54 protein-coding genes, 1 tRNA gene and 1 riboswitch (2 of these 56 only partly in view) are annotated in these 56,368 nt (G+C 59.7%); of the genes, 24 read left to right on the forward strand and 31 right to left on the reverse strand.

Going from position 1 to position 56,368, the window contains the following annotated elements; all coding sequences use genetic code 11:
- From ACR0KW_RS02780 to ACR0KW_RS02805, 6 genes are all read right to left on the reverse strand, one after another.
- A protein-coding gene (locus ACR0KW_RS02780; RefSeq protein WP_480803631.1) for a hypothetical protein crosses the window boundary here: on the reverse strand, positions 1–187 show its 5' end (the start). 797 nt of this gene lie to the left of the window's left edge; the window shows 187 of its 984 coding nt (coding positions 1–187); its start codon is at positions 185–187; the stop codon falls past the left edge of the window.
- A 31-nt stretch (positions 188–218) separates the two neighbouring features.
- A complete protein-coding gene (locus tag ACR0KW_RS02785; RefSeq protein ID WP_480803632.1) occupies positions 219–1,217 on the reverse strand; it encodes a glycosyltransferase family 2 protein in 999 nt (332 codons plus the stop codon).
- Between the two features lie 134 nt (positions 1,218–1,351).
- Positions 1,352–3,343, reverse strand: a complete 1,992-nt coding sequence (locus ACR0KW_RS02790) for a tetratricopeptide repeat protein (protein WP_480803633.1) — start codon at positions 3,341–3,343, stop codon at positions 1,352–1,354.
- Positions 3,343–4,278: a hypothetical protein gene (locus ACR0KW_RS02795; protein WP_480803634.1), complete on the reverse strand. Its 936-nt coding sequence runs from the start codon at positions 4,276–4,278 to the stop codon at positions 3,343–3,345. The genes ACR0KW_RS02790 and ACR0KW_RS02795 overlap by 1 nt, the downstream gene beginning before the upstream one ends.
- Positions 4,279–4,283: 5 nt before the next feature.
- Complete coding sequence (locus ACR0KW_RS02800) at positions 4,284–5,267, reverse strand: glycosyltransferase family 2 protein (RefSeq protein ID WP_480803635.1); 984 nt, start codon at positions 5,265–5,267, stop codon at positions 4,284–4,286.
- A gap of 147 nt (positions 5,268–5,414) precedes the next feature.
- Positions 5,415–5,501 (reverse strand) — tRNA-Leu (locus ACR0KW_RS02805).
- 143 nt (positions 5,502–5,644) lie between these two features.
- Here ACR0KW_RS02805 and ACR0KW_RS02810 point away from each other — a divergent pair.
- Together ACR0KW_RS02810 and lipB are read left to right on the forward strand one after the other, a co-directional pair.
- Positions 5,645–6,304 carry a DsbA family oxidoreductase gene (locus ACR0KW_RS02810; protein WP_480803636.1) on the forward strand — a complete coding sequence of 220 codons (660 nt, stop codon included), beginning with the start codon at positions 5,645–5,647 and terminating at the stop codon, positions 6,302–6,304.
- A 39-nt stretch (positions 6,305–6,343) separates the two neighbouring features.
- Positions 6,344–7,000, forward strand: coding sequence for a lipoyl(octanoyl) transferase LipB (gene lipB / locus ACR0KW_RS02815; protein ID WP_480803637.1), 657 nt, complete (start codon positions 6,344–6,346; stop codon positions 6,998–7,000).
- Positions 7,001–7,288: 288 nt separating this feature from the next.
- Here the strand turns inward: lipB and ACR0KW_RS02820 are convergent, their stop codons facing one another.
- A complete protein-coding gene (locus ACR0KW_RS02820) occupies positions 7,289–8,221 on the reverse strand; it encodes a cation diffusion facilitator family transporter (RefSeq protein ID WP_480803638.1) in 933 nt (310 codons plus the stop codon).
- Between the two features lie 81 nt (positions 8,222–8,302).
- Between ACR0KW_RS02820 and ACR0KW_RS02825 the strand changes: the two genes are divergently transcribed.
- Positions 8,303–8,728, forward strand: a complete 426-nt coding sequence (locus ACR0KW_RS02825) for a MerR family transcriptional regulator (protein WP_480803639.1) — start codon at positions 8,303–8,305, stop codon at positions 8,726–8,728.
- Here the strand turns inward: ACR0KW_RS02825 and ACR0KW_RS02830 are convergent, their stop codons facing one another.
- Entirely contained in the window at positions 8,729–9,148 is a 420-nt protein-coding gene (locus tag ACR0KW_RS02830; protein WP_480803640.1) for an HIT family protein, read from the reverse strand. It lies immediately after the preceding gene.
- Positions 9,149–9,452: 304 nt separating this feature from the next.
- On the opposite strand from ACR0KW_RS02830, the gene ctaD reads away from it, so the two are divergent.
- The 3 genes from ctaD to ACR0KW_RS02845 all read left to right on the forward strand — a co-directional run bounded on the left by ctaD (position 9,453) and on the right by ACR0KW_RS02845 (position 12,389).
- Entirely contained in the window at positions 9,453–11,111 is a 1,659-nt protein-coding gene (gene ctaD / locus ACR0KW_RS02835) for a cytochrome c oxidase subunit I (protein WP_480803641.1), read from the forward strand.
- A gap of 142 nt (positions 11,112–11,253) precedes the next feature.
- Positions 11,254–11,853, forward strand: a complete 600-nt coding sequence (locus tag ACR0KW_RS02840) for a 2-hydroxychromene-2-carboxylate isomerase (protein WP_170397844.1) — start codon at positions 11,254–11,256, stop codon at positions 11,851–11,853.
- 44 nt (positions 11,854–11,897) lie between these two features.
- Positions 11,898–12,389 carry a DUF2244 domain-containing protein gene (locus ACR0KW_RS02845; protein WP_480803642.1) on the forward strand — a complete coding sequence of 164 codons (492 nt, stop codon included), beginning with the start codon at positions 11,898–11,900 and terminating at the stop codon, positions 12,387–12,389.
- A 25-nt stretch (positions 12,390–12,414) separates the two neighbouring features.
- On the opposite strand, the gene ACR0KW_RS02850 is transcribed toward ACR0KW_RS02845, so the two are convergent.
- Positions 12,415–12,900, reverse strand: a complete 486-nt coding sequence (locus ACR0KW_RS02850) for a GatB/YqeY domain-containing protein (RefSeq protein ID WP_480803643.1) — start codon at positions 12,898–12,900, stop codon at positions 12,415–12,417.
- 183 nt (positions 12,901–13,083) lie between these two features.
- Between ACR0KW_RS02850 and carA the strand changes: the two genes are divergently transcribed.
- Together carA and ACR0KW_RS02860 are read left to right on the forward strand one after the other, a co-directional pair.
- Positions 13,084–14,250 (forward strand): glutamine-hydrolyzing carbamoyl-phosphate synthase small subunit, encoded by a 1,167-nt coding sequence (carA, locus tag ACR0KW_RS02855; protein WP_480803644.1) that lies wholly within the window; start codon positions 13,084–13,086, stop codon positions 14,248–14,250.
- Positions 14,251–14,334: 84 nt separating this feature from the next.
- Positions 14,335–16,209, forward strand: a complete 1,875-nt coding sequence (locus ACR0KW_RS02860) for a glycosyltransferase (protein ID WP_480803645.1) — start codon at positions 14,335–14,337, stop codon at positions 16,207–16,209.
- Between the two features lie 3 nt (positions 16,210–16,212).
- Here the strand turns inward: ACR0KW_RS02860 and ACR0KW_RS02865 are convergent, their stop codons facing one another.
- Complete coding sequence (locus tag ACR0KW_RS02865) at positions 16,213–16,860, reverse strand: GntR family transcriptional regulator (protein ID WP_480803646.1); 648 nt, start codon at positions 16,858–16,860, stop codon at positions 16,213–16,215.
- A 100-nt stretch (positions 16,861–16,960) separates the two neighbouring features.
- On the opposite strand from ACR0KW_RS02865, the gene ACR0KW_RS02870 reads away from it, so the two are divergent.
- The 3 genes from ACR0KW_RS02870 (at position 16,961) to ACR0KW_RS02880 (ending at position 19,216) form a co-directional block, all read left to right on the forward strand.
- The gene (locus ACR0KW_RS02870) at positions 16,961–17,605 is read left to right on the forward strand and encodes a pyrimidine 5'-nucleotidase (RefSeq protein WP_170397827.1); all 645 of its coding nucleotides are present in this window, start codon (positions 16,961–16,963) and stop codon (positions 17,603–17,605) included.
- An 88-nt stretch (positions 17,606–17,693) separates the two neighbouring features.
- On the forward strand, positions 17,694–17,942 hold the full coding sequence (locus ACR0KW_RS02875; protein ID WP_480803647.1) for a hypothetical protein: 249 nt from the start codon (positions 17,694–17,696) through the stop codon (positions 17,940–17,942).
- Between the two features lie 77 nt (positions 17,943–18,019).
- Complete coding sequence (locus ACR0KW_RS02880) at positions 18,020–19,216, forward strand: UbiH/UbiF family hydroxylase (protein ID WP_480803648.1); 1,197 nt, start codon at positions 18,020–18,022, stop codon at positions 19,214–19,216.
- A gap of 23 nt (positions 19,217–19,239) precedes the next feature.
- Here ACR0KW_RS02880 and ACR0KW_RS02885 read toward each other — a convergent pair whose 3' ends face one another.
- Entirely contained in the window at positions 19,240–20,367 is a 1,128-nt protein-coding gene (locus ACR0KW_RS02885) for an aminotransferase class V-fold PLP-dependent enzyme (protein WP_480803649.1), read from the reverse strand.
- A 233-nt stretch (positions 20,368–20,600) separates the two neighbouring features.
- Between ACR0KW_RS02885 and ACR0KW_RS02890 the strand changes: the two genes are divergently transcribed.
- Complete coding sequence (locus ACR0KW_RS02890) at positions 20,601–21,302, forward strand: GntR family transcriptional regulator (protein ID WP_480803650.1); 702 nt, start codon at positions 20,601–20,603, stop codon at positions 21,300–21,302.
- A gap of 6 nt (positions 21,303–21,308) precedes the next feature.
- Here the strand turns inward: ACR0KW_RS02890 and ACR0KW_RS02895 are convergent, their stop codons facing one another.
- Together ACR0KW_RS02895 and ACR0KW_RS02900 are read right to left on the reverse strand one after the other, a co-directional pair.
- Positions 21,309–21,767: an Lrp/AsnC family transcriptional regulator gene (locus tag ACR0KW_RS02895; protein ID WP_480589626.1), complete on the reverse strand. Its 459-nt coding sequence runs from the start codon at positions 21,765–21,767 to the stop codon at positions 21,309–21,311.
- The gene (locus ACR0KW_RS02900) at positions 21,764–22,219 is read right to left on the reverse strand and encodes an Lrp/AsnC family transcriptional regulator (protein ID WP_480803651.1); all 456 of its coding nucleotides are present in this window, start codon (positions 22,217–22,219) and stop codon (positions 21,764–21,766) included. Before ACR0KW_RS02900 ends, ACR0KW_RS02895 begins: the two co-directional genes overlap by 4 nt.
- Before the next feature lie 131 nt (positions 22,220–22,350).
- Between ACR0KW_RS02900 and ilvC the strand changes: the two genes are divergently transcribed.
- Entirely contained in the window at positions 22,351–23,373 is a 1,023-nt protein-coding gene (gene ilvC, locus ACR0KW_RS02905) for a ketol-acid reductoisomerase (RefSeq protein WP_170324547.1), read from the forward strand.
- A 79-nt stretch (positions 23,374–23,452) separates the two neighbouring features.
- Positions 23,453–24,355: a DMT family transporter gene (locus tag ACR0KW_RS02910; RefSeq protein ID WP_480803652.1), complete on the forward strand. Its 903-nt coding sequence runs from the start codon at positions 23,453–23,455 to the stop codon at positions 24,353–24,355.
- On the opposite strand, the gene glmM is transcribed toward ACR0KW_RS02910, so the two are convergent.
- From glmM to ACR0KW_RS02950, 8 genes are all read right to left on the reverse strand, one after another.
- Complete coding sequence (gene glmM, locus ACR0KW_RS02915) at positions 24,352–25,695, reverse strand: phosphoglucosamine mutase (RefSeq protein ID WP_480803653.1); 1,344 nt, start codon at positions 25,693–25,695, stop codon at positions 24,352–24,354. The two genes, ACR0KW_RS02910 and glmM, sit on opposite strands and share 4 nt — an antisense overlap.
- A gap of 34 nt (positions 25,696–25,729) precedes the next feature.
- Positions 25,730–26,728 (reverse strand): dihydropteroate synthase, encoded by a 999-nt coding sequence (folP, locus tag ACR0KW_RS02920; protein WP_480803654.1) that lies wholly within the window; start codon positions 26,726–26,728, stop codon positions 25,730–25,732.
- On the reverse strand, positions 26,725–27,645 hold the full coding sequence (locus ACR0KW_RS02925) for a dihydroneopterin aldolase (RefSeq protein ID WP_480803655.1): 921 nt from the start codon (positions 27,643–27,645) through the stop codon (positions 26,725–26,727). The genes folP and ACR0KW_RS02925 overlap by 4 nt, the downstream gene beginning before the upstream one ends.
- A gap of 269 nt (positions 27,646–27,914) precedes the next feature.
- Positions 27,915–28,556, reverse strand: coding sequence for a cell wall hydrolase (locus ACR0KW_RS02930; RefSeq protein ID WP_480803656.1), 642 nt, complete (start codon positions 28,554–28,556; stop codon positions 27,915–27,917).
- A gap of 186 nt (positions 28,557–28,742) precedes the next feature.
- Entirely contained in the window at positions 28,743–31,283 is a 2,541-nt protein-coding gene (locus ACR0KW_RS02935; RefSeq protein WP_480803657.1) for a putative PEP-binding protein, read from the reverse strand.
- 64 nt (positions 31,284–31,347) lie between these two features.
- A complete protein-coding gene (gene glyS / locus ACR0KW_RS02940) occupies positions 31,348–33,567 on the reverse strand; it encodes a glycine--tRNA ligase subunit beta (RefSeq protein WP_480803658.1) in 2,220 nt (739 codons plus the stop codon).
- A gap of 9 nt (positions 33,568–33,576) precedes the next feature.
- A complete protein-coding gene (gene gltS / locus ACR0KW_RS02945) occupies positions 33,577–34,791 on the reverse strand; it encodes a sodium/glutamate symporter (protein ID WP_480803659.1) in 1,215 nt (404 codons plus the stop codon).
- 7 nt (positions 34,792–34,798) lie between these two features.
- Positions 34,799–35,320: a DUF6446 family protein gene (locus ACR0KW_RS02950; protein ID WP_480803660.1), complete on the reverse strand. Its 522-nt coding sequence runs from the start codon at positions 35,318–35,320 to the stop codon at positions 34,799–34,801.
- Positions 35,321–35,411: 91 nt separating this feature from the next.
- On the opposite strand from ACR0KW_RS02950, the gene ACR0KW_RS02955 reads away from it, so the two are divergent.
- Complete coding sequence (locus ACR0KW_RS02955; RefSeq protein ID WP_480803661.1) at positions 35,412–36,044, forward strand: MarC family protein; 633 nt, start codon at positions 35,412–35,414, stop codon at positions 36,042–36,044.
- An 8-nt stretch (positions 36,045–36,052) separates the two neighbouring features.
- On the opposite strand, the gene ACR0KW_RS02960 is transcribed toward ACR0KW_RS02955, so the two are convergent.
- Positions 36,053–36,982 (reverse strand): glycine--tRNA ligase subunit alpha, encoded by a 930-nt coding sequence (locus ACR0KW_RS02960; RefSeq protein WP_480803662.1) that lies wholly within the window; start codon positions 36,980–36,982, stop codon positions 36,053–36,055.
- 206 nt (positions 36,983–37,188) lie between these two features.
- Here ACR0KW_RS02960 and ACR0KW_RS02965 point away from each other — a divergent pair, with 206 nt between their 5' ends.
- On the forward strand, positions 37,189–38,934 hold the full coding sequence (locus tag ACR0KW_RS02965; RefSeq protein WP_480803663.1) for a serine protease: 1,746 nt from the start codon (positions 37,189–37,191) through the stop codon (positions 38,932–38,934).
- Positions 38,935–38,984: 50 nt separating this feature from the next.
- On the opposite strand, the gene ACR0KW_RS02970 is transcribed toward ACR0KW_RS02965, so the two are convergent.
- The 5 genes from ACR0KW_RS02970 to metZ all read right to left on the reverse strand — a co-directional run bounded on the left by ACR0KW_RS02970 (position 38,985) and on the right by metZ (position 45,664).
- Positions 38,985–40,559 carry a thiamine pyrophosphate-binding protein gene (locus ACR0KW_RS02970; protein ID WP_480803664.1) on the reverse strand — a complete coding sequence of 525 codons (1,575 nt, stop codon included), beginning with the start codon at positions 40,557–40,559 and terminating at the stop codon, positions 38,985–38,987.
- The gene (locus tag ACR0KW_RS02975) at positions 40,559–42,007 is read right to left on the reverse strand and encodes a TrkH family potassium uptake protein (protein ID WP_480803665.1); all 1,449 of its coding nucleotides are present in this window, start codon (positions 42,005–42,007) and stop codon (positions 40,559–40,561) included. The genes ACR0KW_RS02970 and ACR0KW_RS02975 overlap by 1 nt, the downstream gene beginning before the upstream one ends.
- A 50-nt stretch (positions 42,008–42,057) precedes the next feature.
- Entirely contained in the window at positions 42,058–42,924 is an 867-nt protein-coding gene (locus ACR0KW_RS02980; protein WP_480803666.1) for a hypothetical protein, read from the reverse strand.
- Between the two features lie 275 nt (positions 42,925–43,199).
- Positions 43,200–44,303, reverse strand: a complete 1,104-nt coding sequence (gene folE2 / locus ACR0KW_RS02985; RefSeq protein ID WP_480803667.1) for a GTP cyclohydrolase FolE2 — start codon at positions 44,301–44,303, stop codon at positions 43,200–43,202.
- Between the two features lie 170 nt (positions 44,304–44,473).
- The gene (gene metZ, locus ACR0KW_RS02990; protein ID WP_480803668.1) at positions 44,474–45,664 is read right to left on the reverse strand and encodes an O-succinylhomoserine sulfhydrylase; all 1,191 of its coding nucleotides are present in this window, start codon (positions 45,662–45,664) and stop codon (positions 44,474–44,476) included.
- A 65-nt stretch (positions 45,665–45,729) separates the two neighbouring features.
- Positions 45,730–45,807, reverse strand: a riboswitch (SAM riboswitch).
- Positions 45,808–45,939: 132 nt separating this feature from the next.
- Here metZ and ACR0KW_RS02995 point away from each other — a divergent pair.
- Entirely contained in the window at positions 45,940–46,875 is a 936-nt protein-coding gene (locus ACR0KW_RS02995) for an alpha/beta hydrolase (RefSeq protein WP_480803669.1), read from the forward strand.
- Between the two features lie 23 nt (positions 46,876–46,898).
- The gene (locus ACR0KW_RS03000) at positions 46,899–47,588 is read left to right on the forward strand and encodes a glutathione S-transferase N-terminal domain-containing protein (protein WP_480803670.1); all 690 of its coding nucleotides are present in this window, start codon (positions 46,899–46,901) and stop codon (positions 47,586–47,588) included.
- Between the two features lie 39 nt (positions 47,589–47,627).
- Here the strand turns inward: ACR0KW_RS03000 and ACR0KW_RS03005 are convergent, their stop codons facing one another.
- Together ACR0KW_RS03005 and ACR0KW_RS03010 are read right to left on the reverse strand one after the other, a co-directional pair.
- On the reverse strand, positions 47,628–48,611 hold the full coding sequence (locus tag ACR0KW_RS03005) for a hypothetical protein (RefSeq protein WP_480803671.1): 984 nt from the start codon (positions 48,609–48,611) through the stop codon (positions 47,628–47,630).
- Positions 48,612–48,679: 68 nt separating this feature from the next.
- On the reverse strand, positions 48,680–49,054 hold the full coding sequence (locus ACR0KW_RS03010; protein ID WP_480803672.1) for an OB-fold nucleic acid binding domain-containing protein: 375 nt from the start codon (positions 49,052–49,054) through the stop codon (positions 48,680–48,682).
- A 127-nt stretch (positions 49,055–49,181) separates the two neighbouring features.
- On the opposite strand from ACR0KW_RS03010, the gene ACR0KW_RS03015 reads away from it, so the two are divergent.
- Together ACR0KW_RS03015 and ACR0KW_RS03020 are read left to right on the forward strand one after the other, a co-directional pair.
- Entirely contained in the window at positions 49,182–49,505 is a 324-nt protein-coding gene (locus tag ACR0KW_RS03015) for a 2Fe-2S iron-sulfur cluster-binding protein (protein ID WP_170324526.1), read from the forward strand.
- On the forward strand, positions 49,505–50,251 hold the full coding sequence (locus tag ACR0KW_RS03020) for an FG-GAP repeat domain-containing protein (protein WP_480803673.1): 747 nt from the start codon (positions 49,505–49,507) through the stop codon (positions 50,249–50,251). The genes ACR0KW_RS03015 and ACR0KW_RS03020 overlap by 1 nt, the downstream gene beginning before the upstream one ends.
- Positions 50,252–50,343: 92 nt before the next feature.
- Here the strand turns inward: ACR0KW_RS03020 and purD are convergent, their stop codons facing one another.
- Positions 50,344–51,606: a phosphoribosylamine--glycine ligase gene (purD, locus tag ACR0KW_RS03025; RefSeq protein ID WP_480803674.1), complete on the reverse strand. Its 1,263-nt coding sequence runs from the start codon at positions 51,604–51,606 to the stop codon at positions 50,344–50,346.
- Between the two features lie 75 nt (positions 51,607–51,681).
- On the opposite strand from purD, the gene xseA reads away from it, so the two are divergent.
- Positions 51,682–53,175 (forward strand): exodeoxyribonuclease VII large subunit, encoded by a 1,494-nt coding sequence (xseA, locus tag ACR0KW_RS03030; RefSeq protein WP_480803675.1) that lies wholly within the window; start codon positions 51,682–51,684, stop codon positions 53,173–53,175.
- Positions 53,176–53,182: 7 nt separating this feature from the next.
- On the opposite strand, the gene ACR0KW_RS03035 is transcribed toward xseA, so the two are convergent.
- On the reverse strand, positions 53,183–53,578 hold the full coding sequence (locus ACR0KW_RS03035) for a hypothetical protein (protein ID WP_480803676.1): 396 nt from the start codon (positions 53,576–53,578) through the stop codon (positions 53,183–53,185).
- A 128-nt stretch (positions 53,579–53,706) separates the two neighbouring features.
- Between ACR0KW_RS03035 and ACR0KW_RS03040 the strand changes: the two genes are divergently transcribed.
- From ACR0KW_RS03040 to ACR0KW_RS03050, 3 genes are all read left to right on the forward strand, one after another.
- Positions 53,707–54,345 (forward strand): lysoplasmalogenase, encoded by a 639-nt coding sequence (locus tag ACR0KW_RS03040; RefSeq protein WP_480803677.1) that lies wholly within the window; start codon positions 53,707–53,709, stop codon positions 54,343–54,345.
- Positions 54,346–54,403: 58 nt separating this feature from the next.
- Complete coding sequence (ftsY, locus tag ACR0KW_RS03045) at positions 54,404–55,567, forward strand: signal recognition particle-docking protein FtsY (protein ID WP_480803678.1); 1,164 nt, start codon at positions 54,404–54,406, stop codon at positions 55,565–55,567.
- Positions 55,568–55,657: 90 nt separating this feature from the next.
- On the forward strand, positions 55,658–56,368 hold the 5' portion of the coding sequence (locus tag ACR0KW_RS03050; RefSeq protein WP_480803679.1) for an EamA family transporter. 192 nt of this gene lie beyond the right edge of the window; only the first 711 of its 903 coding nucleotides appear in the window; its start codon is at positions 55,658–55,660; its stop codon lies beyond the right edge, outside the window.

Consider the following 56,368-nt stretch of genomic DNA (forward strand, 5'->3'; position numbering starts at 1 on the left):
TGGTCTGGTTCATATGAAAGGCGATAATATTGTGGCTGATCGCTAGACGGCCCTGACCTTCATTCCGCCGCCGACCGGTTTCCATATAATGCAGCCCGACATCGGCAAGCTGCGTCTTGTTTTGCTGCACATATCCCTGAAGCGCAGTCGTGCCAGTCTTGGGCATACCCAAATGCAGCCAAAGCATCAGATGCCTCCTGTTTCAGATGTGATCCCGCTCATTCGCTATGACTGGCCACAAAATCTGCCGTCATCCGCTGCATCAGGTCTTGCATCTCGGGTTGCTCGCGCAGCTGCGCAATCTTCTGTCTGTGCAGGTCACAGGACATGTGGTGCAATCGGGCCGTCTCGGAATCCGAGAGCAGTTCGTAATACTGCTCGCGCTTGCGATCGAGGATGGCATCGATCGAGCCATCTTCCTCGGCGTTGTGGTTCATCATGTTCCAATAGTCCATGCCAAGGCTTTCGCCCAAATGGTGGGCTCGACCACGCATTTTCTTGATCAAATAGCTTTCGCAGGATTTCAAGGCGTAGTGATTGATCTGTACCAGATCATACCCGACAGAATCTCGAGCCGATCGCCAACTGCCGGTAAAGTATCGCTCTGGCATGAGTTGCCCCGAACCGTTGTACCAATGGCACTCTTCCATTGTCTCGACGGTCGGGCGTTTCGGCCTGTGAACGCCCAACGTGCCCCAAAGCTCGCGCTGGAACATCGTCTTGAATCCCCAGGCCTGCGGGGGGCGGAAAATCCTGAGCGGCGCCGCCTTGCGGAATTGGTCTGACAAAAATCTGTCTTCATACCTGAGGACACCGGCGTTCCCGAACAATCGCCACGTCATCGAGATCGTTTTCGCGTCCGGCACAGCGTCGGTCAGCGCCCGAAGTGTGTTGTCACCGGTCTTGACGTTGATGTGTTCGTCAGCGTCGATCACAAGAACCCAATCCTGAGGCCGCGCGATCTCCATCTTCAGAAATTTCTTATACGCACGTTTCTGAGGGCTAGTCTGGCGGCGCGAATTGTTGTCGACATGGGTCAGGATGCCCCGGTCATGCAAACGTTGCAGCAACGCGTCGGTCCCATCGGAACAATCATTGGTCATCACTACAATCTGATCGACCCCGATTGCAAGATTGTGGGCCACCCACTCCAGCACAAAGGGACCCTCGTTCTTCATCGGGGTCACACTGATATAACGGGGGGCCTGCTCAGACACTTTATAACCTCATGCGTCGCCGCTTTTTTACCTACGTCCGAAACTCTGCGGCTTTGCTCGGACCATACACTAGAACTACTGACCTCTGCACCCAAGGGCAATCCACCGCCGCATTTCGAACAACCGCGCCCTATTCATTGTGTACGTGCCAATTGGTTTGCGAAACGCTTATAGGGCGGGAACAGCTCATGCGCCTTTTGCAGGTAAAGCCTTGCCTTTCCCTTGTTTCCTCGCCGCAGGTGAATTTGCCCGGCCATACCTTGAATGGATGCAGTTGCATCGTCGACATCAGCTGCCTGCAGGAGTTGATTTTCACCCTGCTCAGACGAACCCGTTCTTTCCAAAAAGCGTCCCATTGCGAAAATCAAGAAGGCATTATCCGGATCGCACGCTAAAGCTTCTGCCATAGTCAGACGCGCACGTTGGAAATCGCCTTCCAATTCGTAGAGTTCGGAAAGCCTCTTATAGTACAAAGGGTTATCTGGGTTTCGTGAAACAACCCCTCGCGTGATGTCTATGGCCTCGGATCGTGACAACTGGCCCATATGTGATTGTAAAGCCGCCTCAAAGCTACTTCTACGGGGGTCATCAACTGGTACATCCGTTGCTCTCTCCATACTTTCAGCAAGGAGTTCCAGACGGGCAGGATTGCTGAACAATCTCCTTGCTTTTTGGTCCAGCGCCAAATCAGACCAGTCAAAGAGCACAAAATCAAAGTTGCACGGCAGCCTTATCAGTGCCTTCCGTTGAGCCAGATGAGCGTTGAAGTTGAACCATGGTCGCCTAATTGATTTTTGTAGGGACCAATCTGTGGGCGGAAGCACGCGCAAGGCCAATTGATCCCTGTAAAATGCACGCGAACCAAGAACGATGACGTCTGGCCTTAGAGGTTTCGCCCAAAACGCCTGGCTAAATGCCCGAGCTGCGCGCCACCTTTTCTTCAACCGCCCTAAAACCGCGCACTGCAATGCGCAAAGGACCGCGTAATCTTCCGGCCAAAGGTTGTCGTTTTTCAGGGCTTCTTCCGACATCGACAGTGCTTCATGCCATCGACCGAGATAGAAAAGATTCAGGGCCTGGAGCAATGGCATAAAGGCGTTGTCAGCTCCGGCTTTCATTAGGGGCTCAGCAAGGTCCAGAGCCTCCTGCGAGCGATCTTTTGAACCAAACTGGAACATGTGGAACAAGGATTTGGCGTAGATATGAGACGCCTCTGAAACATTTAAGAACCCACCGCTTCCCTGTTTCAGCCTCTGGACAACACGCTCATTTGCGTTTTGGAACTCTTCATCACTCAATACATCGCGAAACACTTTTCGCTGCTGTCCGGATATCCGGGCAGCAGCCATCGAAAAGGCTGAGATTACAGGCGCAATCACCTGATCGGCCCGCGACATCGTATACAGTTCAAGAAAGTCGCGCTGCGCCCGCGTCATATCGGATACATCCGCGATGTCCGTCATCCGCAACAGTTCGGGGTGGCGTCTTTGGAACCGGGTGATCAGCTCGGGCTGATCTGAAAACATGATGGCCGTTTGCCCGGCGGTTTTCTCCAGATGTGCCTCGTACAGCTCTTCCGGTTCGATCTTGGCTGGCCAGGTTGTGTGCTTCCAGGGCAACCCGTTCAGAATGTCGCCGCGCCGGATGTGATAGGCCGAAACCCCCTGCCCCGACAGCTTTTCATCCGCGCGAGCCATGATGGCGCGGATTTCGTCCGTGAAACCGATTTGATGGATGAAGTCCCGGTATCGCGGGCGGATCGCCTCGATATCCTCCCAGGGGAAAGCCAGCACCTCGAACCCCTCCTCAACCAGAACCGAGCGACCCGCGTTAAGATGCGCAATCAGCCGATCCGGAGACTTGTCGTTCTGAAATGCCCAGATTGGCAGGGCCTTTTTGGCAAGCTGGTCGAATTGCTTTCCACTGAGAAAGCGCGCGTCTATCCAATCCTGCGCGAACAGTTCCTGCGGCTGGTCCAGCTCGGGCGCGTCCGATCCCTGCGGAAACCAGTTCACTTTGTACGAAGTGCCAAAATCCTCGGCCAGACGGATACAGGTCAGCATCATCAAAAGGCGCGCGCCCATGCGGTCCTTGCGCTGTCCGATGAACACCCCTTTTGCTGGCATTATTCAGCGCTCTCGGCCAATGCAGCGCGACGCAGCGCCCGGAACCTTTGGCGGGCCTGCCGGACCAGTTGCGGGTGACGCTCCCCGGCCTGCGCCTCAATGGCGCGCATGACCATCGGCAGACGGCGGCGCGCGCGCATCATCAGGTAAAACTCGTCCGGTGTCAGAGACCCGTTCATCGCCTTCAGCATAACCGGCTTGAGAATTTCCAGCTTGCGCAGCATCGGCGCGGCGAAGTGGTTCGAAAACCACGTCTTGAGCAATACGACGTTTTCACCCTGCAACCGCGTGACCTGCTGCCTGTCGAGGTCGAAAAACGGATCATAGAACACATACGCCTTGCCCGCCGTCTTCACTGTCTGCGCCGCGTCCCCCAAAGGCAGGTCCCAGTCCTGAACCTGACCAAAGCGATACCGGGTCTCCCACGGCACCAGACGTTCATCCAACGTGGTCTGCGGGTTGAACGCAATCACTTGGGCACCGGGGACCAGCCCGGAAAAGGTCAACGCCCCGAACCCGCCCATCGAGGCACCGGCAAAGACGACGCGATCGAATTGGTCGAAAAACCCCTCGGCCGCGCGGTTCTGGAAATACGAGATGATCTCGGGGTCGCGATACCACGCCTTGGTGCGGGCAAAGACGCCCATGTGGGACCAGCCCTCATCCCGGAAGAACTTCCACCCCCAGGGTTCGCGCGCAAAGGACAGATCGTTGGCGTTGGCGATATTGTCGAAACTGACAACCAGATGCGACGCGGAGCGCTGATGAAACAGCACCGAATGGCGTTCCAGCTTTTGCAGAAACCCGGCCCCGTCGCCCCCCGGATACAGTTCAACAAACCACGGCGGCGCAGGATCGGTCAGAATACGCTCGTACCCCGTCTTGCGATCAGGGTGCTCGGGTTTCAACTGCTCTTTCGAAAGGTCGTTTGCCATGATCCTCAGATGAGATTGTCCGTCAGCCACATCCGGAAATCCACCCAGTCCGGACGCATTTTGATCTCGGCGATCTTTGCGCGGTGCCAGTCGCAGGCCCGGGCGTGCAAATCCCCCAGTAGCGGGTCTGCCTTCAACTCCGCCAGCAGCGGTGCCGCACGCCGCGCGATGGGCTGAATGGATGGGTCGGTCTGCTTGTTGGCGTTCATGTCCTGCCAGTAGGACTGCCCCTGATCCACTTTGATATGGTTGGTCCGCCCCCGGTCACGCTTGATCAGAAACCCATCCAGCGACCGGACCGAATAGTGGTGCAGACGCCCAAGCGAGTGGTCAAAACCCGGCCAGGCCCGCCACCCCACCTTATCAGCCGGGTGCAGATTGCCCCCGGCATCAGACCAGGCAACCTCAGCCTCTTTACCCTCTTCCACACCCTTCGGACGATGTGGCCCAAACCGGGTGAACTTGCCGTTGTTTCGAAACAGGGTCTTCAGACCGTAGGCGCGCCCCGAGTGATAGGGAAACTCCTGATCCCCCATCGCGAAGGCTTCGGTTACGGGACGGTCTTCAAAGCTGATGTTTCCGGAGCTTCCAAACAGTTTCCACGCGAATGAGATCGCATCCACCGGCTGACCTGCGCGGCTTTCGACCTCGGTGATCAATGCGTCAAAGCCGTTGTTGCCATGGCGGATATTCCAGAACTCGTCGACATCCAGACACAACAGCCAGTCGGCTTCCTTGACCTTGGGCTGACGCCGCGCTCGCCGCAACATCTGATGCTGCGGATTGCCACCCTCTTTCACCTCATTCGAGACATGGGTAGCCAGCCCCAGTTCCTGCAATCGACGGGCGATGTCGTCGGTGCCATCTTCGCAATCGTTGGTGAAAATCACAAAGTGGTCGACGCCCAGCGTTTTGTGAAACGCGACCCATTCCAGCATGTAGGGGCCCTCGTTCTTCATCGTGGAGAATACGGTTATGGCCTGCGACATCAAAACTTCCCGACTTTTATTGACGTTCGTCATACACAACCCCGAGGGCGTGGGCGAGACAGGAAATCACGACAAAGATAATCCACGGCAAACTGGTGCAACTCTACCCGCCCCGAACGGGCCAATCGCCAGATTGTCTGATGAGAATGGTGCGGTCGAGAAGACTCGAACTTCCACGGGAGTTACCCCACAGCGACCTCAACGCTGCGCGTCTACCAATTCCGCCACGACCGCACTGCCAATGACTTGGTAGAGGGGCGTATAGACGCTGATGATCGGGATGTGAAGAGGCAAAAAACACGCCGGTTTGAATTCCCTTTCTGTACCCATATCTATAGCTGCACAGTATCCCCCATCACCCAGTCAGGAGCCTGGACATGACTTCGACCGATCCCCGCCCCGTCGTTCGGATCGACATTGTTTCTGACGTCGTCTGCCCCTGGTGCATTGTCGGGTTTCGGCAGCTTGATCTGGCCCTTCAGCAGGAAAACGTGCTGGCGCGCCTCAGGTGGCATCCGTTTGAACTGAACCCCAACATGGCGCCCGAAGGTCAGAACCTGCGCGAGCATATCATGGAGAAATATGGAACAACCGCCAAACAGAGCCAGCAGGCCCGGGATCGGCTGACGCAGTTGGGCGCGGAACTGGGGTTTGCGTTCAACTTCGACGATGGCAGCAGAATGGTGAACACCTTTGCGGCGCATCAATTGCTGGACTGGGCGGAATCTCAGGGCCGACAGCATCCGCTGAAGCTGGCGCTGTTCCAAGCGTATTTCACCGACCAAAAAGACGTCTCGCAAACTGATGTCCTGCTTGATGCGGTTACTGCGGCCGGGTTGGACGCCGGCACCGCGCGATCCGCGCTCGAATCCGGCACGCATGTCGCCGCTGTTCGCGAAAAGCAGGAGTTCTGGACTAGCCGGGGTATCTCGGGCGTTCCGTCGATGGTGTTCGGCGGAAAATACCTGTTGACCGGGGCGCAGGGTACCGACACCTATGCTCAGGTTCTGCAACGCTGCCTGACCGAGGCAGCCTGACCCCTTTCGCTTACCGCATCCGCGCGATAAGGAACCGTCATGGAATGGAAGATCACAGACGGGCTGACCGATTACAACGAGGCTGTCGCCTTTATGGAGGCGCGGGTGGCCGCGATTGCGGCCGGAGAGGCAGAAGAATGCGTCTGGCTGCTGGAACATCCGCCGCTTTACACGGCAGGCACCTCGGCCCGGATCGAAGACCTGACCGACCCTGACCGGTTTCCGGTTTATGAAGCCAAACGCGGCGGGGAATACACCTATCACGGCCCTGGTCAACGCGTGGCCTATGTCATGCTGGACCTGAACAAACGCGGCAAGGACGTGCGGGGCTTTGTCAAAAAGCTGGAAAACTGGGTAATCGCCGCGCTGGCGGAATTCAACGTGCAGGGTGAAATCCGCGACGGGCGCGTCGGCGTCTGGGTGCGCCGGGACGACAAGCCCCTGACCGCGACCGGCCAGCCCGCCGAAGACAAGATTGCCGCCATCGGGCTGCGCCTGCGCAAATGGGTCAGCTTTCACGGTATCTCGATCAATGTCGAACCAGATCTCGAGCATTTCTCGGGCATCGTCCCTTGCGGCATTACCGAGCATGGGGTCACCTCGCTGGTCGATCTGGGCTTGCCCGTGACGATGGCCGATGTCGACGTCGCCCTGCAAAAAACCTTCTCGGATTGTTTCCAGCCGGTCCAAGCCTGACCCGATAACGAATCGCTGCCAACCAAAATGGGGGTTAACAATCTCCTGCCGCTGGGGCTTTTGTTTCCGAACCTGAACGCAATCCACCAATTTGCCCAAAAGTTTTGGATTTTATCGGGGGAATGCTCACTCCGAAGAATACAAATCGCGCATTAAGGAGTACTATAGGCTTACCGTTCTAGAGTGAGTGGTGTGTTAAACCGGTTACCCCGGAAAACCCGGGTGTTCGGAAAAGTGTTTGGTTACGAGTCTGCCGTTCCGACCCCAAATCGGAACGGCAATTCCTTTTCAGGCCTGATGCAAACTGTGATGCCCAAATCGGGGCGGTGCCGTGCAGGCCTGATCGGTCCGTTCCAGCTCCAAAGTCACATGGCCAATCCCGAACCCGGATTTCAGCGTTTCCTTCACAGCCAACCTTATGGAATCTGCATCCGACCAGTGCAGGGCAGCGATCTCGAGATGCGCGGTCAAGGCAGGCTCACGCTCCTGCATGCTCCACAGATGGATGTGGTGAACACCGGCAACGCCCTCTGTCGCCTCGATGGCGGCGGCAACATCTTCGGGGATCAGATCGGATGGCGCACCCAGCATCAGAACCCGGATGGTTTCTCCGATCTCGGATTTGACGTGCCACAGGATGTAGACCGCAATCAGGATCGTGACCGCCGGGTCGACCCAGGTCCAGTCGAACAGGATCACAGCGGCGCCCGCAATGATGACAGCAACCGAACCCAACGCGTCGGCCACGTTGTGAATGAAGGCTGCGCGAATGTTCATGCTGTCCTTCGCCATCGTGTATGTCAGCGCGGCGGTTATCAGGTCGACAATCAAAGCAAGGGCCGCGATCCAGACCACCATCCATCCATTCACGGGCTCGGGCTGGAAAAACCGCATGATGCCTTCGTACATCAGATAAACCGACAGGACGATCAGGGTCGTATAGTTGATCAGCGCCGCAACCACTTCGGCGCGCCCATATCCAAAGCTCATGCGTGGATCGGCGGGGCGGCGAGCGATTTTGCGGGCAAAGAATGCGATGATCAGGGCGATCGCGTCCGAGAAATTGTGCAGCGCATCCGCGATCAGCGCCAGAGACCCCGAGAGTATTCCGCCAATGACCTGCGCAAGGGTCAACAGCATGTTGACTGCTATAGCGCCGGCAACGCGCTTGTCGCCTGTCGTGGGGTCAATGTGAGTGTGCCCGTGGTGATCGTGTGGCATCTTACCGGTGTTCCTTGTTTCGGTTGCCCATCCCATGTAATTCCTCTAGCCACTAGAGGTTCAAGGGGCTAAATAGGAAAAATGTACTCGATCGGAGAGCTGTCCCGCCGCACGGGTGTCAAGGTGCCGACAATTCGGTTCTATGAGGACAAGGGCCTGCTGCCCAAGCCGCATCGAACGGCCGGAAACCAACGTCGGTATGACGACGCCGCACTGAACCGCCTAAGGTTCATTCGCCACGGACGCGATCTCGGCCTTCCCCTGACCGACGTCGAAGCACTGCTGTCTTTGGAAGGGGCACGCGGGCCGGATCTGGACCGGGTGCACGAGATTGCCGAACGGCAACTGATTGACCTGCGGGCCCGGATCACGCAACTGCGAAGACTCGAGGCTGAACTGTCCCGCATTGCGGCTGCTTGCGATGGTGGGCACGACCATGTTTGCGCCGTGCTCCACGCGTTTGGCGACCACAGCGCATGTCTCGGGCCGCATGATGGCAAAGACTGATCAGGCCAGCGCCGCTTTGATCTTTTCCGCGTGCTGCGCGATCAGATCGAAGTCCCCCATCTGACCCGGGGCGCGCAGCGACACACCTTCGAAGCGCGGCAGGACATGGAAATGCAGGTGGAAAACCTCCTGCCCGCCTGCGGCCTCGTTGAATTGCTGGACGGTGACACCGTCAGCGTCAAAGGCCTTGACTACGGCTTTGGCCAGTTTCTGCGTGGTCGACATCACGACGGCCAGTTGTTCGGACGATGCGTCCAGCAGGTTTCGGCAGGGCGTTTTGGGGATCACCAGCAGATGCCCATCAGATCGCGGCATGATATCCATGAAGGCCAGCGTATCGTCATCCTCGTACACGCGGGTCGAGGGGATTTCTCCGCGAAGGATCTTGGCGAAGATGTTGTCGGGGTCGTAAGCGGCCATATCTAGTCTCCGATTTCGGGTATTGGGCGTAGTTCTGCGGCCCACACCCCCAAGCGTCAAGGCGGAACTCTGCCATGCTTCGCGAATGGGAGTTTGCGGCCCCTTGAAATACCAGAACCAATCGCCAGATATGCCCTGTTCATGGCCAAGATTTCGCGGGTTTTCCTCCGACCCGCGACAATTAATCTTGATCCAGATCAAACTCGGCCATTGAAGGCGCCTCTTTCGCATTCTAAAACCAGCAATAATACCGCGCGCCGGAGAGGTCCGGCAGCGCGGTCAGTTGCAACAGGAGGCACCTATAATGGCAGACGCAGCCATTCATGGTCACGGCCATGAAGACGAGCGCAGCTTTTTCCAGCGCTGGTTCATGTCGACCAACCACAAGGACATCGGGATTCTCTACCTGGTCGTGTCGGCACTGGCCGGTCTGATCTCGGTTTTGATGACCGTCTACATGCGGCTCGAGCTGATGCACCCCGGTGTTCAGTACATGTGCCTGGAAGGCTTCATGGCCGACCCTTGTACCCCCAACGGACATCTGTGGAACGTGATGATCACCTATCACGGTGTTCTGATGATGTTCTTCGTCGTCATCCCTGCCCTGTTCGGCGGATTTGGCAACTATTTCATGCCGTTGCAGATCGGTGCGCCGGATATGGCGTTCCCGCGGATGAACAACCTGTCCTTCTGGCTGTACGTCGCCGGCACCTCTCTGGGTGTGGCCTCGCTGCTGGCGCCGGGCGGCAATGACCAGGCCGGTTCGGGCGTGGGCTGGGTTCTGTACCCGCCGCTATCCACGACCGAGGGCGGCATGTCCATGGACCTTGCGATCTTTGCCGTACACGTATCGGGCGCCTCCTCGATCCTCGGCGCGATCAACATGATCACTACCTTCCTGAACATGCGGGCACCCGGCATGACCCTGTTCAAGGTGCCGCTGTTCAGCTGGTCGATCTTCGTCACGTCGTGGTTGATTCTGCTGTCGCTGCCGGTTCTGGCGGGCGCGATCACCATGCTTCTGATGGACCGCAATTTTGGCTTCACCTTCTTTGATCCGGCTGGCGGCGGTGACCCGGTCTTGTATCAGCACATCCTGTGGTTCTTTGGCCACCCGGAAGTGTACATCGTGATCCTGCCCGGCTTTGGCATCATCAGCCACGTGATCGCCACCTTCGCACGCAAGCCGATCTTCGGTTACCTGCCGATGGTTTGGGCAATCATCGCGATTGGTGTTCTGGGCTTCGTCGTGTGGGCACACCATATGTACACCGTCGGCATGTCCCTGCGTCAGCAAGCCTACTTCATGCTGGCCACGATGGTTATTGCGGTTCCGACGGGTGTTAAGGTCTTCTCGTGGATTGCGACCATGTGGGGTGGCTCCATCGAGTTCAAGACGCCGATGCTGTTCGCCTTCGGCTTCCTGTTCCTGTTCACCGTTGGTGGTGTGACCGGTGTGGTCCTTTCGCAGGCCGGTATCGACCGCGCCTATCACGACACCTACTACGTGGTTGCACACTTCCACTACGTGATGTCGCTGGGTGCCGTTTTTGCCATCTTCGCGGGTGTGTATTTCTACTTCTCGAAGATGACGGGTCGTCAATATTCCGAGTTCTGGGGCAAGGTTCACTTCTGGCTGTTCTTCATCGGCGCCAACCTGACCTTCTTCCCGCAGCACTTCCTGGGCCGTCAGGGCATGCCGCGTCGCTACATCGATTACCCCGAGGCATTTGCCCAGTGGAACTTTGTATCGTCGATCGGTGCATTCATTTCATTCGCCTCATTCCTGCTGTTCTTCGGCATCGTGATCTACGCCCTGCTGCGCGGCGCGAAAGAGACCCGTCCGAACCCGTGGAACGAATACGCGGATACGCTGGAATGGACCCTGCCCTCACCGCCGCCCGAGCACACGTTTGAGCAGCTGCCGAAGCAGGAAGACTGGGACAAAGGCCACGCGCACTGATCCGGTCCAAACCCAAAGAAAACCCCGCCAATTCGGCGGGGTTTTTTCGTTACTGCTTAAATATGCTGCCAAAAAGTCGCCAGAACCGCCAAAATCGGCTATCCTGTCGTTGTTTAGACATCCGGCAACCCGGGGGTATCACATGCCCGACATCGATTTTTGGTATTCCATCGGCAGTACATACAGTTTCCTGACCGTCATGCGTCTGGACGATTGGTGCGCGGAACATGGTGCCTCGGTGAGGTGGCGACCGTTCAACGTACGCACTGTGATGTCTGATCAGAACAACATCCCGTTTGCAGGCAAGCCGGTGAAATCCGCGTATATGTGGCGCGATATCGAGCGCCGTGCCGCCAAGTACCACATCCACGCCCGATTGCCCGCGCCCTACCCGATCTCGGACCTTCCGCTGGCCAATCAGGTCGCTTTGCTGGGGATGGGCGACGGCTGGGGCAAGAACTTCACGCAGGTGCTGTACCGCATCTGGTTCGAGGAAAACAACGAAGCTGGCAGCGAGTCCGCCATCACAGAAGCACTGCACAGGTGCCAGCAGGACCCGCGTCTGGTGCTGGCCCGCGCCCGCAGCCCCGACACCGTCGCAGCACTCGAGGCCGAAACGGATCAAGCCACTAAACTCGGGGTTTTCGGCGCCCCCAGCCTCGTCGTCCGCGGCGAGGTCTTTTGGGGAGATGACCGGCTGGACGACGCGCTGTCATGGGCGCGTGTCGGCCATGTGACCTGATCATTTCCCTTCGATACGCACCCAAGTTGCACTAACTCTCAGCCATGCCCTATCGATGGAAACGAACTTCGGAAACCGAACAGGAACTGCGCCTTTGGCCGCATAACTCGTTGCCACGACGCGGGGCGATGATCGTGATCTTGTCGGTATTTCTGTTTGGACTAATTCCGCTGCTGGCAGTTCTGGGATCGGTCATCCTGTGGGGGTTGTTGCCCTTCCTGCTGCTGACAGTTCTGGGCCTGTGGTTGGCGATCCAGAGCAACTATCGCGCCCGCAGCGTGTTCGAGATTCTGACTCTGACCGGCACAAAGGCGCATCTGGTCCACCACGATCCGCGAAAAGGCCAGCAAGAGTGGACCTGCAACCGTTATTGGGCCCGGCCTGAGATGCACAAATATGGCGGGCCGGTTCCAAACTACGTCACGCTGACCGGCGACGGGCGCGAAGTGGAAATCGGAGCATTCCTGTCCGAGGACGAGCGTATCGCTCTATACGACGACCTGACGCAAAAACTGCGCGAACCGGTCGCGCAGTAACAGCAGTCTCAGAATTTGAATGGTGTCAGCAGCCGCCGTTCGATGCGGCGCACAGGTGGTCTTTGACCATCGGGCCAACCTTGCCGAAATCCATCTGGCCGGTATAGCGGGTCTTGAGCTCGCCCATCACCTTGCCCATGTCGCGGATCGAACCCGCTCCGGTCGCGGTGATCGCTGTCTGGATGGCTTTGGACACCTCGTCATCATCCAGCTGCTTGGGCAGGAATTCCTCGATAACCTCGACTTCGCGCAGTTCGCGTTCGGCCAGATCCAGCCGTCCACCCTCTTCATAAGCGCGGGCGCTTTCCTTGCGCTGCTTGGTCATTTTTCCAAGGATTTCAAGAACCTCGGCATCACCGCAACCTTTGGCCTCTTCGTTGTCAGAGGCCCGCGAAGCGATGTCGCGGTCTTTGATTGCAGCGTTGATCAGCCGCAGCGTCGACAGACGCTCGGCATTCTTGTCTTTCATTGCTTGCTTCAGGGCTGAGTTCACCCGTGATCGCATATCCATATGATCTGTCCATCCCCATGGAAAAGGAACCCCGACCATATCGAAACAAAAAGCGCGACACAACCGGAAGTGAATATTGCTAACTTATTGATTTTACACAATAGCGCAAAATTTGAACAGACTTGACCCAGCGCCACAACCCCCTTAGTTATGCGCCGATTTACCCAGCAGGAGAGTCGCCCGATGGCCCAGAACGCCCCGTCCAAGCCCACCGCATGTCTGGCATTGGCCGACGGTACACTGTTCTACGGGATGGGCTTCGGCGCCACCGGTCAGACCGTGGCCGAGCTGTGCTTTAACACCGCAATGACCGGCTATCAGGAGATCATGACCGATCCTTCCTATGCCGGGCAGATCGTGACCTTCACCTTCCCCCATATCGGCAATGTCGGCGTGAACCCCGAAGATGACGAGACCGGTGATCCGGTTGCCGCTGGTATGGTCGTCAAATGGGACCCGACCGAGCCGTCGAACTGGCGTGCAGCTGAAGAGCTGAAGTCATGGCTGACTCGTCGTGGGCGCATCGCTATCGGCGATATCGACACTCGCCGCCTGACCCGCGCCATTCGTCAGCAAGGCGCGCCGCATGTGGCACTGGCCCATGATCCCGAAGGCAACTTCGACATTGAGGCTCTGGTCGCTGCCGCGCGGGGCTTTGCCGGACTGGAAGGCATGGATCTGGCCAAAGAGGTCACCTGCGCCCAAAGCTATCGCTGGGATGAGATGCGTTGGGCCTGGCCCGACGGCTATACCCGTCAAGAAGCCCCGGCCCACAAGGTTGTCGCTGTGGATTTCGGTGCCAAGCGCAATATCCTGCGCTGCCTCGCCTCGGCTGGTTGCGATGTAACCGTTCTGCCGGCCACCGCGACCGCAGCGGAAGTGCTGGCGCACAACCCTGATGGCGTATTCCTGTCCAATGGCCCCGGTGATCCGGCAGCCACTGGTGAATACGCCGTGCCGATGATTCAAGAGGTGCTGGACACCACCGATCTGCCCGTCTTTGGCATCTGCCTCGGTCACCAGATGCTGGCGCTGGCTTTGGGTGGCCAGACCGTCAAGATGAACCACGGCCACCACGGTGCGAACCACCCGGTCAAGGACATCGAGACCGGCAAGGTCGAGATCACCTCGATGAACCACGGCTTTGCAGTGGACGCGCAGTCCTTGCCCGAGGGCGTGGTGGAAACTCATCGCTCTCTGTTTGACGGGTCGAACTGCGGCATCCGCATGACCGATCGTCCGGTCTATTCGGTGCAGTACCACCCCGAAGCCTCTCCCGGCCCGCAGGATAGTTTCTACCTGTTCGAACGCTTTGCCGACGCAATGGCAAACAAGAAAGCCACGGCATAAGCAGCGATTAGATCAGAGTTAACCCGCTGTTAACCCTAATTGAGCAACCCTGACGCCTGCTAACCGCGTCAGGGTTGTTTCTTTATGGTCGAACTGAACCTGCAGCATTTCGCGCACGCCGCGCCGATACCTGCGCAGGATCGCAAGCCTTTGGGGGCTTGCCTTGTCGACCGTGGACTGATCACAAAGGCGCAGTTGGACGAAGCGCTGTTCCTGCAATCCTGGCAACAAGCGCCGCTGGGTGAAATTCTGGTGGCCGAGGGCTGGGTCAGCCGTCAGGACGTGCTGGACGCCCTGTCCGAGCAAACCGGCCTGCAGATCGCTGATCTGGACAGCGCGCGCCCAATTGCCGACCTGTGCCGGATCAAGCCCGTTGACTTCTGGCTGGCTCACAACGTTGTCCCCTGGCGTCGCATGGGGCCCATTCTGTTGATCGCCACGGCGCGGCCCGATTTGTTTCCGGATGTCAGCCGCGATCTGGAGGATGCCGGATACACGGTTCTTCCTGTACTGGCCCCTACGGATCAAATCGACGGCGCAATCGCGCGCGTGTTCTCTATCCCCCTTGCCGAGGCGGCCGAGGCCCGTGTGGACCTTGACCAGAGCTGCAGATCCTGGACCCCGCAATCCCGTGTCGGACCGGCAGCCATGCTCGCGGGCCTTGTGGCGCTGTTTGCAGTCTTTCCTCTGGCCGGATTTTCCGTTCTGGTGGCGGCCGCCGTTTTCAGCCTGATCCTGTTTCTCGCCCTACGTGTGGCTGGCCTGTTGAGTTTCATCTGGCATCATTGGACCCGCCCCTCCAAAGCAACGGACCCCAGCCCGCCGCCGGCTTTGCCCTGCGTTTCCATCATGGTGCCGCTATACAAGGAGAGGGAAATTGCAGACGCCCTGATCCGTCGATTACAGCGGCTGACCTATCCCAAGGCTCTGCTGGATATCATACTGGTACTGGAAGAAACCGACGAGGTGACGCGATCCACACTGGCGCGGGTCAATCTGCCCAGCTGGATCAAAACCATCGAGGTGCCCGCCCTGAACGGCCTGACCACTAAACCCCGCGCGATGAACTATGCGCTGGATTTCTGCCGGGGCGATATTCTGGGCGTCTGGGACGCCGAAGATGCACCGCAGCCGGACCAGATCGAGCGTGTCGTTCGGCACTTCGCGCAGGCCGATGAGGACGTCGTCTGCCTTCAGGGCGTTCTGGACTATTACAACCCGCGCACCAACTGGCGGTCCCGCTGCTTTACCATCGAATACAACAGCTGGTTCCGGGTAATCCTACAGGGCATCGCGCGGCTTGGGCTTGTAGTTCCGCTGGGTGGGACCACCTTCTTTTTCCACCGCGACAAACTGTTGGAACTGGGCGGCTGGGATGCCCATAACGTCACCGAAGATGCCGATTTGGGGGTACGGCTCAGCCGGGCAGGCTATCGGACGGAAATGGTTGATACCGCCACATTCGAAGAGGCGAACTTCCGCGCCTGGCCCTGGGTGCGACAGCGTTCTCGCTGGCTCAAGGGGTTCATGGTCACCTACCTTGTTCAAATGCGCTCGCCCCAGCGTTTGCTGAAAGATCTCGGCCCCTGGCGTTTTTTTGGCGTGCAGGCATTCTTTCTTGGAACCATCGGACAATTCCTGCTGGCTCCGGTACTGTGGCTGTTCTGGCTGACCACCTTTGGGCTGCCCAGCCCGCTTGACCCGATCCTTTCCAATGCTGGGTTGATCACATTGATCGGCCTCTTCCTGTTTGCAGAGGCCGTCAATACTCTGGTCGGCATAGTAGCAGTTTCTGCGCGCGAACGGCGTTTTCTGCTCCCTTGGGTTCCGACAATGCCACTGTATTTTCCGTTGGGCGTACTGGCTGCGTACAAGGCCCTGTGGGAGCTGCTGCTTGACCCGTTCTTCTGGGACAAAACGCAACACGGTCAGGCCAGTGAAGAAGGCCTGCCGCACTGACCGTCAGCTCTCGCGCCGGATGGCATCCTGTTTCAGACGAGTCATGAAAGCGACCGAAATGTGATCCTTGAGAGCACGTCCTGCCGCCTCTTCGTCGCGGGCTGCGATCGCCTCGACAATTCCCTTGTGTTCGCTTTGCGCGATCTCACCCCGGCCCTGCGCCGCCAGGGACGTCGTGGCCATCAGAGCCATGGTGCGATGCACAAGGTCCAGTTGTTGCACCAGATAGCGGTTATGCGAGGCCAGATGAATCTGTTCATGAAACCGCCGGTTCGCCCGTGATAAGGCCGCCGGATCATCGACCAGCGCGTCATCAGCAGCGACCATTTCCTGCAATACCTTGATCTCTTCTTCGGTGGCGTGCTTGGCGGCCAGCTTCGCGGCCAGCCCCTCCAGTTCGCGCCGAACCATATACAGCTCAGCCATCTGGTTGTGATCCAGCGAGGCGACAATCAACGACCGACCGTCGCGTTCCAGCAGGGACTGTGTCTCGAGCCGCTGCAACGCCTCACGGATCGGCGTGCGTGACACCCCGAACCGCTCGGCCAGCTCGCTTTCGACCAGTCGGTCGCCGGGCTTATAAACGCCGACGTCAATCGCTTCGAGAATTAGGCTGTAGGCGTCTGTGTTGGACTGTTTGGATGGGGGCATTGGGTGGTTTGTCTCCTCGTTCGAACATGTCTATCCGTCACTTGCCCCCCGGATCAAGAGTAGCATTGAAAACCGATGCCACGCGTCCTAAACCAAACCCATGGTCAAACCTGCCTTTTCTCACGTCACCCAATGGGTGTTCGACCTCGACAACACGCTCTATCCGCCACATATGCGCCTGTTCGATCAGATCGAGGTGCTGATGACGGATTACGTGGTGCAAGCCATCGGCGTGGACCGCGCCGAGGCGGACCGGCTGCGCTCACACTATTGGCGGCAGTACGGCACCACGCTGGCCGGGTTGATGGCCGAGCATGATCTGGATCCGGACCCCTATCTGCATGCGGTTCATCAAGTGGACATGAGCCATATGGACCCAGACGCGGAACTGGCCGATCACATCCGGTCCCTACCCGGGCGTCGCATTGTCTACACAAACGGCAGTGCCCCCTATGCCGAGCGAGTTCTGGATGCGCGCGGCCTTGGCGGTCTGTTCGATGCGATCTATGGGGTCGAGCACGCGGGTTATAAGCCTAAGCCCGAAAAAGCCGCGTTTGAAGCGATCTTTGCCCAGGATGGAATCGACACGGCCAAGGCCGCGATGTTCGAGGATGATCCGCGCAATCTGGCCGCTCCTCACGCGATGGGAATGCGCACGGTTCACGTCGCACCCGAGCCGCACGAGGCCGACCATATCCACCATCACACCGACGATCTGACCGCGTTTCTGGCCCGTCTGCGATAGGCTGTCGCCCTGCGACGATCTGTACATTTTGCAGGTGCAGCATCCGCCCCTATATGCGCCTTAGCGACGAACAGAACTGGAGATTCCCATGAGCGCGATCGAGATGCCTCGGCGCCTGCCCATTTGGCAGCGCCTGTTGTTTGCAGTCCCCGTTTTTGGCTGGCTGGCAAAAGATGCCGCCAATGGTGGGGCCGAAGACTGGTACTACATGGCTGCCGCGATCGTCAGCATGTGGGGATGCTCGGCCCTGCTGTTTGGCCTGCCGGGGCTTTATATCCCGGCCGTCATGTTAGTGCCGGTGATGTTCCTTATCCTAATCCTGATCTCACGCGGCTGACACACGGGACAGGATGTCACTTGGCACCCACCTTGGAACCGAACTAGTTTCTGCCCAAGACTTCGGAGAGCAAGGCCATGAAAGACAGCTGTGACATCCTGATTTCCGGCGGAGGAATCGCCGGACTGACCGCTGCGGCGGCTTTTGGAACTGCCGGGTTCGACGTCGTCTGCGTCGACCCCACCCCGCCCATCACCGAGCGTGACGTGGATGGGTCCGACCTGCGGACCACGGCGTTTCTGCAACCGGCGCATGGGCTTTTGGAACAATGCGGGCTGTGGCAGCGGCTGGATGAACACGCCGCCCCCCTGCAGACCATGCGAATTGTCGACGCGGGCGGAGACGTCCCCGAACCCCGCGTAGTGCGGGATTTCAACGCCGCCGATATCTCAGACCAACCCTTTGGTTGGAACCTGCCAAACTGGCTTTTGCGGCGCGAGATGGTGACCCGTCTGGCCGAACTTGCCAATGTCGATTTCCGCCCTGGAACCGGCACCGTCAGCCTGTTCACCCGAACTGCTGAGGCCCGTGTCGGCCTGAGCGACGGCAGCCGCATTCGCTGCAAACTGGTGGTCGCTGCGGATGGACGGAATTCCCCGATGCGCGAGGCCGTGGGGATCAACGTGCACACCACGCGGTATGGCCAGAAGGCGCTGGCCTTTGCCGTGACCCATCCGATTCCGCATGACAACGTCTCGACCGAGATTCACCGCTCGGGCGGACCGTTCACTCTGGTCCCCCTGCCCGATTGGCAGGGTCAGCCCTCTTCCGCGATTGTCTGGATGGAACGGGGCCCTCGTGCGGTCGAGTTGCTGAACACTGAGCCCGAGGCGTTCGAGGCACTGATGACTGAGCGTTCCTGTGGGCTGTTCGGGCCGCTGAAACTGGCGTCGCGCCGGACTATCTGGCCGATCATCAGTCAATCAGCAGAACGGCTATCGGGTGAACGCATCGCCCTGATGGCTGAGGCCGCCCACGTGGTGCCCCCTATCGGCGCCCAAGGATTGAATATGTCTTTAGGTGATTTGCGCAGCCTGCTGGACTTGGCACAAGCCCGCCCCGAGGGGCTGGGTGATGCACAGATGCTGGACGCCTATCACAAGGCCCGTCACACCGAGATCGAGATGCGCGTCAAAGGCATTGACCTACTGAACCGCGCCTCAATGATCGAGGCACGGCCGCTGCGCGATGCGCGGGCGATAGGGCTGAACGCGCTCTATTCCCTGCCGCCCGTGCGCAAGACATTGATGCAGATGGGCCTCGGCGTACGCTGAGGCCCCCCAGATCGCTCAGAAGATCACAGAACCTGATCCAGCACGCGCTTGAGCCGCGCGATTGTGCCGTCTACGTCATACAGCTTGTCCAGCCCAAACAGGCCCAGACGGAAGGTGCTGAAGCCTTCGGGCTCATCACATTGCAGCGGGACACCAGCGGCGATCTGCATCCCCAGCGCGGCGAATTTCTTGCCGCTCTGAACCTCGGGGTCCGAGGTATAGCTGACAACGACCCCCGGCGCACCAAAGCCATCGGCGGCCACAGAAATGATGCCCTTATCCTTCAGCATTGCCCGCACACCGTTGCCCAACGCCCATTGTGCCTCACGCAGCTTTTCAAAACCATAGTCGCGGGTCTCGACCATCGTATCCCGGAAGGCCTGCAACGCGTCGGTCGGCATGGTGGCGTGATAGGCATGCCCACCATTCTCATAGGCCTGCATGATCTGACGCCATTTCTTCAGGTCCACGGCAAAACTGTCGGACGTGGTCTCCTCCAACCGCGCCTCGGCCCGTTCGGACAGCATGACCAAACCGGCACAGGGCGATGCGCTCCACCCTTTCTGCGGGGCCGAAATCAGGACATCCACGCCCGTTGCCTTCATGTCGACCCAGGCACAGCCCGAGGCGATGCAGTCCAGCACCATCAACGCCCCAACCTCATGCGCGGCGGCGGCCATGGCCGTCACGTAGTCATCCGGCAGAATCAAACCCGCCGAGGTTTCGACATGCGGCGCAAACACCACATCCGGGCGCTGTTCACGAATAGTTGATACGACCTCTTCGATTGGTGCCGGCGCAAACGGAGACGGGCTGGAATTGCCAGTTTGCCGCGCCTTGAGCACCGTCGCCGACGCCGTCAAATCTGCGGATTCGATGATCTGGCTCCAACGGTAAGAGAACCATCCGTTGCGCACTACCAGAACGTTGGCATTGCGTGCGAACTGTCGGGCCACGGCCTCCATCCCGTAAGTTCCGCCACCCGGGATTATTGCAACGCCGTCCGCGTTGTAGACATCTTTCAGCATCGCCGAGATGTCGCGCATGACGGTCTGAAACCGGGCTGACATGTGGTTCAGGGAACGGTCGGTGAAAACAACCGAGAATTCCTCGAGCCCATTGGGGTCAATGCTATCCAAAAGCGCCGGCATGATTTGTCCTTTCAAACAGTACTCGGGCAACGTGAATCTTCTGCCGAGATTGGTAAAGCAGTTTTCTTGCGCCGACAATTGACGCAACGGAACTTTATTTCCCCGTGAAAATCACGCCCGAAACTGCACGATATAGCCCCCTAAGTGACGCCAAATAGTGTCACCACCCCTTTACACCCAGAGGTGTTTCTGAACAGATACATACACTTTGTAGAAGAAAGGTTTTGCTTCTCGTGACTGCTCAAAAGCGGATCAGTTTTCAGGTTGTACGGGACGAAGTTAAACGCCGTATTGAAAGCCGAATCTGGCCTCAGGGATCATTGCTGCCAACGGAAACGCAGCTTGCCGAAGAATTCAATTGCGCGCGTGCGACCGTGAACCGCGCTCTGCGTGAACTTGCCGATCAGGGGTTCGTGGAGCGTAAGCGCAAAAGCGGAACGCGGGTTAAGAAAGAACCCAGCAAACACGCGAAACTGGAACTTTCAGTGGCGCGCCAGACCGTTGAAAACCAGAATTCTACCTATCGCTATGCGTTGGTCGAACGGAACGTCGTTTCCAGCCCCGGATGGCTGGCCTCACAACTCAGTGTTTCACCAGACTCACGCGTTTTGCATGTGATCTGCATGCACTACGCCGACAACCGCCCCTTCCAATTGGAAGAGCGCTGGATCAACATCGACACAGTGCCCGAAGTGGAGCATGCCGACCTCAATGCGCAGGGTCCGCATGAGTGGCTGCTGCATGTCGCCCCCTTCACCGAGGCAGAGATTGCCTTTTGCGCGATTTCTGCCGACGGGCGCCTGGCCGAATTCATGGGCACGACTGCCGGCACCTCGATGATTCAGCTTGAGCGCACGACCTGGAAAGATGGTGAACCGATGACATTCGCGCGCATGACCCACCATCCCGGGTATTGCATCCGCACCAGCTACTGATCCCTGTTATCCAATCGGACCGGGTAACCGCTCTTCGCTGAGGAGGACGTTGGCTTCGACGTCCCCGGCGCCGGGTAAGGTCATGATCCGCCGCCGCAGAACCCGCTCAAAGTCGGACAGATCGCGGGCGACAACCCGCAAGCGGTAGTCGTACAGACCCAGGACGTGCTCGACCGTCTGAACCTCGGGGATGGCGCTGACGGCGCGTTCGAAATCTTCCAGGCTGACCTGTCCCTTGCGGGCCAGCTTGACGCCCAGAAAGACAGTCACGCCGAACCCCAACGCCTCGGCATTCAGACGCAGACGACGGCCCCGGATGACCCCTGCCGTTTCCAGCCGCCTAATACGACGCCAGGTCGCTGGCTGGGACAATCCCAGCTTACGCCCTAAAGCTCCGGCGCTTTGAGTGGCATCCTGCACCAGCGCGCGCAGGATTTGGCGGTCGGTTTCATCCAACTCAATCATACCGGCAGGACCTCGTTCCGTTTCACCCGCGCGATGTGCATCAAGGCTTCGATATCGGCGATATGCGGCAAGGTCAGAATGCGGTCGCGGTAGATTTGCTGATAGTGAGACATGTCGCGCGCCAGCACTGATAAACGCACGTCCACCCGCCCCAGAAAGGTTTGAATCTCGATCACCTCGGAGACTTCGCGCGCGGCGGCCGTGAACTCATCAAAGGCGCGGGGCTGGGTTTTGTCCAGCGTCACGCGCAGCGAAACCTCAACAGCGTACCCAAGCGCGGCCCAGTCAATGACAGCCTCTTGCCCCTGAATGACGCCCGAGGCCTGCATCTTCTCGACCCGGCGCCAACACACGCCTTGGCTGATGCCACACCGCTCGGCCAGCTCGGCCATAGAAAAGGTCGGTTCGGCCTGTAGGTGGCGCAGAATGCGCCGATCCATGTCATCAAGCATGACTTTTTCGCCTACTCATAATTTCGCGAATAATTTTTCACCTTTTCAGCAAATACTCAATGCTTCAACACTCGCCAACCATGCCACACCCAACTAAAAGCTCAGCAACCGTAACAGAAAGGACCGGAATCATGCGCGTCTATTACGATCGCGATTGCGACATCAACCTGATCAAAGACAAAAAAGTGGCTATCCTCGGCTATGGTTCGCAAGGCCACGCCCACGCGCTTAACCTGCGCGACTCGGGTGCCAAGAACCTGGTCGTCGCTCTGCGCGAAGGTTCCGCTTCGGCCAAGAAAGCCGAGGCCGAAGGTCTGGAAGTCATGGGCATCGCCGAAGCAGCAGCCTGGTGCGACGTCATCATGTTCACCATGCCCGACGAACTGCAGGCCGAAACCTACAAGAAATACGTGCATGACAACATCAAACCGGGCTCGGCCATTGCCTTTGCCCACGGCCTGAACGTCCACTTTGGCCTGATCGAGCCGAAAGAAGGCGTCGACGTCATCATGATGGCCCCCAAAGGCCCCGGTCACACCGTGCGCGGCGAATACGTCAAAGGCGGCGGCGTGCCCTGCCTGGTAGCCGTTCACAACGACGCAACCGGCAAAGCGCTGGAAATCGGTCTGTCCTACTGCTCGGCCATCGGCGGCGGCCGTTCGGGCATCATCGAAACCAACTTCCGCGAAGAATGCGAAACCGACCTGTTCGGTGAACAAGCCGTCCTGTGCGGCGGTCTGGTCGAGCTGATCCGCTGTGGCTTTGAAACGCTGGTTGAAGCGGGCTACGCGCCCGAAATGGCCTATTTCGAGTGTCTGCACGAAGTGAAGCTGATCGTGGACCTGATCTACGAAGGCGGCATTGCGAACATGGACTACTCGATCTCGAACACTGCCGAGTACGGCCAGTACGTCACCGGCCCGCGTATCCTGAAATACGACGAAACCAAAGCGCGCATGAAAGAAGTTCTGAACGACATCCAGCAGGGTAAATTCGTTCGCGACTTCATGCTGGAAAACGCAGTTGGTCAGCCGACCATCAAAGCGTCGCGCCGCGCCAATGACGAGCACATGATCGAGGAAACCGGTGCGAAGCTGCGCGCCATGATGCCCTGGATCTCGGCTGGTAAAATGGTCGACAAGGAAAAGAACTGATCCCGACGGTTCCTTACGAAAGGGCGGCCATTCGGCCGCCCTTTTTTTGTCTCAACAGCCCGTTAATCCAAGGCGCACCATGATTGACCAACCCACATCCCGCGATTGGAGCGGCGTTATCACTCTGGGCCTTATCTGGGGCGGGACGTTCATGGTCGTCGCAATGGCGCTGGAGGGATACGGGCCGGTTACCGTTGCCACCGCACGCACCTCCTTGGGGGCGTTGACCTTGCTGGGGATGATGGCGCTGACTGGGCGCAAGCTGCCATCGAGCAACCCGAAACTTTGGGGGTACATCGCCATCATTGGCGTGTTATCAACCGCACTGCCGTTCCTGTTGCTCAGCTGGGGGCAGCAATATGTGGCCTCGGCCTTTGCAGGTCTGTCGATGGCGGCGATACCGTTGATGGTGCTGCCACTGGCGCATTTCTTTTCTGATGAGCCGATGAATCTGCGCAGACTCCTTGGGGTCACTTTGGGGTTTTGCGGTGCATTGGTGCTGATCGGCCCGGGGCTGGCGAAAATCGGACAGGGAGCCGAACCCGTGGCGCAACTGGCCTGTATCGGAGCGGCTCTGTGCTATTCCTGTGCCTCAATCTTCACCCGGCGCTGCCCGCCGGTTGATCCCGTCGCTTTGGCCGCGCTGTCTCTGGTGGTGGGAGCTGCGCTTTTGGTCCCGATCATGCTGGTGACCGAGGGCCTGCCTCGCTGGGAGGGCACGCGCCCCGGTCTGGCGATCATCGCACTGGGTCTTTTACCCACCGCCTTTGCGACCTTGCTGCGTGTTTCAATTATTCGCAGCGCCGGGTCCGTTTTCCTGACACTGGTTAACTATCAGGTGCCGATCTGGTCAATGATCTTCGGCGCATGGATTCTGTCCGAGGCGCTGCCGCTTCGGTTTTACATCGCGCTGATCATGATCCTGACCGGGCTGGCGATCAGCCAGTGGTTCAGCCTGCGCAAGATGCTGATCGGGCGTTAACTCGCGACCGCCTCGACCTCGGCCACGATACCATCGACAACCTGCGCCAGCAGAGCGCCATCCTCGCATTCCGCCATCACGCGGATCAGGGGTTCGGTGCCCGATTTGCGGATCAGCAGACGCCCCTGACCGTTCAGACGTGCCTCAGCATCGGCGATGGCGGCTTTGACGCTGCTGGCCTCCAGCGGGGTCTGCCCATCCTGATACCGCACGTTTTTCAACAGCTGCGGAACGGTTTCGAACTGCACCGACAGCTCAGAGGCCTTGCGGCCCGAATGCACCATCTCGGACAGGAAATGCAGGCCGGCCATCAGGCCGTCGCCGGTGGTGGCATAGTCGCTCATGACGATGTGGCCCGACTGCTCTCCGCCCAAATTGAACCCGCCTTCACGCATTCGCTCGACGACATAGCGGTCGCCAACCGCCGTCCGCTCCAGCCGCAGCCCCTGCGCAGCAAGGTGTCGTTCCAGTCCGAGGTTGGACATGACCGTCGCAACCAGCACGCCACCTTCAAGGCGATCGGCCTTGGCCCAACTGGTCGCCAGCAGCGCCATAAGTTGATCGCCGTCGGCCACCTGACCGTGCTCATCGACCATCACGACGCGGTCGGCATCACCGTCCAGACAAATCCCCACATCCGCGCCATGGGCCACCACCGTCTCAGCCGCCAGCTGCGGTTTGGTCGAGCCGCAATTCAGGTTGATGTTCTTACCGTTCGGCGCAACGCCCACCGAGATGACATCGGCACCAAGCTCCCACAGAACTTCGGGCGCGGTGCGGTGAGCGGCACCGTTGGCGCAATCGACCACCACCTTCAGCCCATCCAAACGCAGGTCGCGGGACAGCGAGGATTTCACCCTCTCGCCATACCGGAACCGCGCATCATCCACCCGGCGCGCGCGGCCGATATTTTGCGCTTGCGCAGGTTTAACCCCCTCTTCGATCAGTCGTTCAATCTCAAGCTCGGCCTGATCGGACAGCTTGTACCCGTCGGGGCCGAAAAACTTGATGCCGTTATCTTCGGCCGGATTGTGACTGGCCGAGATCATCACCCCCAGATCAGCCCGCATCGACCGGGTCATCAACCCCACCGCCGGTGTCGGCACCGGGCCCAGCAGCAACACGTTCATACCGGTTGAGGTCAGCCCGGCGGTCAGCGCGTTTTCCAGCATATACCCGGACAGGCGCGTATCCTTACCGATCACCACTCGGTGCGCTTCAGAGTGATCTTTCCGGAAATATCGCCCAACAGCGGCCCCGATGCGCAGGGCCATCTCGGCCGTTATCGGATGGGTATTTGCGGTGCCCCGCACCCCGTCGGTTCCGAACAGCTTGCGCATCGTGTCACTCCGTAATTTCTTGTCTGCGACCGGATTACCGGACGGCAGCCCACAGACGCAAGGCCTGAGCGGTCTCGGGCACGTCATGAACGCGCAGGATCTGCACACCCTGAGACAATCCAGCCAGCGCCACCGCAATTGATCCCGGCGCGCGGGCGTCCTTGCGCGGTTCTTGGCCGATCTGCCCGATCAGCCCTTTGCGCGACACCCCCAGCAGGATCGGGCAGCCCAACCCGTGGAACAGGCTAAGGTTTTGCAGAAGGGTCAGATTATGCGCTTGCGTCTTGCCAAACCCGATGCCCGGATCAATCACGATCCGGTCGCGGTTCAGGCCCAGCTGCTCCAACTGCGCCACCATCCCGTCAAGGAAATCGTAGACATCCAACAGTACGTCATCATATTGCGGATCGTCCTGCATCGTGGCCGGATCGCCCTGCATGTGCATCACGCAGACCGGGGCATCAACCTCGGCGCAAAACTGAGCAAGCTGTGGATCAAAGGTAAAGCCTGAGACGTCGTTGATCAGCCCAGCCCCTGCGTTCCACGCTGCCCGCGCTACGCTGGCCTTACGTGTATCGATGGAAATCAGCGCCTGCGTTTTGGCGCGGATAGCTTCGATAACAGGTTGGGTGCGCGCAATTTCTTCGTCTTCCGGCACGTAAGAAGCCCCCGGACGCGTCGACTCGCCGCCGATATCCAGAATGCTGGCCCCATGCGCCACCATCTGTTCCGCCGAGGCTACTGCCGCCTCGACCGAGTTGTGCACGCCGCCGTCGGAAAAGCTGTCCGGTGTCGCATTGAGGATTCCCATGATCTGCGGGCGATCCATCGCTAGTCCGGCGATCTCGGCGCGCGCGCCAGTCAGCCGCGCAAGCACATCGCCCGGAATGTCCTGCGCCGAAACTACGGTCGGGGCTTTCGTTCGCGACAACTGTTCGGCATGGGTGAACCACAAAGTCTGGCCGGCAAGAGGCACTGCGCCCGCTGGCCGGGCCGGGCCATGTTGCACCAGCGGTCGGTAGTATTCGGTCACAGTTGCGCCTGATCCACGGGAACGGCGCGCAGAGGTGTCTTTGGTGCGGTCGGCAACGCACCGCCAATCACCATCATTTCGCTAGCCTCGAAGGTGGCCGCGAACCACGCAGCAAGGGCAACGGCGTCCGAAGGTGCAGCCGAGGGGCCGTCAACCGCATCCAGCACGATCTTAGACGGCGCCCATACGCAAATCTGGCCGTTCTTCATCGCCCAGTCCAATTCAGTGCGCGTCGACACCACCACACAGCGATGATCCTTTGCAGCCAAAACCCAGGCGTTCTGTTCAATCGCCAGCAGGTCGATCCGGCGCTGTGTCATTGCGTGGCCGGTCTGAGGTACCGCCATATCCGCCGCGCCAACACACAGGATCAGTGGGCGCTGACGGTTTTCCAATTGGTCGATCCACCCGGTCAGATTGGACGAGGTAATGGCCTCGTTCGACAGGAACACCAACCGCGGATGAGGTCGTTCTTCCTCGACCACATCGTGCTGGATCGTGTCTTTGCCGCGCACGATCTCAACGCCCAATGCACCCGGCCCTCGATCCAGTTTTTCAATGCGGACAAAAGCCCTTACGGCCTGAGGCTCAAGCAGAATACGTTCCGCAACGCGATCTGCCAGCGTCTCAAGCAGGTTCAGGCGCTCGGCCGCCAGCTCGTGGGCAATCGCCTCGGTCACGCGGTCGTAGGACAAGATTCGATCCACGTCATCGTCGATCGGATCGGTCAGCGGACGCACCTCTACTACGATGTTAAAGCAGATACGCTGTGTTGTGCCGCGCTCGGCCTGAAAGGCGCCGATCTCGACCTCAACAATATGGTCCCTGAGCGAGATGCGATCCAGCGGACCGCGCGTAGCGGTCGCTTCGGACCGCTCGGACGGATGCGCAAAGGCAAGACGGATTTCAGAGCTCATGCAACGGACCTTTTCGGGCTTGGTGGGCTGATCAGCCAACACTATAGGATGCGCGGGCGTATAACACCGCCTCAAACGCCATTCCAGACACCGAATGCGGCGTCGGGGAAAACGGAGCGGAAGCAATAGCGTCGATACGCCCTGCCCCGGCATCTGGCACTCCGTCGGCTTGATCAGGCTCTGCGAAACTCAGTGGGCTCGCCAGTCGTTCCCACGACAGGCCGAGTTCGACACCCCGCGCCACTTTTCTGACGGCGCGGGTTTGCCGTTTAGTTGCTCGCAGTCCGGTAGTTGTGCCGGTAGAAGATATGCACACCAATGCGCGCTGTTTCCTTGTAGACGCGCGACCACGACGGATTCACCGCGGTGGTGTGATAATGCGTGGCCCCTTCGGTCAGTTCCTTGGCGACGCCGTCAATTGCGGCACGCGCGACTTTGGACACACGCTCATAGGCCTTTTTCTCGCGGATCACTTCCTTGTAGCCATCGCAGGTATAGGTGAACTGGCACTGGTATTTCTTGCCGGTTCCCTGCTTGATCACGCCGCACAGCGAGTCCGGAAACCGGCTGCTTTCGACGCGATTCAAAATGACCTCGGCCACGGCGAACTGGCCGCGCACGCTTTCGCCGCGCGCTTCAAAGTACAGCGCTTCGGCCAGACATTTGAAGTTTTCGTCCCCAGTGGCCGCCGGCTGTTGGTCCAGCCAGCTCTTGGAATACGAGACCCTTATAGGCTCAAGCTTTTTGCGGGGCTTGAACAGAGTCAGATAGTCGCGAAAGTTCTGCCCGGGCAGATCGGTCCGGGTAACAAGTTCGCGTTCGGCAGTATCGGTGGCTTCCCTTTCAGCGAAAGACACACTTGGCAGCATGGTTGCCGCCAATGTGGCAGCAGCCAGTATGTATCGTAGCATCAGATAACCTCGCACAGGCACAAATCGCGCCGTACCCTCCCCCGGCGGGCGCGACGAGGCATTTAGCGCAGTCCGGCTGAGACGTCTAGATCAGAAGAAAAAGCAAGTGGAAAATCGCCCGTGAGGAAAATTAATTCCACCACAAGGTTGCTTAAATACCACTAATCCTAGGGCACCCCCCCGGTGTCAACCCCCAAGTCTGGACGAAATTGCCAGTTGAGCGGAAGCCAGCCGAGCGACGGGCACTCGGAACGGTGAGCATGACACATAGTCAAACCCCAGGTCGCGGCAAATGGCGATTGATTCGGGGTTACCCCCATGTTCGCCGCATACCGAAAGGGTAACATCCGGCTGCGCCTGACGTCCACGCTCGGCCCCGAGTTTCAGCAATTCGCCCACCCCATCAGGATCGAGAACGTGGAACGGGTCTTCCACAAAGACACCCTGCCGCACATAGGCCGACATGAACCGTCCCGCATCATCGCGCGAAAGGCCATAGGTCATTTGGGTCAAGTCGTTGGTACCGAAACTCAGGAAAGACGTCTGCGGCGCGATCTCATCCGCCCGCAGACAGGCCCGCGGGGTTTCAACCATAACGCCCAGCCTGTATTCAAACTCCTGCCCGCGTTCGCTTGCCACTGCTGCCGCGACCGAGTCGATGCGGGATTTGACCAGCTCTACCTCGCGCTTGGCGGAAACCAGCGGGATCATCACCTCGGGCACCACGGGGGCGCCCTCCTTGCTGGCTTCAAGCGTAGCCTCGAAGATTGCGCGCGCCTGCATGTCGTAGATTTCAGGCACAGTCACACCAAGGCGGACACCGCGCATCCCCAGCATCGGGTTGTATTCGGTCATCGCTGCCACGCGCCGTTCGACGTCCGAGACCGGCAGGTCAAGCGCCTCGGCCAGTTCGCGCTGCCCGCTGCGTGTCGTCGGTAGGAATTCGTGCAGAGGCGGGTCGAACAGACGGATGCAGACTGGCTGCCCTTCCATGATCCGGAACAGTTGCACGAAGTCTTCGCGCTGCATCGGCAACAGACGTTCCAGCACCGCCGCGCGGCCCGAGGACGTTTGCGCAAAGATCATCTCGCGCATCACGATCAGGCGGCCGGGGTCAAAAAACATATGCTCGGTCCGGCACAGGCCGATTCCCTGGGCCAGAAAATTCCGCGCGGTCTGAGCATCGGCTGGCGTGTCCGCGTTGGCACGGATGGCGATATCACGCTCGTCATCGGCCCAGCCCATCAGCGTCTGGAAACAGTCATCCAGCGCAGCTTCGAGCATGGCAGGCTGACCCGCCAGCACCTGCCCCGAGCTCCCGTCGATCGTCAGCGTGTCGCCGGTTTTGAACACTCGGCCATTCGGCGCGGTCAGCAGCCTTTTCTTGGTCTGGAACCGCATCTCGGACGCGCCGACGATACAGGGCAGACCCAATCCGCGGCCAATCACGGCGGCATGGCTGGTCATGCCGCCCTTTTCGGTCAGCACCGCCACGGCCGCGTGCATCCCGCGCACATCCTCGGGCGAGGTCTCGCGACGTACTAGAATACAAGGCTCTCCACGCGCCGCACTGGCCTGCGCCTCGGCAGCGGTGAAGACGATCTTACCCGTTGCAGCCCCCGGGCTGGCGGCGATACCGGTGGTCAGAACATCCCGACGCGCTTCGGGGTGGACCTGCCGGTGCAGCATTTCGTTCAGAGAATGCGGATCAACCCGCATCACCGCCTCTTGCGGTGGTATGATGCCATCTTCGGCCAGCCGCACCGCAATCCGCAGCGCGGCCCGCGCACTGCGCTGCACCCGCACGCCGTCCAGAATGTGAACATGGCCGTTTTCGATCACGAACTCGACCTGCATTTCCTCGCGCAGCTTGGTGCGCATCAACGCAGCATGGGACTTGAGGTTGGCAAAGGCCTCGGGGGCCACCTCTTCCAGCGACTTCCCGCGCGGGTCCTTTTCCAGATAGAGCGCAGCCACACCCTCACCCAGCGCATCCCGCCCCTGGCTCTGGCTCAGGTATCGGCCCGTGATCTGCGGCAATCCAGTGGTCGAGTCGATCAACTGCAGCACGCCCGATCCGCATTCACCCTGCCCGACACCTGGGATCATCTCCTGAATGACCAGCCCCAGCCCCGCATCCGCAGGCGCACCCTTCGCCTGACGCAGCAACCGGGCCGAAGTTCCATCCCACGCCCGCGCCATCGACCGCAAGACAGCAATCAACTGCTCACCCCGGTCCTGAGGGAACGCTTCGTCGGTTTCATCCTCATAGGCTCGCAATGACATGCGCAGCCCTTCGCTGCCATCCGCGTCGATATCGTCGAACACATCTGCGTCCAGACGGGCCACGTGGATGGCGAAGCTTTGCACGAAACGCAGATACAGCGCGGCGGCGGCCTCGGCCCCCATCGAATCCGACAGGTCAACGTAACGCGCATCGTTCATGCCGATATTCAGGATCGCGCCGGGGCCACCCCAATCGGGGTCCTCGGAACTGGGCCGCACGCACAACAGCGCCGCCTGATCGAACTGTTCGACGATCGCCTCGATGTCGGGTACATGGCCTTCGGCAATCCGGTGGACCGCATCGAAGGACAGCGCTACCGTCCGTGGTACCGGCAATTCCAGACGGACCAGACGTTGCAAACATTTCGCCCGCCCGCCATGTGTATTGGCGGCTACGGGCGCTTCGGTCGTGATCAGAGTGGTATGCGGATTATTCTGCACTGCGGCACCTTTTGATTTGCACGCAGCATAAGCCCCTGCACCAATGGCGCAAGGGCGTTATGGCTTAGCCTTCGATCTTGCTGAGGTCGGCGACGCTGGAGCACACCTGACGGATCTGGCTGAGCAGGTTCAGGCGGTTACGGCGCAGGATGTCGTTGTCGGTATTGACCTGAACATCCTCGAAAAACGCGTCCACCGGACCGCGCAGCGCGGCCATTGCGGACATGGCCGACGGGAAATCCTCGGACTTCAGGGCCGCGTCGATCTCTCCCTGCGTCCCGTCCAGAGCGGCAAACAGCGCCTTTTCACTGTCCGTCTCAGCGAATTTCACATCCGCACCATAGGAGTATTCGACCCCGTCCTTCTCCTCGGCCTGCGTCAGGATGTTATTGGCGCGCTTGAACCCCTGCACGAGGTTTTCCCCATCCTCAGTCGCGATCACCGCATTCAGGGCGCGGGCCCGTTTGACTAGCAGGTTGAGGTCGTCATTCCCCTCCATCGCGATACAGGCGTCGATGATGTCGTGACGGATGCCCTCGTCGCGAAGGAAGACCTTGAGGCGTTCGTGAAAGAAGGAGAGGAGGTCGTCAGATGCATCGGGAACCTTTCTCTCGAGCTCAAGAAAGGCCGCAGCAGGCAACCCTCCGATTTTGTCCTTAACTGTCTGAAATGCAGCGCCAAAGACACCTCGCTCTGCGATTTCTTCTAATAGATCAAGAACGTTAGCTTCCGGCAACGCCTCATTGATTGCGCTTTCTGCTCTTATCAATTGGCTGTCAAAGTACCGATCCAGAGTTAGTCGTAGGTCGTTTTCGAGTATTAACCGTGTGACACCCAATGCTGCACGGCGCAGGGCAAACGGGTCTTTCGACCCGGTCGGTTTCTCATCAATCGCCCAGAACCCGGTCAGCGTATCCAGCTTGTCGGCCAGTGCCACGGTCGCCGAGAGCGGCGCGGTCGGCACGTCATCCGACGGCCCCAGCGGCGAGTAATGTTCTTGCGCCACGGCGGCCACGGCGGCGTCTTCGCCCGCGGCTTCGATGTAGTACCGCCCCATAAGCCCCTGAAGTTCAGGGAATTCATAGACCATTTCCGAGTTCAGATCGGCCTTGGCCAGACGCGCGGCTTTTTCGGCCTGATCGGCATCCGCTCCGGTCACCGGGGCCAGTTCGCGGGCCAGCGCGGCGATGCGGTCGATGCGTTCGGCCTGCGTGCCCAGCTTGTTGTGGAAGGTCACATTCTCCAGCGCGCGGGTCCATTGGGCGATGTCCGATTTGGCGACGCGCAGATCATTCTCCCAGAAGAATTTCGCATCGGCCAGACGCGCGGACAGCACCTTTTGGTTGCCTGCCAAAATGGTCGCACCATTGTCGGCGGTTTCGCGGTTCGCAACGGTGATGAAACGTTCGATCCGTCCGGTCTTGGGATTGTGGACCGAGAAGAACTTCTGGTGCTCTTTCATCGAGGTTTGCAGCACCTCGGGCGGCAACTCCAGAAACTCCTCGTCGATCTGCCCCATCAACACCACGGGCCATTCGACCAGACCGGCAACCTCGGCCAGCAAGCCTTTGTCCTCAACCACTTCCAACCCGGCGGCAAAGGCCATGTTCTGCGCGTCGTTCCAGATGTGTTCAGCGCGGTCGGCGGGGTTCAACACCACAAAGGCGCGCTTCAATTTGGCGGCGTAGTCGTCGAACGACGTGACCGAAAACCGGTTCGGCGCCATGAAGCGGTGGCCTGCGGTGGTGTCACCGGACGTGATGCCATCGACGTCCAAAGGCACCACTTGCGCGCCCGTCTCATCGGACAGGATGCACAGGATCGAGTGCAGCGGGCGCACCCAGCGCAGTGGGCCACTGCCCCAGCGCATAGATTTGGGCCATGGGAAGTTGCGGATGGTGGCCTCAAGCGCCTCGGCCACGATTTCAGTGGCGGGATGCCCAGCCTTTTCGATGGTGGCGAAAAAGACGGCACCCTTGGGCGTGTCGCGCTCTTCCAACTGATCGCGGGTAAGGCCCGCGCCACGCAGGAAGCCCTCGATGGCTTTATCCGGCGCGCCGACCTTGGGGCCTTTGCGTTCCTCGCGGATCGTGGGGCTTTCCGCCAGCAGCCCTTCAACCGCTAGCGTCAGACGGCGCGGCGTGGTCAGGGCGGCGGCCCCGGCATAGGTCAGACCGGCCTCGACCAGACCGTCGGTGATCCGCTTTTTCAAATCCTCGCCTGCGCGGGTCTGCATGCGCGCGGGGATTTCCTCGGAAAACAGTTCGATCAGCAGGTCGGGCATTTTCGGTCCTTAGAAATTGACGATCGTCTGGATGACGATGGCATTGGCGATATCCACAAAAAAGGCGGATACAAGGGGCAGCACGATAAAGGCAATAGGCGACGGGCCATATCGCTTGGTAACTGCGGTCATATTGGCAATAGCGGTGGGGGTCGCGCCCAGGGCAAAGCCACCGAACCCGGCTGACAGCACGGCAGCGCGGTAATTGCCGCCCATCACCGGGAACAGAACCCAGATCACGAACACCACGGCGAACAGGGTTTGCGCGGCCATGATGACGACAATGGCCAGCCCCAGCTCGGCAATGGTCCAAAGCTGCAGGCTCATGAGCGACATCGCCAGAAACGCGCCCAGCGAAAACTCGGAGATCAGCGCCAGCGAGGGGGTTCGGGACACAGGCGGCGCTTTGGGCGCGACCGCCGAGCGAATGTTGGCAATGACGATCCCCATGATCAGACAGGGCACGAAAATCGGCAGCATCAATCCGGCGGCGTCGATAGCTTGATGCAGGACGTAGCCGGAGATGATCGCCAAATTCAGATGAAGCAGGACGCGCATGATGGTGAGGTGATCGATCTTCGCCTCAGCCTCGGTCGCGTCGTCTGGCAGGCCGACCGTATGCTCTTCGTCCGGGCGGTCAGGGGTCAGGTTTTTGCCCTCGACCAGATAGCGCGCGATGGGGCCGCCAACCAAAGCCGCGAGTACAAGGCCCAGAGTCGCCACGGCCACGCCCAGTTCGGTTGCCCCGGTCAATCCGGTCACCGCGCCGACATCGGGCGCCCAGGCGATGGCGGTGCCATGACCGCCGATCAAAGAGGCCGATCCAAATAGAACTCCGGCCTGCGCCGGAAAACCAAACGCAACGGCACCGGCGGCACCGACGACATTCTGGGCAACGATTGTCACCAACGTCAGAATGAGCAGCAGGAGCAATGGCTTGCCGCCGGAAATCAAATCGGCCAACCGCGCGTTCAAACCAATCCCGGCAAAGAACACGATCAGCAGGAAATCCCGCGAGGCCAGGTCAAAAGTCAGCTCAACTCCGGCCACGAGATACAGAAACAGCAATACAAGAGACGCCAGCAAACCGCCGGTGACCGGCTCTGGGATATTGAACTGACGCAGCATCGCGACGCGGGCGTTGATCTCGGCCCCAATCAGATAGACCGCGATGCCTAGCGTGGCAGTCAGGAAATTGGGTATGTGGATCGCTGCGTCGGTCATGTTGCCCTCAGTTCTCCGGTCGGGGCGGACATTCCTCGCCCACCACCGTCCCGTCATAGGCTTTTTCACCGCAATTGTTCAGCGCGTGCCAGACATAACCCTTGCCATCCGTGGTAACCGCGACGATGCGGTCCACGCCATAGTGGATGTTCTTGGCCCCCATGAATGCCTGCGCCTGTCCGGATTTCAGCGCCTCTGCGATGGCCACCGCATCGTAGCAGTCAAACCAACCCGGTGCTGTCAGCGGTTCAGGATTTTCAACCCGCCGGAACTTCGCCAGATCCTCAGCCGAAAGATCGGTTTCGAAACACGCCCGGTAGCGGATCGGAGAGCTGTCGGCATCAATCGCCCGAAACGCCGTATAGGTGATCGGTTCAGGGTCATCAACGCCTTCAGCCAGCAAGGACACATCCTCACCCGGCCGTGAGGCGACGTCGTAATAGAACCCGTAAACCTGCAAGTAATACATGCCGACACCGGCCAGAACCGCAGATATGACGAGGATGATTGCAAGCAGTTTTCCGGTCATCTTTTAGGCATCCTGATCACGCGGCCTCTTTCAACTTTCTGGAAAATAGGCCAGTTTCCAAACTGATACAGGTCGGAACGAGGCTATTGGAATGGATATGACACTTGCCGTTGGGTTCTTCGGCGCGCTGTTTGCAATCATGAACCCGATCACCAACCTGCCTGTTTTCCTGAGCGTCACCGACGGCCTGACCCCTGCCGACCAGCGCAAAGTGGCCGCAAAGACGGCGACGTACTGCCTGATCCTTGGCGGCGCGTTCGCGGCGATAGGTAACCAGACACTGGGCCTGTTCGGGATCAGTGTCGATGACTTGCGCGTCGCGGGTGGTCTCGTCGTTCTGATGATCGGCCTGAACATGCTGAGCGGTAAGGAAAGCACCACGCATCACGGGACCGAAGGGGAAAAGCAAACCTACCCCGAACCCGCCACGGTTGCCTTCTATCCGCTGGCCTTCCCCATTCTGGTTGGTCCCGGCACGATCACGACGTTGATCCTGTATGCGCACCACATTTCCAAGCCGATGGACACCATTATCTACGCAGGCGTCTTTCTGGCCGTTCTGTTTCTGCTGTTCATCACGTTCTGGAATGCGTCTGCTTTGGCCAAGCGATTGTCGGCCAATGCCCGCGTGATCATGAGCCGATTCATGGGCATGATCCTGTCGGCCATCGCAATCGGTATGATCGCAGATGGCCTGAAAGTGCTGTTGCCCGGATTGGCCTGAACGCCCCATCAGGCCTCGAACCCAGCAGCCTCGGTCAGCAGAAACGCATCCGCGCATTGTTTTGCCAGCGCCCGAACCCGTCCGATATAAGCCTGACGCTCGGTCACCGAGATCACGCCCCGCGCGTCCAAAAGGTTGAATACGTGGCTGGCCTTGATGCACTGGTCATAGGCAGGGTGCGCCATGACAATGCGTTTACCCGTTTTGGGGTCGTCATGTTCCTGCGCCAGAATGGCGGCACATTCGGCTTCGGCCTCTTCGAAGTGGCGCAGCAGAACTTCGGTGTTGGCCACGTCAAAGTTCCAGCGGGCGTATTCCTCTTCGGTCTGCTTGAAGATTTCGCCATAGGTAAGCGGGCTGGGTGACTGAGGATCGTTGAACGGCATATCCATCACGTGGTCGATGCCGAGCACATACATGGCCAACCGTTCCAGGCCATAGGTCAACTCGCCCGAAACCGGCGCGCAATCATGGCCGCCGACCTGCTGGAAATAGGTGAACTGGCTGACTTCCATACCGTCACACCAGACCTCCCAGCCCAGGCCCCAGGCGCCCAGCGTTGGGCTTTCCCAGTCATCCTCGACAAACCGGATGTCATGCAGGTTCATGTCGATACCGATAGCCTCGAGGCTACCCAGATACAGGTCCTGCAAGTCCGGCGGGCTGGGTTTGATCAGCACCTGATACTGATAATAGTGCTGCAACCGGTTCGGGTTCTCACCATACCGCCCGTCGGTCGGACGACGCGACGGCTGCACATAGGCCGCAGCCCATGCCTTTGACCCCAAAGCGCGCAAAGTGGTCGCCGGGTGGAACGTCCCTGCCCCAACCTCCATGTCGTAAGGCTGCAGGATGGCGCAGCCTTTCGAAGCCCAATAGGTCTGAAGGCGCAGGATAATTTCCTGAAATGAACGTGGTGCGCTGGACGGTTCGGTCATGACATTCCCTTTGGGCACATCCGCGCCCGGTTCCGGTCGGTTTTGTCCTTCCTATGCAAGGGGCCAAGGGGCGTCAACGGGCCAATGCCCACCCTGCTGTCACTGCACCGCCACACTGGAAATTCCCCGTATTCCGGGCATGGCTTTCCCTGCTGCTATTCGCGTAATCTGCGGCAAAGCTAAAACACCGCGGACACGGGCAGACTATGACACGAGTGATCACTGCAATTTTGTTTCTATTTCTCTTTGGCGCGCGCGCCGTCTTTGCACAGCAGGAGGCAGGCGTTTGGGTGCAGGTCGAAGCCCGCCCGACGCTGCGCCAGGCGCAGGAACGCGCGCAGGCCTATGCAAACGTTCTGCCCGACGTGAACGGGTTTCGCCTTAATTCTGGATGGTATGCCATTGTTATTGGACCATATTTGCGCAGTGATGCCGAACAGGTCTTGCACGTCTACCGGGCCGAGGGGCAGATTCCGGCGGACAGCTACATCGCGTTCTCAAATTCTTTGGGTCAGCAGTTCTGGCCCGTTGGATCAAGCTCTCTGAACCAGAGCACGGTGACCCCGCCAGTCGAACCCACGCCGCAGCCAGACCAATCTACCGCCGGGCTAACTCCGCATCCCTCGGATGAGACGCGGTCGCAGGCGCTGCAGTCCGAGCGCGTTCTGACCGCGCAAGAGCGCAAGAATCTGCAAACCGCCCTGCAGGCCGCAGGGTTTTACAATTCGACCATTGATGGCGCCTTTGGTGCAGGCACCCGGCGTTCGATGGGCGACTGGCAGCGGTTTAACGGGTATGAGCCCACCGGCGTTCTGACCACGGCTCAGCGTTCGGCGCTGATGGATGACTATAACGCGCCGTTGATCAGTGTTGGCATGAAGCGCCATTCAGACACGCAGGCTGGCATCGATCTGGACCTGCCGCTGGGTGTTATCGCCTTTGACCGTCATGAGGCCCCCTTTGCGCATTTCAATGGCACATCCGGTCTGAACGCGAAGGCATTGCTGATCAGCCAGAAGGGCAACAAATCCACGCTGCGCGCGCTGTACGAAGTGATGCAATCGCTGGAAATTGTACCTCTGGACGGCCCGCGACAGTTGCGCGGTGACCGTTTCACGCTCGAGGGTCGCGGCAACGGGATCGTATCCTACACCGAAGCGGCGCTGAAAGGCGACCAGATCAAGGGCTTCACGCTGGTCTGGCCCGAAGGGGATGAGGCCCGCCGCGCGCGGGTTCTGGCTGCGATCAAGGCCAGCTTCTCCACCAACGACGCCGTACTGGATGCCGGTGCCGGTGCCGGAGCAGATGCCGATCAACGGATCAATCTGGTCTCGGGTCTGCAAGTGCGCAAGCCGCGACTGTCCCGGTCCGGCTTCTTCACCGACGCAAACGGCACGGTTCTGACCGTGTCCGAGGCAACGGAAAGCTGCACCCGCATCACCCTGAACGACGATCAGGAGGTTCAGGTGGCCTGGGCAGACCCAGATCTTGGAGTCGCTGTTCTGCGCCCCCGCCGCAGCCTTGCGCCGATCAGCATCGCCGAGTTCAGCGCCGGCAAGCCGCGCATTCAGTCCGATGTCGCTGTCTCGGGTTTCTCGTATGAAGGCGCGCTGGGTGCACCGACACTGACCTATGGCCAGATCACTGATGTGCGGGGCCTGGATGGTGAGGACGGCGTGAAACGCCTTGCATTGGCGGCGCAACCCGGCGATGCGGGCGGCCCGGTCTTCGACGACAATGGACAGGTTGTCGGTATGCTGCTGCCCACCCCGTCCGAGGGGCGCACCCTTCCCGCTTCGGTCAGTCTGGCGGCAACGACGGACCGCTTGAATGAAGCTTTGGAAAAGGCTGGCGTGTCTGGTCAGCCCGGTCAGTCCACGGCCGAAATCTCACCCAATGAACTCAGCCGACGGGCCAACGGAATGACCGTTCTGGTGCACTGCTGGGACTAAACAGATCTGAAAGACCAAGAACGCCGCCCCTTTGGGCGGCGTTTTTTTGACTAGGCGATGTCGGGCGTCACCCGGATCAACGTCGGAACCGGGGCGTGAAACGCGGCTTGCACGGCTGCCTGCATCTCTTCCAGATTACCCGGAGCGGCAGACAAGGCCCCGAAGGCCTCGGCCAATTTGCAGAAATCGGGATTGCGGGCCACCACTGCGTTGGGGGCGATCTGGCCGCGAACCATGCTGTCTTCGATCTCTTTCAGCTTGGCGTTGTCCCACAGGATGATGGGCAGAGACAGGCCAAGCTCAACCGCCGCACCAAGCTCCATCATCGTGTAGTGAAAACCATAATCCCCCGCGATCACGGCCGTAGGTTTACCCCTACGCGCAACCGCGCCGCCGATCCCGGCAGGCAGCGCATAGCCCAGCGTGCCGAACCCCGTCGGGTGGTGCCAGTGATAGGGATAGGCCATCTCCCAGACTTCTTTCGCGACATAGGCAAACTGAGTCATGTCGGAATAGATCATCGTGTCTGCCGGCATTGCCTCGCGCAAAGCATCCAGCACCGGCACGATCCCGGGACGTTCGGCATCGGACTGCGCGCGCCAGCTTTTGCGGGCCTCGGCGACCTCTTCGGGGCTCCAGCCCGTTGCCGGTTTCACTTCGTCAATTGAAGCCCAGAGAGCATGGGCAAAGCTTTCACCATCGACCTGCAGCTTGATCCCCGCGCGGTGACGGTCGGACAGAACCTGCGGATCAAGATCGACCCTCACCAGATGAGAGGTATGCCCCAGCGTGTCGCGCCATAGGTCAACCTCACCCAATTCCGCGCCCACTACGACAACCAGATCGGCCGAAGCGATCACATCAGCACTGCCCGGTCGCGGCAGAGTAGCACCGAAGTCCAGCGCATAGCCTAACCCGGCCATCCCGCGCCCGGCATAGGTGGTGAAACAGGCGGCCCCCAACTGGGTCAGAATCTGACGCCACAGATTGGACCGCGCGCCGCCCCCCAGAATGAACAGCGGCCGGCGCGAGATATTCAGCAAGGACATGAGCGGCGCCAGATCAGGTGGCACCACCTTGGACCGCAAACCGGCCTGATTGGGAAAGGGTGCCGGATCAGCCTCGGCCTCAAGTTGCTCAATCGGTACCTGAATATGCTTTGGGCGCGGGCGGGAGAGTTCGAATTCCTCAAACGCACGCTCGACCAGCCTATAAGCCGCCTCTGCGGTGTTGGCCTGACGGGACCAGTCCGTCACGGTTTCGGCAGCACTGCGCTGATCCTTCATCTGGTGCAACTGGCCCTGCACCGCGTCCGTCTCGTCCAGACAGGACGACATCACCAGCATCGACACAGAATCCGTATAGGCCTGCCCCATCGGCGTCATGACATTGCACAGCCCCGGCCCGGTGATCACATAGGCCACGCCCGGTTTTCCGGTGGCTCGCGCATAACCATCGGCCATGAACCCGGCGCCCTGCTCGTGCCGGGCCAGGACATGCGTGATGCCCGCCTCTTCGATGCCCCGATACATTTCCTGATTGTGAACGCCGGGAATGCCGAAAATCACGTCAACGCCCCTGTCTTTCAACATATGCGAAATCTGGGCACCCAGAGGTCTTTTCATCAGCTTCTCCAGAATTGGACAGTAAACAGCGCGTAGACAGCCAGCAGCTCGAGCCGCCCGACCAGCATACCGATGGACAGCAACCACTTGGCCGTATCGCTCAGCCCGGCAAAGTTGCCCGCGGGGCCGATCTGATCCCCTAGCCCCGGTCCGACATTGGCCAGCGCCGTGGCCGCGCCCGAGACGGAGGTGATGAAATCCAGACCCGTCAGCGCCAGCGCCCAAGCCAGTACGCCCATCGAGAGCACGAAGAACATGAAAAAGCTCATGACCGAGCTCAGAACATCCGGCCCGATCGTGCGTCCGTCATAGCGCGGGTTGAACACGCCGTGCGGCGACCGGATACGGCTGATCTGAGTTTTGATCGAGGCAAACAGCAGCTGATAGCGGAAGATCTTGATCGAACAGGCGGTCGAACCCGCGCATCCCCCGATCAGACCAATCAGAAAGAACAGCATCACCGGGAAATTGCCCCAGGTCATATAGTTGACGCTGGCATAGCCTGTACCGGAAATGATCGAGGTGATGTTGAACAGCGACTCGCGGAACGCCTGCTCCCAATGATGCGGAAAGACCGAGACCAAGAATATCGCCATGACCGCGACCAGAACCAGGATCGTCGCCAGAAAGGTCTTGATCTGGCTGTCCTGCCAAAGAGAGTTCGTATTGCCATTGGCAAACTGAACGTAGCGCACGAACGGCAGGGCTGCGAGGATCATAAAGACCGCAGCCGCGTATTCGGTTGGTCCCGAAAATACGGCAAAAGAGGAATCGTAATTTGCAAACCCACCCGTGGCGATGGTCGTCATGGCGTGCACGATAGCGTCGAAAAAGCTCATCCCCAGACCGGCGTAAACCAGGGCGCAGACGAAGGTCAAAAACACGTAGATCAGGGAAATCTGGCCCGCGATCTCTTGCGCGCGCGGCAGGATTTTCCCCATGGTTTCAAACCCTTCCGAGCGAAAGATCTGCATACCACCAACCCGAAGCTCGGGCAGGAACACCATGGCGACAACGATGATACCGATCCCGCCCAGCCATTGCAGCAGCCCGCGCCATAACAGCAAACCCTGTGGCAGATTATCCAAGCCGGATAAAACGGTCGAACCGGTGGTGGTCAGGCCCGACATCGCCTCGAAATAAGCATCGACAAAGCGCAGTTCGGTCTCACCGAACAAAAAAGGAATGGCACCGAATAGCGGCAGCGCCACCCAGACGCCGGTGGTCAGCAAAAAGGTCTGACGGATCGTCAGACCTTCGCCCACCCCGTTCGAGCAGCTGATGGACAGGACTACGCCCGTCAGCATGGTGATGACGCCGCTTTCCAGAAATACGTGCCATTCGCCCCGACCTTCGATGAGATCCGCAAGCATGGGCAGCATCATGGTCGCCCCAAGAATGGCGACCAACAGGCCAATCACATATCCAACCGGGCGCATGTCCGTCATGAGGCGCAGCGTTGGCGCGCCTGCACGACCGTGTCAAGCGGATGTCCCGTTTACTCGTCGGTTTTGGTGACGGGTGTGGGCATCGCGGGCGGTTTCGAAGGCGCGCGCGTCCGGCGTTGGGGCGCTGCGGGCGTGGCCGCTTCGGCCTTGGGTGCGACCGGTTTGGCCTGTGCCTGAGGGGCGACTGGTTTGGCAACAGGTGCAGTGGCTTTGGCAGCAGGTGCCGCCGGCTTTATCGCAGGTGCAACCGGCTTGGCGACCTCACCCTTTGGGGCCGCGGTTTTTGCTGCCTGTACCTTCGGTGCCGCAGGCTTGGTGGCCGCTTTGGGCGCCGCAGGTTTCGCCGGAGCCTTTTTCGCTGCGGGTCTAGCCGCCGGTCGGGGCGCTGCGGTCTTCACCTCGGGCTTTGGGGCCGCAGTTTTAGGTGCCGCCGCTTTCGCCGGAGCCTTGGGCGCTGCGGGTTTGGTAGCCGGTTTTGCCGCGACGGGCTTGGGTGCGGTTGCGGGTTTGGCCTCTTGTGGTTTTGCTGCATTCGCAGGCTTGGATGCCGCCGGAGCAGCCGTTGCCTTGGGCGCAGAGACCGTTTTCTTTGCCGGAGCGGCCGCCTTTTTGGCGGCGGCAGGTTTGGGCGATTCGGCCTTGGGCGTAACCGCCGCTTTGGCGCGCGCGACCGGCTTGGCCTTCGGAGTCGCCGCCGGTTTAGACTTAGCTGCCGCCGCTTTGGACTTGAATTCCGGTTTCGCTGTCGTCGGCGCCGGTTGCGCGGACGAGATGTGCAGAGCATGTACCGGTGCAAACGGCAGCTCCATGGCCGAGGTGGCCAGAATTTGCATGATCTTCAGTTGGTTGCTAACCGCGTAGCCGGCCATACGAATGGCCGCCGCCTGAAACTCCAGCGGCTGGGTAATCGGATTCATTAGTCATTTCTCCTGTGAAAGCGATGCAACCTTCAAAGGGAAGAAGCACCCTGCTCCGCCCTGATGTCTGGGGCGGATTGCCAAGGTTTGAAGTCCCGGGGCGTCTCACGTCTCGGCTTCCTTTCAGTGTGGCGTAACGGCTGGCAAGCGCGTACGCCACGGCTGCAATCCCCCTTACTCTACGTCAAAGAAAGAGCGACTGCAGCATTTTTTGCTGCGATGCGGCGAAAGTTCGCCATTTTGTCTAACTTTGAGACTTCGGGAGCCGCGCGCAGTTACCCAATATGGAAGAGGGTCGAGAACAGGCGTGGGTCCAAGCTGGCCGTTACAAAAGTCGGGCCTTCGGTCAGAACCGACACCGCATCATGGCTGTGCAGGCTTTCCTGATGGCTGGCCACAACGCGGAAGTCACCGACATGGTGATCGGCCTGAAGCTCGGCGCAGAACAGGCGGGCGGCGTCCTCTACAAAGATCGGGTTGGCTGCGTTCAATTCGGCAAAGGCCTGTTCATCCTCGCGTTTGACCATCACCTGCGTTTCCGTCGGCACCGCACGACGGCACAGCGCGATCAGGTCCTCGAACCACAGACAATCCGCGTCGCAATCGACAACAACCGAAATGCGCGCGACGGACCGCTGGGAATGCGGTGTCGCCAACTGCCCGCGGGTGGAACGCGCGTGTTCGCTAAGTTCCAGCGAACACGGGCAAGTCGAGGAATAGACATAGTCCAGGTGCATGATCTTCTGGCGCACGCCGTTGTGTTCGACCAGCTCCAGCGCGATGTCGTAATACTGGTATCCCTCCAACCCCGAGCGCAGGCTTTTGATGCGATCCGGGTAGGAAAACCGCATCTGAATACGCGCATCAAAGCTGTCCAGATCGGTCATATAGTCATTCAGCGCGGCTTCCATGACCTCAAAGCTGAACGTGCGCTCGGCATGTTTGTAGAACGAGCGCATGATCCGGGACATATTGATGCCCTTTTTTTCAGCCTCAAGACTGACCGTGCCGGTAACCGATGTCTCCAGCGTCAGGTCGTCACCATGCTTGCGGTGGAACCGGATCGGCAGTCGGAAATTCGAGATGCCCACATGCTGAATCTGCTGCTTCGCCCCGCGGATCAGACTGGACGGGCCATTCTGAAGATCGGGCAAAGTTGCGCGATAGGCATCATCGACCCGAAAATCTTCCGGATAGCCCCGCGACAGTGACGGGTAGTTCACTGGGACCAGTCCCGGCACCAAACGCGCAATCGCCGGATCGAGCTGGCTGATCTCGGCCTCGGTTGCGGTTTCGGCCCATTTGCGCAGCGTTTTCAGCGCGGCGGCGGCCTCATCATGGTCAGGTGCGTCATCAATGCTGCGGGGGTGCACGTTCATCGATCGGGGTTCCTCGGGTTGGTCGCCGGACTATATACAGGTTCGGCGCGTTTTCCAGTGTAACTGTATACGCGCCGAAACACAGCCCGGATCGAATTTACGTGAGGGACACGTGATTTGTGCCCCTCATCGTCAAGCTCGAAACGGCTGTAACAGGCAAATGGGCGCCGTTATTGTTGAGAAACGTCCAATGCGCGGCTGATATCGGCAAGCAAGTCGCCTGCATCCTCAAGACCGATGGACAGGCGGATCAGACCTGGCGTGATGCCCAGCTCATCCTTCTGCTCATCGCTCAGCCGCTGATGCGTCGTGGTGGCCGGGTGCGTCGCAATCGACTTGGCATCACCCAGATTGTTCGAAATCACCGGAATCGTCAGTGCATTCAGGAATGCAAACGCCGCGTCCTTGCCGCCCTTGATGTCCAGCGACAGTACCGTACCCCCCTTGCCGCCCAGCTGCGTTTGAACCAGCGCATTCTGCGCGTGGGTTTTCAGCCCCGGATACAGGGTGCGTTCCAACGCGGGGTGACCTTCCAGCGCCTCAGCCACGGTCTGCGCCGTCTCAGCCTGCGCGTTGACCCGCAAAGCCATCGTTTCCAGACCCTTGAGCATTATCCAGGCATTGAACGGGCTGAGCGCACCGCCGGTATGCTTCATATAGGGTTCAAGCGTGCCACGGATGTAGTCCTTGGTGCCGATAACAACGCCGCCAAGCGCACGCCCCTGCCCGTCGATGTGCTTGGTCGCGGAATAGACGACCACATCTGCGCCCTGCTCGATCGCGCGCGAAAAGACCGGGGTGGAAAAGACGTTGTCCACCACCACCAGCGCCCCGACCTCATGCGCAAGTTTCGAAACGGCGGCGATGTCGATCACCTCGAGCGTCGGGTTCGACATGGATTCAAAGAACACTGCCTTGGTGTCCGTCCGGATTGCCGCCTTCCAAGCGTCCAGATCGGTGCCGTCGACAAAGGTGACCTCGACCCCATAGCGGGTCAGGATGTTTTCCAGAATGTACAGGCACGACCCGAACAGGGCCTTGGCGGACACAACGTGATCGCCCGCCTTCAGGATCGAGGTCAGCGCACCGTTGACCGCCGCCATGCCGGACGCGGCAGCAAAAGCGTCCTCGCCCCCCTCCAGCGCCGCGATACGTTGTTCGAACATCGACACGGTCGGGTTGCCGTAGCGGGCATAGATGAACTCATCCGGGCCGGTCTCGATAAACCGTGCCTCGGCCTGTTCGGCGTTTTCATACACGAAGCCCTGCGTCAGAAAGATCGCCTCGGACACCTCGTTATATTGGCTGCGACGGATGCCGCCATGGACGGCTTGGGTGCGTTTATTCCAGCTCTCGCTCATGTCATTCCTCTCGACCCTTGTCTGGCAAGGGCATCAAAAAAACCCCAGACGCGGTCAAGCGAAAGGGGCCTTTCATCCTGACCTTTTAGCGGTGTTGTTTAGCGTGGCCCGCAATCCGGTAACAAATCGCCACGTAGTATCGTTGCCCTTACGCCGCAGTTGTGGACGCGTCAACCCTTGCAACGGCATCGTCACGGTTCTGTAACCACCCATTCACCAAAGCGTCATAGCGTTGCGTCACACGGGCACCACAACATCTTGTGTGAGGCAGAACAATGCCAGTAATCAGGATCAATGCCATCGGCGACACGTTCGCCCTGCACCGCAGCCCGCGATCTCCGCTTGGAACCTTGCGGCAGACACGCGATAGCCAGGGGCCGGTCATCATCATGACCCACGGCTACAAATATCGCCCCGACGACGCCAAAGCCTGTCCGCACCGGCATATTCTGTCGCTGCATCCCACGCAGATGCTCTGGCATTGCCCAAGCTGGCCGCAACAGTTGGGTTTCGGTTCGGGCTTTGACGACGAAGGGCTGGGCGTCGCGTTCGGCTGGAACGCACAGGGGCCGCTCTGGGCCGTTCGCCGCCGCGCGGTTGAGGCAGGGCGCGCTTTGGCAGGGCTGATCCACGAATTGCGCTGTCAGAACCCGAAACGACCCATTCACTTCATCGGGCATTCGATGGGCACTGAATTGGCGCTAGAGGCCCTGCACCACGTCGCGCCCGGCTCACTGAACCGCATCATCTCGATGTCCGGGGCCGTGTATCAAAGCCGGGCCCTGGGAGCGCTGGACACGCCCGCCGGTCAAATGGCCGAGTTCATCAATGTGACCAGCCGCGAAAACGACCTGTTCGATTTCCTGTATGAGTGGTTGATCCAACCACCTCAGCGTGGCGACCGCAGCATCGGCATTGGCTTGCAGGCCTCAAACGCAGTCACCCTGCAGCTCGATTGCGCCCATACGCTGGACCACCTGTCGCGCACGATTTTCCCGGTCGGCGAGCCCCAAAGCCGTACTTGTCACTGGTCCAGCTATACCCGCCCCGGAGTGCTGCGCGTCTATAACGCCCTACTGCGCAGCGAGGACCGTTTGAGCCTGTCGCTGCTGCGCAATGGCATCCCCAAGTCATCAACACGCCGCTGGTCACAGCTTTTTGCGCTGCCCCGCCCCAAAGCTCTCTTGCCGTTTGCACAGAAAGCCTCATGATCTCTTCAAGCTGAGGAGACATCATGATCGACCTGTATTTCTGGCCCACGCCAAACGGCTGGAAGGCATCCATCGCACTGGAAGAGATGGAACTGCCCTACACCACCCATCTGATCAACATCGGCAAGGGTGATCAGTTCGACGCCGAGTTCCTGAAGATTTCCCCCAATAATCGGATGCCCGCCATCGTTGACCCCGACGGCCCGGATGGCGCGCCGGTCTCGGTCTTCGAAAGCGGCGCGATCCTGATGTATCTCGCCCGCAAGACCGGGAGGTTTTACGGCAAAACCGAGCGTGACCGGATCGCCGTCGAGGAATGGCTGATGTGGCAAATGGGCGGTGTCGGCCCGATGGCCGGTCAGGCGCATCACTTCCTGAAATACGCGCCGCAACTGGACCCGCCGCAGGACCTGCCCTACGCCCAAGACCGCTACCGCGCCGAGGTCGGACGTCTTTACGGCGTGCTCGACCGGCGGCTGGCCGAGAACGAATACGTCGCGGGCGATTTCTACTCTATCGCCGATATGTCAATCTGGGGCTGGGCCAGCCTGTGGGAGGGCCAGCAGCAGGTGCTGGAGGACAAACCCCACTTCACCCGCTGGCTGGAAACAGTCAGCGCACGCCCCGGCGTTCAGGCTGGTCGGGCCCTTCACGCCGAGCTACGCGGGGATCACCGGGACAAACAATCGCAGGGGGTTTTGTTTAAGCGGTGAGACCGGCAGGCCTTTGAGCAAAGACCCGCCGAGAAACTGTTAGTACTGGGGTCGATGATCACCGGCGTCGGCCTCACCACCGCCAAAATACCGGGCAAGATCGTTTATGGGACTGCGATACGGCAAATCCCTGATGCAAACTGAGGCCAGCCCCTGAGATTTCCTCAGTTGAGACAGCAGGTGATCTGAACCGAAATCCTCAATCCAGAACCCAATCGACTCAAACAGGTTGGATTCACTTTTCTGAGTGGTGCTTGAACAGATCGAATGGCCCTTTTTCTGTTCCACAACTAGTTCCTGAAGATCGTACCTGATGTCACCGTCGATATCGTATCCGAACATTGTAAGCTGAAAGTACGCCCCCTGCTCTTCGATACGTGTGCGCACCGACATGGTTTCCGTCACCGGCAGATACGTCGCGGGATCAAACGTGTTCATCTCGAAGGAGGTGGTGAAAAACCCTTCGGCGTCTACAGGGCCGGTGACGTGAAACCCATTATCCGCATCCGGTCTCGCCTTCAGGATTTCAAATGCCGCATCAGCAGACATGGGAACCGACACACGGGATTTATCACGTATCGATCGGGATGGGATCGCGATCAGAACAAACATGGAGAGGTACAGGCCCAACCACAGAAATATGCCGCCGAAAACGACGATGAAGATGATCCACAGCACCGCCATGACGCCTTGGTCTCTGGGCATGTATTCAGGCAGTATTTCCAGCAGCGGCAGGAACATGAGCAGCAACCCCAGCACTATCGCTGCGCAAATCGTCTCCCACCACACACGGGGATACACGATAATCAGACTGATAATAGCAGTCGAACAGGCCAAGGCGACCCCGGCCTGTATGACCGGGTTCGCAAATAGGTCTGCAGCCCCAAACAGAAACGCTCCTGTGACCCATCCTGAGAACAGGATGGCCAAGCTTATCATAACCAGCCTTCTCAACCGAACAATGCGGTACAAGTATTTATTTTTCATATTCTTTTTCCCAACAGTTGAAGTGATCGATATCATTCGACTAGGGCGGCAATATGACCGCAGTTGGATTTTGGGATTTTGCACAGACTTCCGGTAGCGCGAGATTACTTCCCCTCCCCTCGCACCAAAACATCCAACATCACCGAGATATCCTCGATCTCTTCCGCGATCACATGGGTCACCGAATGCGCCCGCTGCATCCGGCCCGTCACCTTCATCAACCGGCCTGAGATCACCGCGCGGCGGAATTGCTCGTATATCTTGCGCCAGACCACCACGTTCACGATCCCGGTCTCATCCTCGAGCGTCAGGAAGATCACCCCTTTGGCCGTCCCCGGCCTCTGCCGCAGGATCACCAGTCCGGCCACGGCAACGCGCGCGCCCTCGGGCGGATCATCCAGCCGGTCAGAGGGCAGACAGGCAGGCGGGCGCGGCCAGTCCCGGTTTGAAACCGCAGGGCGAACAGGGGCAACAAGCATGAGAACAAAGATAGAACATACAGCAGGAAAGTCCAGTCGCGGCGCGATGAGTCGCAAATGAGGCTGGAAAGACCTAATTGCCTTCACTAAGGAAGAATTCGACAATCGAAAAAGGAAGACGCACGCAATGGCAAAGATCACCTATGTCGAGCACAGCGGTACCGAACATACAGTCGAGGTCGCCAATGGGCTGACCGTCATGGAAGGCGCCCGAGACAACAACATCCCCGGCATCGAGGCCGATTGCGGCGGCGCCTGCGCCTGCTCGACCTGCCATGTCTACCTCCACCCCGACTGGGTCGAGAAAGTTCCGGCCAAGGACGACATGGAAGAAGACATGCTCGACTTTGCCTATGAGCCCGACCCTGCCCGCTCGCGCCTGACCTGTCAGATCAAGGTCACGGATGAGCTAGACGGTCTGGTCGTACAGATGCCCGAAAAACAGATCTGATGATCTCCAAAGCGCCGCGCCTGCCCGCCCTCCTGTGGCAATGTCGGGCACGCGGCGCGCTGCTGGCGTTGTGCCTGTGGCTGGCGGGGCAAGCTCCTGCAATTGCCGAAACAGTCACAAGCGCCCGCTTTACAGAACCCACCACGCGCTACGCTCATGGTGTCCTAGGCGATAACATCGAGTACGGCGCGCTGGAATTGACGGTCCAAGGCGGCACGCTCACCATCCGGCTGCCCTCAGATCGGGTGTTTGAAGACCTGGCTCCAAGGCTGGTAGATATAGACTTGGATGGCAAACCAGAGGTCATCGTCGTCGAATCCCACAATCGAACAGGCGCTCAACTGGCGATCTATGACAGTGGCGGAAGGAAAATTGCCTCCACGCCTCATATCGGCACCCGCTTTCGCTGGCTGGCCCCGATTGGAGCGGCTGATCTGGATAGCGACGGCTTTGTGGAAATCGCCTATATCGACCGGCCACATCTGGTCAAGACCCTGCGCATCTGGCACTTCCGGGATGGCGACCTGGCCGAGATCGCCACCCTGCCCGGCCTGACCAACCACAGGATCGGTCACGACTTCATCACTGGCGGGATCAGAGATTGCGGCACCGGCCCCGAAATGATCGTCGTCAGCGCCGACTGGCAACAGATCGTCAGCGTCAGACATGAAAAAGGTTGGGAAACGCGGACGTTATCCCCGTTTAGCCGCAAAGCAATGATACAGGCTTTGACCTGCACACACTAGACCCAACCGCAGCCCGCACCAGCGGGCTGCCCGGCCCAAGGCCTTTGGCGTTGCATCTTTGATGCAGCGTCAGGGCGCGGGAGGTTTTAAGATCAAAGCGCCCGCCAGCCGATGTCGCGACGGAAGAACCCATCGGGCCAGTCGATACCGTCCACCATTGCATAGGCCCGGTCCCGCGCCTCCTGCAGTGTCTCGCCCCGCGCGGTGACGTTCAGAACACGACCACCCGAGGCCAGCACCTGCCCGTCCGCGGCTTTGGTTCCTGCGTGGAACACCATGTTCCCGCTATCCTCGGGCAGGTCCTCCAATCCTTTGATCACACTGCCCTTCTCATACGAACCCGGATACCCATTTGCCGCCATCACAATGGTCAGGGCGTGGTCATCCGCCCAGTTCACGCGAGCCTCACCCAGCCGGCCTTCGGCAGCGGCGTGCATCAGGTCCATCGCCTGCGCGCCAAGGCGCATCATCAAAACCTGGCACTCGGGATCGCCAAAGCGCACGTTGTATTCCACCAGACGCGGCTGGCCGTCCTTGATCATCAGACCGGCATAGAGAACGCCCTGAAACGGCATTCCGCGTCGTTTCATCTCGGCCACGGTGGGCTTGATGATCTCTTCCATCGCGCGGGTTTCAATCTCGGCGCTCAGAACCGGTGCCGGAGAATAGGCCCCCATGCCGCCGGTGTTCAGGCCGGTATCGCCCTCACCCACGCGCTTGTGGTCCTGCGCAGTGCCGATGGACAGGATATCCTCACCGTCGCACAGAACAAACAGCGACGCCTCTTCGCCCTCCATAAACTCTTCAATGACAACCTCTGCCCCGGCCCCGCCAAAAGCGCCGCCGAACATGTCGTCGATGGCCTCCAGCGCGGCTTGCTCATCCATCGCCACGATCACGCCCTTGCCTGCGGCCAGACCATCGGCCTTAACCACGATCGGCGCGCCTTGCTCTCGGATGTACTCTTTCGCTGGTTCAGCCTCGGTGAACCGCGCGTAAGCCGCTGTCGGAGCGCCCGACGCATCGCAGATTTCCTTGGTAAAGCTCTTCGAGGCCTCCAATTGCGCCGCCGCCGCCGAGGGGCCAAATACCAGCACACCCGCCTCGCGCAGACGATCCGCCACACCGGCGGCCAGAGGGGCCTCGGGGCCAACGATCACGAAATCAATCGCGTTTGCCTCGGCAAAGCTGACAACGGCCCCGCCGTTTTCGATATCCAGCGACGCACACTCCGCGATCTGCGCGATCCCGGCATTGCCCGGCGCCACGATCAGACGGTCACATTTGGGGTTCTGCATCACCGCCCAGGCCAGGCTGTGTTCCCGCCCACCACTGCCGAGAATGAGGATATTCATGACTGCTCTCCGATCTGCTTGGCCTCGCCTTGCGGGCGTTCTAAGCTGGGTGGGCATTTGACACAAGGCGCTGAAATGTCCGACCTGCTTGACGACCCCATTCCCGGCCAAAACACCCCTGAATACACTGTTTCGGACATCTCAGGCGAGGTGAAACGGACACTCGAAGGCACCTTCGGCCGAATCCGTGTGCGTGGAGAGGTTGGACGTGTGTTCAAAGCGCGCTCGGGGCATCTGTATTATGACATCAAGGACGATCGGAACGTTCTGGCCTGCACCACGTGGAAAGGTCAGATTTCGGGTCTGTCCGTTGTGCCCGAAGAAGGGCTTGAGGTCGTCGTAACCGGCCGTCTGACCGCCTTTGGCGCGCAATCGAAATACAATCTGAACGTCGATGAGGTTGCGGTTGCCGGACAAGGCGCGCTGATGGCGCTGCTGGAAAAGCGCAAGAAACAGCTTGAGGCCGAAGGGCTGTTTGCACCGGAACGCAAGAAACCTCTGCCCTACCTGCCGCAGATCATCGGCGTGGTGACCTCGCCTTCGGGGGCAGTGATCCGGGACATTTTGCACCGCCTGCGCGACCGCTTTCCGCGTAAGGTTCTGATCTGGCCAGTGGCTGTTCAGGGATCGAATTGCGCCCCCGAGGTCGCAAACGCGATCAAGGGCTTCAACCAACTGACACCGGGCGGAGCCCTTCCCCGTCCGGACCTGATCATCGTCGCCAGGGGTGGCGGATCGATTGAGGACCTGTGGGGCTTTAACGAAGAGATCGTCGCGCGCGCTGCGGCGGCCTCGGACATTCCGTTGATCTCGGCCGTGGGCCACGAAACGGATACAACCCTGATCGACTATGTCTCAGACCAGCGCGCACCAACCCCGACCGCCGCCGCCGAGTTGGCCGTGCCCGTACGGATGGAGCTGCTGGCCTGGACCGGCGAACAAGGCGCGCGCCTGTCCCGCGCTGCGACAGATGCAGTGCAACGGCGATCGCAACGGTTGCGCGACTTGTCCCGCGCCTTACCACGCCCTGACAGCTTGCTGAATACTCCGCGTCAACGTCTTGATTTAATTGCAGATCGACTAACCCCGGCACTGGAGCGCGGCGTTCAGAACCGCCATCTGCAAGTGGTAAAACTGTCGGCCCATCTGCGCCCACCAACCCTGCGCAACCTCGTGACAAGCCGTCAGGAAGCGGTGCGCAACCTGTCCTCGCGCCTGTCCTTGCGTCCCATTCAGCGTGAGATTGAAGTGCAGCGCCAGACCATCACCCGGCTGGCCGAGCGGATGAACGCAGCGCAGACAACGCGGATGGACCGGATGCTGCAACAGCTGACCGCGACGGATCGGCTGCGCGAAACGCTCAGCTACAAGGCCACGTTGCAGCGCGGTTATGCCGTGGTTCGCGCCGAAGATCAGGTGCTGACGACGAAAAAGCAGGCCGAGGAGCACAGCTCACTCCAGATCGAGTTCGCTGATGGCGTGTTGACCACCGGCCAACCCGCAGGCCCGCGACCGTCCCCCAAGAAAACCCCGAAAAAGGACGCGCCGGATCAGGGCTCGCTCTTCTGAGTGCGCCCTACACCCCTACCTCAGGCCCGTAGCAGAGCATCTCTTCGCCGATATCCTGGGCTTCATAGAGTTCCGTCTGCGCCGGGTCGCCTTCGAATTGAGCAATCAGGCCATTTCCTGACCGGGTGAAAACCCAACATTGAGGGGCCAGACGATCTTCGTAGATGAAACAGATCTGCTCGTCCCGCTCATACCAGACGCCTTCTTTGCAATTGCCATCCAGAAACGACCAGATGACGCGGCGGTTGGGCAGATAACGCTCGACCCCGTAAACCTTTCCCTGAAAACCGTAAAACAGTGTTTTCCCGCGCGTGTAGTCATCGAAATCCGACGCCGTCAGGGCCGGTTGGGCCGAGGCTGAAAACGCGGGCAGCAGCAGAAGAATCGCTAGGTATCTGAACATGAGCTTATTGTGTCAGATGCGATTGCCCCGTGCCATTGCCATTTCCGCAAAACCACCTGCCTTAACGTCACCGGTTGAGGTGAACCAACAACCCGTAACATGCTGCCTAAAAAACGGGAGGGGTTTTCATGACAACCGCAATGTTCTGGCTCGCAGGTCTTTGTGCACTGGCCTATCTGCCTCTGTCACCACGCCCCGCTAGCGCCTTGCGCTCGCTGCTAAAAACCGCTTCCGTCGCCTTGCTAGCCGGGATCGCCTTGCTACAAGCCGCTCCGCTTCTGCTGGTTCTGGCGCTGGCTTTGTGCGCCCTAGGCGACGCGCTGTTGTCACGCGAGACCGACAGCACATTCATGGCTGGCATTGGGGCCTTTGCCGCCGGACATCTGGCCTATATAGCATTGTTCCTGACCCATCCCGCCAGCGAGCCCGCATTGATTTTCGACAGGCCCGCGATCTTCTGGTCGCTCATCATCCTTGGGATCGTTGCCGCCACCCTGCTCGCACCACGCGCCGGGGACCTCAAAATCCCCGTTCTGGCCTATATCCCGATCATTCTGGGGATGGGCATTACCGTTCTGGCCCTGCCTGAAACCGGCGCCTTGCGCTGGGCCCTGCCCGCGGCCCTGGCTTTCATCGCGTCCGACCTGATCCTGGCAACTGAAAAGTTCTTGCTGCCCGAAGACCACCCGGCCCTAAAGATCACACCCTATTTGGTCTGGCCGCTCTATTGGGGTGCGCAGGCTGGTTTGCTGATCGCATTCCTCTGACCCTTTGCAACTGCCGCAAATCCGCATTAGGTGAGGGGAACACCTGCGGAGACCAAAAATGGCGTTTTTCTCAAAGCTCAAGGACAAGCTGTTCAAATCCTCGTCCCGCCTCGAACAGGGGCTTGAGGCTATTGTTGAGGATGGCGGCGAGGAAACAACCGCGCCTGACCCAATCATCCCCGAGCCCGAGCCGCAGCCCGAACCCGTTCCGGAAGTTCCACAACCGGTCCCTGAAGTGCCGGAACCCGCACCAGCTCCCCAGCCGATCGAGGTGCCCGAACCCGCGCCCGTCGATCCGACCCCTGCTCCACCCCCGCCCGAGGCTGCGCCCGCAAAGGGCGTACTGGGCCGTCTGTTCGGTCGCAGTGAAGCCAAGACCGCCATGCGCCGCACACTGGACGACGACATGCTGGAACAGCTCGAGGAGCTGCTGATCGCCTCGGATATGGGCGTCGATACCGCCCTGCGCGTCACCGCGAATATGGCCGAGGGGCGCTATGGCCGCAAACTCTCAACCCAGGAAATCAAACAGCTTCTGGCACAGGAAGTCGCCCGCGTGATGGAGCCGGTGGCCAAACCCCTGCCCATCTACCCCAAACGCCCGCAAGTAGTGCTGGTTGTCGGTGTCAACGGATCGGGCAAAACGACCACGATCGGCAAGCTGGCCAGCCAGTTCAAATCGGCTGGCAAAAAGGTCGTGATCGCTGCCGGAGACACATTCCGCGCCGCTGCTGTTGAACAGCTGCAAGTCTGGGGAGAACGCGCCGGTGTGCCCGTCCTGACCGCCCCCGAAGGGTCCGATCCCGCCAGCCTCGCCTTTGATGCGCTGACCAAGGCGCAGCAAGAGGGCGCCGACCTTTTGATGATCGACACCGCAGGCCGTCTGCAAAACCGCGCCGACCTGATGGAGGAACTTGCGAAAATCGTCCGCGTCATCCGCAAGGTCGACGAAACCGCGCCACACAACACTCTGCTGGTGCTGGACGCCACCACCGGCCAAAACGCGCTGAGTCAGGTGGAAACCTTCCGCAATCTGGCCGATGTCTCAGGCCTCGTGATGACCAAACTCGACGGTACCGCTAAGGGCGGCGTATTGGTTGCGCTGGCGGACAAGTTCGGCCTCCCCATCCACGCCATCGGCGTCGGCGAACAAATCGACGACCTCGCCCCCTTTGACCCCGAAGAATTCGCCGCCGCCCTCACCGGTCTGAACCCAAACTGATCCGAGCCTTCATCTGGCTGAAAAGTACCTTCCGCGGGTCTGGGGGGTGGAAACCCCCCAGCCTCGCCTCCCAGCACAAAGACCTGACACTTGAGCGACTGGCTGATCTCACTCGAAGGCACCGAAGCAGGCCACCAACTCGCGCTGGGGCTGGCCCTGATGGCGGCTTTCCTGCACGCGGTCTTTGGCGCCCTGCAAAAGGGCCGCCACGATCCGTGGATGTCACGCGGGGCTATCGACGCCAGCTATTGCTTGCTGGCCGCACCGTTTGCCTTCTTCGTGGTACCGTGGCCCGAACCCTATATGTGGCCTATCTTTGCAACGGTGTGGGTAATCCACATCGCCTATAAAATCCTGCAGGCCATGGCCTATACCAAGGGCTCATACACGGTCGTCTACCCGGTTGTCCGCGGCACCGGCCCGCTGTTTACCGTCATCGGCGCCTATCTGCTGTTCGGAGAGACCTTTACCGGCACCCAATGGTTCGGCGTGGCTGTCCTGCTGGCCGGTATTTTTGGGTTGGCCGCCTACAATTTCCGCTTCCTTGAAACGAACCGCGAAACGCTGGGCATTGCTCTGGTTCTGGCCGTCGCAACGGGTCTGTTCGTCGCGCTTTACACCACCTACGACGCCTACGGCATCCGTGCCACCGCAGACCCGTTTACCTTTTTGGCGTGGTTCTTCATGATCGACGGGGCGGCAATGCCGATCTACGCCTTCCTCCGGTGGCGCGCCATGATCAGCCGCCCGGCCATCGGCCCCCTGATGTTGCGCGGGCTGGCAGGTGGTATCATCGCGCCG

It is taken from the genome of Ruegeria sp. CG11, assembly GCF_056537245.1.

Coding starts and splice junctions, on each gene's coding strand:
- ACR0KW_RS02790 (WP_480803633.1), bottom strand. CDS start 3,343: ATGCCAGCAAAAGGGGTGTTCATCGGACAGCGCAAGGACCGCATGGGC.
- ACR0KW_RS02795 (WP_480803634.1), bottom strand. CDS start 4,278: ATGGCAAACGACCTTTCGAAAGAGCAGTTGAAACCCGAGCACCCTGAT.
- ACR0KW_RS02800 (WP_480803635.1), bottom strand. CDS start 5,267: ATGTCGCAGGCCATAACCGTATTCTCCACGATGAAGAACGAGGGCCCC.
- ACR0KW_RS02810 (WP_480803636.1), top strand. CDS start 5,645: ATGACTTCGACCGATCCCCGCCCCGTCGTTCGGATCGACATTGTTTCT.
- lipB (WP_480803637.1), top strand. CDS start 6,344: ATGGAATGGAAGATCACAGACGGGCTGACCGATTACAACGAGGCTGTC.
- ACR0KW_RS02820 (WP_480803638.1), bottom strand. CDS start 8,221: ATGCCACACGATCACCACGGGCACACTCACATTGACCCCACGACAGGC.
- ACR0KW_RS02825 (WP_480803639.1), top strand. CDS start 8,303: ATGTACTCGATCGGAGAGCTGTCCCGCCGCACGGGTGTCAAGGTGCCG.
- ACR0KW_RS02830 (WP_480803640.1), bottom strand. CDS start 9,148: ATGGCCGCTTACGACCCCGACAACATCTTCGCCAAGATCCTTCGCGGA.
- ctaD (WP_480803641.1), top strand. CDS start 9,453: ATGGCAGACGCAGCCATTCATGGTCACGGCCATGAAGACGAGCGCAGC.
- ACR0KW_RS02840 (WP_170397844.1), top strand. CDS start 11,254: ATGCCCGACATCGATTTTTGGTATTCCATCGGCAGTACATACAGTTTC.
- ACR0KW_RS02845 (WP_480803642.1), top strand. CDS start 11,898: ATGCCCTATCGATGGAAACGAACTTCGGAAACCGAACAGGAACTGCGC.
- ACR0KW_RS02850 (WP_480803643.1), bottom strand. CDS start 12,900: ATGGATATGCGATCACGGGTGAACTCAGCCCTGAAGCAAGCAATGAAA.
- carA (WP_480803644.1), top strand. CDS start 13,084: ATGGCCCAGAACGCCCCGTCCAAGCCCACCGCATGTCTGGCATTGGCC.
- ACR0KW_RS02860 (WP_480803645.1), top strand. CDS start 14,335: ATGGTCGAACTGAACCTGCAGCATTTCGCGCACGCCGCGCCGATACCT.
- ACR0KW_RS02865 (WP_480803646.1), bottom strand. CDS start 16,860: ATGCCCCCATCCAAACAGTCCAACACAGACGCCTACAGCCTAATTCTC.
- ACR0KW_RS02870 (WP_170397827.1), top strand. CDS start 16,961: ATGGTCAAACCTGCCTTTTCTCACGTCACCCAATGGGTGTTCGACCTC.
- ACR0KW_RS02875 (WP_480803647.1), top strand. CDS start 17,694: ATGAGCGCGATCGAGATGCCTCGGCGCCTGCCCATTTGGCAGCGCCTG.
- ACR0KW_RS02880 (WP_480803648.1), top strand. CDS start 18,020: ATGAAAGACAGCTGTGACATCCTGATTTCCGGCGGAGGAATCGCCGGA.
- ACR0KW_RS02885 (WP_480803649.1), bottom strand. CDS start 20,367: ATGCCGGCGCTTTTGGATAGCATTGACCCCAATGGGCTCGAGGAATTC.
- ACR0KW_RS02895 (WP_480589626.1), bottom strand. CDS start 21,767: ATGATTGAGTTGGATGAAACCGACCGCCAAATCCTGCGCGCGCTGGTG.
- ACR0KW_RS02900 (WP_480803651.1), bottom strand. CDS start 22,219: ATGCTTGATGACATGGATCGGCGCATTCTGCGCCACCTACAGGCCGAA.
- ilvC (WP_170324547.1), top strand. CDS start 22,351: ATGCGCGTCTATTACGATCGCGATTGCGACATCAACCTGATCAAAGAC.
- ACR0KW_RS02910 (WP_480803652.1), top strand. CDS start 23,453: ATGATTGACCAACCCACATCCCGCGATTGGAGCGGCGTTATCACTCTG.
- glmM (WP_480803653.1), bottom strand. CDS start 25,695: ATGCGCAAGCTGTTCGGAACCGACGGGGTGCGGGGCACCGCAAATACC.
- ACR0KW_RS02925 (WP_480803655.1), bottom strand. CDS start 27,645: ATGAGCTCTGAAATCCGTCTTGCCTTTGCGCATCCGTCCGAGCGGTCC.
- ACR0KW_RS02930 (WP_480803656.1), bottom strand. CDS start 28,556: ATGCTACGATACATACTGGCTGCTGCCACATTGGCGGCAACCATGCTG.
- glyS (WP_480803658.1), bottom strand. CDS start 33,567: ATGCCCGACCTGCTGATCGAACTGTTTTCCGAGGAAATCCCCGCGCGC.
- gltS (WP_480803659.1), bottom strand. CDS start 34,791: ATGACCGACGCAGCGATCCACATACCCAATTTCCTGACTGCCACGCTA.
- ACR0KW_RS02950 (WP_480803660.1), bottom strand. CDS start 35,320: ATGACCGGAAAACTGCTTGCAATCATCCTCGTCATATCTGCGGTTCTG.
- ACR0KW_RS02955 (WP_480803661.1), top strand. CDS start 35,412: ATGGATATGACACTTGCCGTTGGGTTCTTCGGCGCGCTGTTTGCAATC.
- ACR0KW_RS02960 (WP_480803662.1), bottom strand. CDS start 36,982: ATGACCGAACCGTCCAGCGCACCACGTTCATTTCAGGAAATTATCCTG.
- ACR0KW_RS02965 (WP_480803663.1), top strand. CDS start 37,189: ATGACACGAGTGATCACTGCAATTTTGTTTCTATTTCTCTTTGGCGCG.
- ACR0KW_RS02970 (WP_480803664.1), bottom strand. CDS start 40,559: ATGAAAAGACCTCTGGGTGCCCAGATTTCGCATATGTTGAAAGACAGG.
- ACR0KW_RS02975 (WP_480803665.1), bottom strand. CDS start 42,007: ATGACGGACATGCGCCCGGTTGGATATGTGATTGGCCTGTTGGTCGCC.
- ACR0KW_RS02980 (WP_480803666.1), bottom strand. CDS start 42,924: ATGAATCCGATTACCCAGCCGCTGGAGTTTCAGGCGGCGGCCATTCGT.
- folE2 (WP_480803667.1), bottom strand. CDS start 44,303: ATGAACGTGCACCCCCGCAGCATTGATGACGCACCTGACCATGATGAG.
- metZ (WP_480803668.1), bottom strand. CDS start 45,664: ATGAGCGAGAGCTGGAATAAACGCACCCAAGCCGTCCATGGCGGCATC.
- ACR0KW_RS02995 (WP_480803669.1), top strand. CDS start 45,940: ATGCCAGTAATCAGGATCAATGCCATCGGCGACACGTTCGCCCTGCAC.
- ACR0KW_RS03000 (WP_480803670.1), top strand. CDS start 46,899: ATGATCGACCTGTATTTCTGGCCCACGCCAAACGGCTGGAAGGCATCC.
- ACR0KW_RS03005 (WP_480803671.1), bottom strand. CDS start 48,611: ATGATATCGATCACTTCAACTGTTGGGAAAAAGAATATGAAAAATAAA.
- ACR0KW_RS03010 (WP_480803672.1), bottom strand. CDS start 49,054: ATGCTTGTTGCCCCTGTTCGCCCTGCGGTTTCAAACCGGGACTGGCCG.
- ACR0KW_RS03015 (WP_170324526.1), top strand. CDS start 49,182: ATGGCAAAGATCACCTATGTCGAGCACAGCGGTACCGAACATACAGTC.
- ACR0KW_RS03020 (WP_480803673.1), top strand. CDS start 49,505: ATGATCTCCAAAGCGCCGCGCCTGCCCGCCCTCCTGTGGCAATGTCGG.
- purD (WP_480803674.1), bottom strand. CDS start 51,606: ATGAATATCCTCATTCTCGGCAGTGGTGGGCGGGAACACAGCCTGGCC.
- xseA (WP_480803675.1), top strand. CDS start 51,682: ATGTCCGACCTGCTTGACGACCCCATTCCCGGCCAAAACACCCCTGAA.
- ACR0KW_RS03035 (WP_480803676.1), bottom strand. CDS start 53,578: ATGTTCAGATACCTAGCGATTCTTCTGCTGCTGCCCGCGTTTTCAGCC.
- ACR0KW_RS03040 (WP_480803677.1), top strand. CDS start 53,707: ATGACAACCGCAATGTTCTGGCTCGCAGGTCTTTGTGCACTGGCCTAT.
- ftsY (WP_480803678.1), top strand. CDS start 54,404: ATGGCGTTTTTCTCAAAGCTCAAGGACAAGCTGTTCAAATCCTCGTCC.